Source organism: Streptomyces angustmyceticus (assembly GCF_040701845.1).
Lineage (GTDB): Bacteria > Actinomycetota > Actinomycetes > Streptomycetales > Streptomycetaceae > Streptomyces > Streptomyces angustmyceticus_A.
The window spans coordinates 314,139-371,038 of the sequence record NZ_JBFBHQ010000001.1; the positions used below are offsets into that span (position 1 = coordinate 314,139).

Below are 56,900 nucleotides of genomic sequence, written 5' to 3' on the forward strand. Positions count from 1 at the left end.
CGGTGGCCTCCACCCGGGCCTTGCGGCCGATCTTGTCGTTGTCGGGCGCCTTGCGGCGGGCGTTCTTGACGCCCTTCTCCATCCAGTTGCGCTGGGTGTGCGCCCGGGTCTCCAGGGCCGCCCTGGTGTCGGCGTACTCCTCGTACTGTTCGCGCGCATGGCGCCGGGCCCGTGCGCGCTCCTCCAGGTAGGAGGCGTAGCCGCCGCCGTAGGTGTTGACCTGCTGCTGGGCGAGGTCGAGTTCGACGACGCGGGTGACCGTGCGGGTCAGGAACTCGCGGTCGTGGCTCACCAGGACGGTGCCGGCGCGCAGCCCCGTGACGAAGGACTCCAGCCGGTGCAGACCGTCCAGGTCGAGGTCGTTGGTCGGCTCGTCCAGCAGGAAGACGTCGTAGCGGGAGAGCAGCAGCGAGGCGAGGGAGGCACGGGCGGCCTGGCCGCCGGAGAGCGTCGTCATCGGCTGGTCGAGGCCGATGGACAGGCCGAGCTGTGCGGCGGTCTCCTCGGCGCGCTCGTCGAGGTCGGCGGCGCCCAGCGCGAGCCAGCGCTCCAGCGCCGTGGCGTAGGCGTCGTCCGCCCCGGGCCGCTCGTCGACCAGCGCCTGGGTGGCGGTGTCCAGGGCGAGCTGGGCGTCGGTCACGCCGGTACGGCGGGCGAAGAAGGCGCGGACGGTCTCTCCCGGGCGGCGGTCGGGCTCCTGGGGGAGGTGGCCGACCGTGGCGGTGGGCGGGCTCAGCGCGAGCGTGCCGTCCTCCGGGGTGTCCAGGCCGGCCAGCAGGCGCAGCAGCGTGGACTTGCCCGCGCCGTTGGCGCCGACGAGGCCGACCACGTCGCCGGGGGCGACGACCAGGTCGAGGCCGGAGAACAGGACGCGCTCGCCGTGGCCGGCGGCGAGGTCTTTGGCGACGAGAGTTGCTGACATCAGGCCGCCGATCGTATCCGGCCCGGTCCGTCGTGGTCGCTCTAATATCCGGAGCATGGAACCCGGTCTGAAGACGCATGTCAGCGACGGCACAGCGACCGTCACCATCAGCAACACCGGCAAGCGGAACGCCATGACCGTGCCGATGTGGCGGGAGCTGCCGCCGCTGCTGGCGCGGCTGGCGGCCGACCGTGCCGTCCGGTCGCTGGTGCTGACCGGCGAGGGCGGGACGTTCTGCGCGGGCGCCGACATCGGCTCGCTGCGGGATCCGGCGGGTGAGTCGCAGGGCCTGGCGGCGGCGGCCGAGGAGGCGCTGGCGGCGTTCCCCAAGCCGACGCTGGCGGCGATACGCGGCTACTGCGTGGGCGGCGGCACCCAGTTGGCGGCCGCCTGCGATCTGCGGTTCGCGGAGGAGGGCGCGCTGTTCGGGGTGACGCCGGCCAAGCTGGGGGTCGCCTACTCGGCGGCCGCCACCCGGCGGCTGGTCCGGGTGGCCGGGCTGTCCACCGCCAAGTACCTGTTGTTCTCCGGCGAGTTGATCGACTGCACCCGGGCGCTGCGCACGGGCCTGGTGGACGAGGTGCTGGCCGAGGGCGAGCTGGGCAAGCGGGTGGCGGAGTTCTCGGCGGTCCTGGCGAGCCGGTCACTGCTGACGCAGACCGCGGCGAAGGAGCTGGCCGACGGGACGTGGGACGTGCCGCCGGCCGAGGCCGCGGAGCGCGGCGCCCACTGGGCCGCGCAGGCCCGCGCGAGCGGCGACATCGCGGAGGGTGCCGCCGCCTTCCTGGAGCGCAGGGCGCCGCGCTTCACCTGGCCCACGGACTGACGCCGGGGCGGGGCCCGCACGGCGCGGGCCCACCGCGCCCCGCGGGGCGGCCGCTCACTCCTGGCCGGTCAGCAGGAACCGGCTGCGCTCCCGCAGCATCGCGGTGATCTCGGCCGGTGCCTTCTCCGGGGAGCCCGCGTCGTAGGGCGGCCGCGGGTCGTATTCGATGCCGAGCTGGATCCCCTGGGCCACGGCGTCCCCGGCGATCCGGCCGGCCAGGGTCAGCCCCATGTCGATGCCGGACGAGACGCCGGCCGCCGTGACGTACTTGCCGTCGACGACCACCCGCTCCCCGGTCGGCTCGGCGCCCAGCGCCCCGAGCCGCTCCAGCGCGAGCCAGTGGGAGGTGGCCCGGCGGCCCGTGAGGAGGCCGGCGGCCGCCAGGATCAGCGAGCCGGTGCACACCGAGGTGGTCCAGGAGGTGCCGGTGTCCACGGCGCGGAGCCACTCGTGCAGCGGGCCGTCCGTCATCTGCGCGTTCTGTCCGGGGCCGCCGGGCACGACGAGGATGTCCGGTGCGGTGACCTCGCCCAGCACGGCGTCGGCGACCAGTCCGAGCGAGCCGAGGTCATTGCGGTGCGGGCCGGTGCGCTCGGCGACGAACACCGCCTCGGCGCCCGGCAGCCGGCTGAGGGTCTCGTAGGGGCCGACGGCGTCGAGCGTGGTGAAGCCGTCGAAGAGGAGGATCGCGAGCTGCATGACGGTTCCTGTCGGTAGGGGTGGCTTCGGCCCGGTGGAGCACCGGCGGCCGGTACGGGGTCAGGAGGGCACGACGGGTGGTCCGGCGGTCCGGAAGCGGCGGCGGTATTCGGCCGGGGACGCGCCCAGGGCGCGGAGGAAGGCGCGGCGCATCGCCTCGGGGGTGCCGTAGCCGCAGTGCCGCGACACCTGCTCGATGCCGTCGACGGTGTCCTCCAGGTGCCGGCGGGCGGCCTCCAGGCGCACCCGGTCGACATAGCGGCCCGGCGTCATGCCCACCTCGTCGCGGAACGCCCGGGCGAAGTGCCGCGGCGAGAGGCGGGCGCGTTCCGCGAGGGCGTCGACGGACAGGTCCGCCGCCGGATTCTCGGTGATCCACTGCTGGACGTCGCGCAGCGGCCGGCGCTGTGCGGTCTGCGCGGCGAGCTGGGCGCTGAACTGGGTCTGGTTGCCCGGCCGCCGCAGGAACACCACCAGGTGCCGGGCGACGGTCAGCGCGACGTCCCGGCCGAGGTCCTCCTCCACCAGGGCCAGCGCGAGGTCGATCCCGGCCGTCACGCCCGCCGAGGTGGCCAGGTCGCCGTCCCGTACGTAGATCGGCTCGGGCTCGACCCGTACCGCGGGGAACCGTGCGGCGAGCGTGGCGCAGAGCATCCAGTGGGTCGTCGCGCGGCGGCCGTCCAGCAGCCCGGCCTCGGCCAGCAGCAGCGCCCCGCTGCACACCGAGACCTTCCGCCGGGCCCGGTGGGCGTTGCCGCGCAGCCAGTCGATCAGCCGGGGGTCGGGGGTGCGGGTGCCCTGGCCGCCGGGCACCAGGAGCGTGTGGGGCGTCCCGGCGCCGGCGAGGGCGAGGTCGGGGACGAGGGTCAGCCCGCTGGTGGTGCGCACCGGGGTGCCGTCCAGGCTGGCGGTGCGGATCCGGTAGGCGCCCGGGGCCTCCTGGGACGCTCCGTGGAAGACCTCGACGGGTCCGGAGACGTCGAGAGCCTGCACGCCGTCGAAGAGGACGACGAGTACCTCGCGCTGTTCCATGCCTCCATCCTGGGCAGCGGCGGCGAGGGCGGCAACGACGGATCTCCCACCTTTTCTGCCATGCCGCGGGCCGCGAGCAGGGGGCGGCCGTTGTCCGGTGCCCTGCCCCCGCCTCCATACCGACGGGTCGGTAGCCTGCCCGTATGACCACTTCCAGCGCACTGCCCGAGCAGGCCGGCCGTACCTGCCACAACGTCGTCAACCCGTTCCACTCCACGCACTACTTCGCGCCGGAGCTCGCCGCGGAGATGGCCAAGGCGGGCGTCGAGAACCGCAGGGCCGCCTACTTCGCGTGCCGCGCGGCGGCCATGGGCGCGGTGGGCCCCGGCACCGTCACGGCCACCTTCTACAACTTCAAGCACGAGCTCATAGCCGAACACGTCCCCGCGGTCTGGACGGTGACCACGCCCGAGGCCGTGCTGGACGCCCGGCTGCGCGCCGTCGACGCCACGCTGCGCCGGCTGCTGGGCAAGGAGGCCGTCGAGTCGCCGGAGATGGCGGAGGCGGCGCGGCTGGCGCTGCGCGCCGTCGAGGGCTGCAGCCGGCAGGCCCGGCCGCTGTACGCCGCGCACGCCGACCTGCCGGTGCCCGACGCCCCGCACCTGGCCTACTGGCACGCCGCGACGCTGCTGCGCGAACACCGCGGCGACGGACACCTGCTGGCCCTGCTCGACGCCGAACTGGACGGGCTGGAGGCGCTGGTCTCCCACACCGCCAGCGGCCGCGGGATGAGCTACCAGGGCGTCATGGCGACCCGTGGCTGGTCGGAGGAGGACTGGGCGGCGGCGCAGGAGCGGCTGCGGACCCGCGGTCTGCTGGACGCGGAGGGCGAGTTGACCGAGGAGGGCCTCGGGCTGCGCAAGGACCTGGAGCGCAGGACGGACCGGCTGGACCGGGCGCCGTACGAGCACCTGGGCGCCGAGGGCGTGGCCCGGCTCACCGAGCTGGCGACGGGCTTCACCACCGCCGCCATGAACGCCGGGGCGTTCCCCGCCGCGCTGTTCGGCAAGTGAGGCCGGCGTAGCGCCGCGAGGCCCGCGGCCTTCGGGAAGGGGTGACCGGGTTCGCCCCGCCCGGGGGCCGGGGGCCGCGGCGCCTCTCCCCGCCTGCGGGCGGGCGCGGGACCGCGCGGACACCCCCGGGCGGCCGGGCGGTGCGACAGTCCGGGCCGCCAACCGGCACAATGCAGGCTCAAGCAAGCGCTGGAAGGCGGGTCAGGATCAACGTGACGGCATCCACTGAGCCCATCGGGACCCTCGGGTCCATCGAAGCGAGGATCGCCGGGGAGCTCGGCGTCAAGGAGCGGCAGGTGAAGGCCGCGGTCGAACTGCTCGACGGCGGCTCGACGGTTCCGTTCATCGCGCGCTACCGCAAGGAAGCCACCGAGACGCTCGACGACGCGCAGCTGCGCTCGCTCGAGGAGCGGCTGCGCTATCTGCGGGAGCTGGAGGAGCGGCGGTCCGCGATCCTGGAGTCCGTACGGTCCCAGGGCAAGCTGGACGACGCCCTGGAGGCGCAGATCCGCGGCGCCGAGTCCAAGGCGCGGCTGGAGGACATCTACCTCCCGTTCAAGCCCAAGCGGCGCACCAAGGCGCAGATCGCGCGGGAGGCGGGCCTGGAGCCGCTGGCCGACGGGCTGCTGAGCGATCCGTCGGTGGAGCCGGCCGCGGCGGCCGCGGCGTTCGTGGACGACGGCAAGGGCGTGGCCGACGCGGCCGCGGCGCTGGAGGGCGCCCGGGCCATCCTGACCGAGCGGTTCGGCGAGGACGCGGACCTGATCGGCGAGCTGCGCGAGCGGATGTGGTCGCGCGGGCGGGTCGCGGCGAAGGTGCGCGAGGGCAAGGAGGAGGCGGGCGCGAAGTTCGCCGACTACTTCGACTTCGCCGAGCCGTTCACCGAGCTTCCCTCGCACCGGGTGCTGGCGATGCTCCGCGGCGAGAAGGAGGAGATCCTCGATCTCACCCTGGAGCCGGAGGACCCGTCGGCGGCGACCGAGGGCCCCAGCTCCTACGAGCAGTCCATCGCGCACCGCTTCGGCATCGCCGACCGGGGCCGTCCGGCCGACAAGTGGCTCCAGGACACGGTCCGTTGGGCCTGGCGCACCCGGGTGCAGGTGCACCTCGGCATCGATCTGCGGCTGCGGCTGCGGCAGGCCGCCGAGGACGAGGCGGTGCGGGTCTTCGCCTCGAACCTGCGCGATCTGCTGCTGGCGGCGCCCGCCGGTACGCGCGCCACGATGGGCCTGGACCCCGGCTTCCGTACGGGTGTCAAGGTCGCCGTGGTGGACGCGACCGGCAAGGTGGCCGCCACGGAGACCATCTACCCCCATGTGCCGCAGCAGAAGTGGGACGCCTCGCTGGCCACGCTGGCGAAGCTGGCCCGCGAGCACGACGTCGAGCTGATCGCGATCGGCAACGGCACCGCCTCCCGCGAGACCGACAAGCTGGCGGCCGATCTGATCGCCGCGCAGCCGGAGCTGAAGCTGACGAAGGTGATGGTCTCCGAGGCCGGCGCCTCGGTGTACTCCGCCTCCGCTTTCGCCTCGCAGGAGCTGCCGGACCTGGACGTCTCGCTGCGCGGCGCGGTGTCCATCGCCCGCCGGCTGCAGGACCCGCTGGCCGAGCTGGTCAAGATCGACCCGAAGTCCATCGGCGTCGGGCAGTACCAGCACGACCTGTCCGAGGTGAAGCTGTCGCGCTCGCTGGACGCGGTGGTCGAGGACTGTGTGAACGGCGTCGGCGTGGACGTCAACACCGCCTCGGCGCCGCTGCTTTCGCGGGTGTCGGGCATCGGCTCGGGGCTCGCCGAGAACATCGTGGCGCACCGGGACGACAACGGCCCGTTCCGCTCCCGCAAGGCCCTCAAGGACGTGGCGCGGCTCGGCCCGAAGGCGTACGAGCAGTGCGCGGGCTTCCTGCGGATCCGGGGCGGCGACGACCCGCTGGACGCCTCCAGCGTGCACCCCGAGGCGTACCCGGTGGTGCGCCGGATGGTGAAGTCGGCGGGCAGCGAGGTCGGTTCGCTGATCGGCAACACGGCGGTGCTGCGCACGCTGAAGGCCGCGGACTTCGTCGACGACTCCTTCGGTCTGCCGACGGTCGGCGACATCCTGCAGGAGCTGGAGAAGCCGGGCCGCGACCCGCGTCCGGTCTTCAAGACCGCGACCTTCAAGGAGGGCGTGGAGAAGATCGGCGACCTGCAGCCGGGGATGCTCCTGGAGGGCGTGGTGACCAATGTCGCCGCCTTCGGGGCGTTCGTGGACGTCGGCGTCCATCAGGACGGTCTGGTGCATGTCTCCGCGATGTCGAAGACCTTCGTCAAGGACCCGCGGGACGTGGTCAAGCCCGGCGACATCGTGCGGGTCAAGGTGCTCGACGTCGACATCCCCCGGAAGCGGATCTCGCTGACGCTGCGGCTGGACGACGAGCACGGCAAGGGCGCGTCGGCGGGCGGCGGCGACGAGCGGCGCGGTGGCGGCGAGCGGCGCGGTGCCGTCGAGCGCCGGGGCGGCAACGGCGGCGGCGCGCGCGAGGGCGGCGGCCGGGGCGGCGCGCCGCGGCAGCGGCAGAGCGGCGGGCAGCGCGGCGGTGACCGCCGGGGCGGCCGCGACGCCGGTCCGGCCAACGACGCGATGGCGGACGCCCTGCGGCGGGCCGGGCTCCTGGGCACGGAGCGCGGCGGCCGCTGACGGACCGCGGCGACCAGCACGACGACGACCGGCGGCAGCGGGCCCGGTGCCCGCTGCCGCCGGCGCCGTTCCGGTGCGGTCCGGGCGAAAGCGGGCACCCGCCCGGACCGCCGCACCGAGCGCCGGACGGACCACGGCACCGCCTGCTGCCGACCCGGTCCGAATTGCGTGGACGGGGCCCGCGCGGCTCGCCTACCCTGACCGCATGTCCGGCCCAGAAGCGTCAAGACGCTAGCCACCGGTCGTCCGGTGGCGCCCCGCACCGCTCCGCGCTCGCGCCTCCTCGGCGCGCCCTCGCGCGGCCGTGTCCTGCCTGCCACCGGATCGCCGTAGTACGGGTCCTTCCTCGACCTGACGCTGCGTCACCCCACGGCACCACTGTGCCGCCGTGCCGCCGCCTTTGGTCGTTTCGCGCGGTGTCCGCGCGTGCCCGGCCGGACGGTTGCTCTCCTCGCCCCGTCACGGGTACCGCCGCGCCCGCCGCTGCCTCGTGCCGATCCCCCTGTGGTTGCGGAGTGTTGCTGTGCCGTTCGTCCTCCATCTGCTCCAACTCGCGGTCTTCGCCCAAGGAACCTCCGAGTTCATGCTGTCCGGCCTGCTGCCGGACCTCGCCCGTGAGCTGCACGTCCCGGTCTCGGCCGCGGGCGCGCTGACCTCCGCCTTCGCCGTGGGCATGGTCATCGGCGCGCCCCTGATGGCGATGCTGGGCAGGCGCTGGTCGCGGCGCCGCGCCCTGCTGGTCTTCCTGGTGACGTTCCTGCTCGTCCATGTCGTCGGCGCGCTCACCACCCGCTACGACGTCCTGCTCGCCACCCGGTTCCTCGCCGCCCTGGCCGACGCCGGGTTCCTGGCGGTCGCGCTGACGACCGCGGCGGCCATGGTCGCGCCCGGCGCCCGGGGCCGGGCGATCTCCGTCCTGCTCGGCGGCACCACCCTGGCGTGTGTCGTGGGCGTGCCCGCCGGCGCGCTCCTCGGGGAGCTGTGGGGGTGGCGCGCGGCCTTCTGGGCGGTGGCGCTGGTGTCGCTGCCCGCCGTCCTCGCGATCCTGCGGTCGGTACCGGACGGCCCTGCCGCACGGTCCGCAGGACGCGGTCCGGGCGTCCGCGGAGAGCTGGCCGCCCTGCGCAGCCCGCGGCTGCTGGTGATCCTGCTGCTGGGAGCCCTGGTGAACGGCGCGACCTTCTGCACCTTCACCTATCTCGCACCGCTGGTCACCGGCGTCACCGGCTTCGGCGCCGGCTGGGTGCCCGCGGTGCTGGCGCTCTTCGGCCTGGGGTCGTTCGCCGGGGTGAGCGCCGCCGGACGCCTGGCCGACACCCGGCCCGTCCCCCTCCTGGTGGCCGGCGGAGCGGCCCTGCCGCTCGGCTGGACCGTCCTCGCGCTCACCGCCGGGAACCCGGTGGCCGCCCTGGTGCTGGTCCTGGTCCAGGGCGCGCTGTCGTTCGCGGTCGGGGCCACCCTCGTCGCACGGGCGCTCTCCGCGGCGCCCGGGGCGCCGACCCTGGGCGGCGGGTTCGCCACGGCGGCGTTGAACGCGGGTGCGGCGATCGGCCCCTGGTGCGGCGGCGCCGCGCTCACCGCGGGGCTAGGCCCCCGCTCGCCGCTGTGGGTGAGCGCCCTGCTGACGGCCCTCGCGCTCGTCCTCGCGGCGGCGGCCCACGGAGCGCGGCGCCGGACACCGCGGGACGGCGTACCCGGGCTCCTGCGCACGAGCCAAAGAATTCCGGACGGCGATGTCGAGAACCCGTAATCGGCTCCGTCCCCACCGTGAACGCGACCACAATGGGTCGCATCAGCTCCGAGGAGACACACGATGGCCAAGTACCTGCTGCTCAAGCACTACCGTGGCGCTCCGGCCGCGGTCAACGACGTGCCCATGGACCAGTGGACGCCCGAGGAGATCTCGGCGCACATGCAGTACATGCAGGACTTCGCGGACCGGCTGGAGAAGACCGGCGAGTTCGTCGACGGTCAGGCGCTCGCGCCCGAGGGGAGCTGGGTCCGTTATGACGGCGAGGGGCGCCCGCCGGTCACCGACGGCCCGTTCGCCGAGACCAAGGACCTCATCGCCGGCTGGATGGTGATCGACGTCGACAGCCATGAGCGCGCCGTCGAGCTGGCCGGGGAGCTGTCGGCCGCGCCCGGGGCGGGCGGGAAGCCGATCCACGAGTGGCTGGAGGTGCGCCCGTTCCTGTCCGCGCCGCCCACCATCACGGAGTGACCTCTGCCATGGACGAGGCCCTGCTCCGGAGCCTCACCCCGAGCGTCCTCACCGTCCTCGTCCGCCGCGGAGCCGACTTCGCGGCGGCCGAGGACGCGGTGCAGGACGCGCTGGTCGAGGCGGTCCGCGTCTGGCCGGCCGACCCGCCGCGGGATCCGAAGGGCTGGCTGGTCACGGTGGCCTGGCGCCGGTTCCTCGACGCGACCCGGGCGGAGGCCGCCCGGCGCCGGCGCGAGGACCGCGTCGACGAGGAGCCGGCGCCCGGTCCCGTGCCCACCTCGGACGACACGCTCCGGCTCTACTTCCTGTGCGCCCACCCGTCGCTGACGCCGGCGTCCGCGGTCGCGCTGACGCTGCGCGCCGTCGGCGGGCTGACCACCCGCCAGATCTCCCAGGCCTACCTGGTGCCCGAGGCGACCATGGCGCAGCGCATCAGCCGGGCCAAGCGCACCGTGTCCGGCGTGCGGTTCGACCGGCCCGGCGACGTCGCCACGGTGCTGCGCGTGCTCTATCTGGTCTTCAACGAGGGCTACTCCGGCGACGTCGACCTCGCCGCCGAGGCCATCCGGCTCACCCGGCAGCTCGCGGCCGCGATCGACCACCCCGAGGTGGCGGGGCTGCTCGCCCTGATGCTGCTCCACCACGCCCGGCGGGCGACCCGGACCGCGGCCGACGGCAGCCTGGTGCCGCTCGCCGAGCAGGACCGGGAACGGTGGGACGCCGCGGCGATCGCCGAGGGCGTGGCGATCCTGCAGGCGGCCCTCGCCCGCGACCGGCTGGGCGAGTACCAGGCCCAGGCGGCCATCGCGGCGCTCCACGCCGACGCACCCACCGCCGCGGAGACCGACTGGGTCCAGATCGTCGAGTGGTACGACGAGCTGGCGCGCCTGACCGACAGCCCCGTCGTCCGGCTCAACCGCGCGGTGGCCGTGGGCGAGGCGGACGGGCCGCGTGCCGGGCTGGCGGCGCTCGCGGAGCTGGACGACGCTTCCCCGGGCTCTTCGGGCAGGGCACACCCCGTCCCCCGTCGCACCGCCGTGGCGGCCCACCTCCACGAGCGCGACGGCGACCTGGCGACGGCGGCGCGGCTGTACGCCGAGGCGGCCCGGGAAGCGCCCAACCTCGCCGAGCGGGACCACCTGACGCGCCAGGCCGCCCGGCTCAACAGCCGCCGGAGTCGCTGACGGGTCGCGCGCGGGCCTCTCCGCGGCACCCGGCGCCCACCGGCCCGGGGGCTCCCCTGACCCGGTACGCCCCGCCTCAGGGCGCCCCCGCATAGCCGCGGATCCGCTCCACTTCCGCCACCACGTCCGTGAGCGTGGCGCAGTCCGGAACCGGCAGCAGGTCGGGGCCCGGCGGACCGGCGGACCGGCGGCGCGGGTCCTCCAGCGCGTCGGCCATGGCGGACAGCGCCTGGCACAGCCCCTCGGCCTCGGCCACGCTCGGGCGGTGCGCGCCGTGGTCCAGGCGGACGGCGCAGGCGGTCGCGGCGTCCACGATGCGTTCGGCCGCGGTGACCACGGTCAGCCAGTCGGGGTTGCGGTCCCGGGCGGCGAGGAGTTCGGCCGCGGTGGTCTCGGCCGCCGCCCTGGCCTCGCCCAGTGCCCGGTAGGCGGCGCGGCGCAGCGCCAGCCGCCGGGTGGGGTCGGCGCCCGGTTCCGACTCCAGGACGTGCCGGAGGTACTCCTCGGTGCCGTGCAGCGCCGAGGTGACGCGGTGGCCGACCCGGCGGCGCGGATCGGCGAGCCGGGGCAGATGCCCGACGACGAGCACGATGCCGCAGGCGATGGAGGTGTCGACGACCCGCTCGGCGGCGGCCTCGTGGGCGCCGCTGACGTAGACGAAGGACAGCACCATCAGGGTGATCGCCACGGTCTGGAGCGCGAAGTGGCGCGTGGCGAACGGCAGCAGCGCGCCGCCCGCACCCGCCACCACCGCGGGCCACCACGCACCGGCCGGCACCAGGCCCGCCCCGGCGAAGAGCAGCACGCCGGCGACGGTCCCGGCGAAACGGTTGACCGTACGGGAGAAGAGCGGGCCCAGGTCGGGCTTGACGAGGAAGGTGGTGGTCGCCGGGAGCCAGTACCAGTGCTCCGGGCGCAGCAGCAGGGCCACGGCGGCGCTCGCCGCGATGCAGACGGCGACCCTCAGCCCGTAGTCGCGCCCGGCGGGCCCGAACAGGCCGCGCCCGCGCCGGGTCCGCCCGCCGACGGCGCCCAGCGCCCCCTGGAGCACGGCCCCGGGCACGGTCATCCAGGCGGGACGCCCGGCGGCGGCCGGTGTCGGCTGCCGCGGCGCCGCCGGCAGCGGCTCGCGTCGGGCGAACACCACCGCGGCGTCCAGCAGCGCCTGGTCGAAGGCCCCACGCGCGGGCGTACTCGTCTCCGGGGCGGACAGCCGGCCCGGGGAGCCCCCGGTGCGCAGGGCCTCGGCGAACCGCCGGGGGCTGTCCGCCACGCGGGACGGCAGCGGGCGGGCCTCCCACAGCAGCGCGACGCTGGCCTCGCACAGCGCGGTGGCCGCGGCGAACCGCTCGGTGAGCAGGATCTCCTCCGTACGGGCGGATCGGCGCAGCAGCCGGCTGGTGAGCCGGCGCAGCCGCAGGGCCTCGTCGGCCCGGTCCAGCGCGGCGGTGAGCCGGCGCCGGGCGGGCTCGGCGCCGGGCCCGCCGACCGCGCCCAGGGCATCGGCGAGCGCGTCGAAGACCGTGGCGACCGCCGCCCGCTCGCCGCTGAGCGCCCCGCCCGCCGGGCGCGGTGAGCGCACCACCAGCCGCAGCAGGAGCAGCCACAGGCAGCCGGCGAGGACGAAGAGGGCCTTCTCCCAGGGCGCCCCGGGAAGCGGCATCCCGGCCCCCAGGATGGCGGCGGCCAGCATCTGCATGCCGGCGTTGGAGCGCACCGGCCCGGCCACGCTGCCCGCGCCGGAGAGGAAGCCGACGGCGAACAGCGCCGGCACCGTCCACCAGCCCGCGTCGGCCGTCCGCAGCGAGGCGCCGATCAGCATGCCGAACGCGGTGGCCAGGGCGGGCAGGCCGATGTGGACGATGCCGGTGCGACGGGTGCCGGGGCGGTCGTTTACGCCCGCCAGCATCGAGCCGAGAGCGCTCAGCACGCCGGGGGCCACGTGGCCGGTGGCGATGCCCGCGGCCAGCAGCGGTCCCGCGCACAGCGCACCACGGGCGACGGCCGCCCAGGGCACGGGCAGCCGCTGCCAGCGGAACGGGTGGGCCAGCCAGGCGGGTACGGCGCGCGGCGCGCGGAGCATGGGCCTCCTCAGACGACGGCGTACGCACGACACGGCGTACGGACGACAGGAACGGGATCCGAGGGGCGACATCGGCCAACGGTGCTGCCACCAGCCTACGGTCCGTGCTTGTCCGGACCGCTGCCGCAGGGTTACCGCAAGATCACGACGAGGTGATCCCCACACCAGTGGGGCGCCACGAGCGGGCGCGCGCCACCGTCCCCGGGCTGTCCCGTCCTCTCCCGGGCGCGTTCCCCGACCCGCCCTCGTCAACCGCCGCCCCACCCGTTAGCGTCCCGCCATGGCGAGCGACACAGGTGGCATGGACGTGGCGGTGGTCGGCGGCGGCGTGATCGGGCTGACCTCGGCGATCGCGCTGGCGGAGGACGGGCACCGGGTGCGGGTGGTGAGCCGGGACGCGGCGGACCGGACGACGTCGGCGGTGGCCGGCGGGCTGTGCTGGCCGTATCGCGTCCGGCCCTACGAGCGGGCGGTGCAGTGGTCCGTACGGTCCTTCGAGGTGCTGGCCGCACTCGCCGAGCGGCCGCGGGAGACCGGCGCCCGGATGGTGACGGGCACGATGACCCGGGCGGCCGGCGGGCCGGACACCCGGCAGGCCCACGACGACGCCGGCGACGAACTGGCCGCCTGGTACGCGGCGGTGCCCGGGCTGCGGCGGGCGGGCGCGGCGGAACTCCCCGAGGGGTACGCGGCGGGGTGGCGGGCCCGCACTCCCCTGGTGGACATGCCGGCCCATCTCCGCTACCTGGAGCAGCGGTTGACGGCCGCGGGCGGGACCGTGGAGCGGTGCGGGGTCGGGTCGTTGGCCGAGGCCGGCGAGGCCGCGGACGTGGTGGTGAACTGCTCGGGGCTGGGGGCGCGTGAGCTCGTCCCCGATCCGGACGTCCATCCGGTCCAGGGGCAGTTGGTGATCGTGGAGAACCCCGGGATCGAGGAGTGGCTGGTGTCCGCCGACGCGGGCGCGGCGGAGACGACCTATGTGCTGCCCCAGCCGTACGGGGTGGTGCTGGGCGGGACCGCGCGGGAGAACGCCTGGTCGCGGGAGCCCGATCCGGCGGTGGCGGAGGCGATCGTGGCGCGCTGCGCACGGCACTTCCCCGAGCTGGCGGGGGCCCGGGTGCTGGCGCACAAGGTGGGGCTGCGCCCGGCCCGCCCGGCGGTCCGCCTGGCGGTGGAGTCGCTGCCCGACGGCACGCCGTGCGTCCACAACTACGGGCACGGGGGCGCGGGCGTGACCGTGTCGTGGGGGTGCGCGGACGAGGTGCTGCGACGAGTGCGCGCCCTGCGGGACTTGTGAATCGGCGGCAGACGAGATGAAGTTGCCGCCCAAGGGCGCACATCCATTCCGTCGGCTCGTGCGTCTCATCAGCGAGCGGCATGCGCAGAGGGCCGCGCTGCAGGGGCATTTGGAGTATATATTTTGAAAAACGGCAAAATCGGTAAAAGGGGTATGCGTCGGGCATCCGCGGCCGTCGTCACCGCGGGCGCCGTCCTGGCCGCCGGGGCGTTCGCCGCACCGGCACAGGCCGCCGCACCCAAGACCCCCGCGATCGTCGCCAAGGGCGGCTTCGTGATGAACAACGGCACCGGGAAGACTCTCTTCACCAAGGCCGCTGACACCCGTCGTTCCACCGGCTCCACCACCAAGATCATGACGGCTCGGGTGGTGCTGGCACAGGCGAACCTCGACCTGAACGCCAAGGTCACGGTCCAGAAGGCGTACAGCGACTACATCGTCGACAACAACTGGGCCTCCTCGGCCAAGCTGATCGTCGGCGACAAGGTCACCGTCCGCCAGCTGCTGTACGGGCTGATGCTCCCGTCCGGCTGCGACGCGGCGTACGCGCTGGCCGACAAGTTCGGCAGCGGCTCCACCCGGGCCGCGCGCGTGAAGTCGTTCATCGGCAAGATGAACTCCACCGCCAAGGCGCTGGGCCTGAAGAACACGCACTTCGATTCGTTCGACGGCATCGGGAAGGGCGCGAACTACTCGACACCGCGCGACCTGACCAAGCTGGCGAGCAGCGCGATGAAGTACTCCACCTTCCGTACGGTCGTGAAGACGAAGGCGACCAAGCAGAAGGTCGCGACGAAGAGCGGTGGCTACCGCTACATGTCGTGGGAGAACACCAACGCCCTGCTCGGCAGCTACTCGGGCACCATCGGCGTCAAGACCGGTTCGGGTCCGGAGGCCAAGTACTGCCTGGTCTTCGCGGCCACCCGGGGCGGCAAGACCGTCATCGGCACGGTTCTGGCCTCCTCCTCGGTGGTCAACCGCACCGCGGACGCGAAGAAGCTGATGGACTACGGCTTCAAGAAGTAGTCCGGGGCGAACGAGGGGCCCGTGCGCAGCCGTCCGGCCGCGCACGGGCCCCTTCGTCATGGCGTCGCCGGCGCACGCTGCGGACGTCAGCCGGCGGCCAGGCGCGCCGACACGCAGGGGTCCTCGTTGCGGTAGCCGAGACGGTCGTAGAGCCGTTCGGCGGGGGCGTTGTCCGCGAGCTGCCACAGCGTGCAGAAGCCGTGGTGGCGTACGGCGTACCGGGTCAGCCACGAGGTCAGGCCCGCGCCCAGGCCCTGACCGCGCTGGCGGGCGTCGGTGGCGACGGACGCCATCAGCGGGGCACCGCTGTCCCGCAGGCTGCTCAGCGCGCCGCAGGCCACCAGTTGCCCTTCCGCGCCGCGGATCCCGGCCCACAGGGTGACGTCGCTGGAGCCGGGCCCGGTGGAGTGGGCGGGGCTGTGCTCGTTGAGGAAGTCGAGCAGCTCCCCGTGGTGCGAAGCGTCGAGGGTGATCACCCGCTCCTCCGCCGGGTGGACGGCCGGCTCCTCCAGCGTCCAGCGGAAGATCCACTCCACGACATCGGCCACCGGCAGATGCCGTGCGACCTGCGAGGCGGTGCCGCGCGGCCCGGTGAACTCCCGTACGTGCCCGGGCAGGCCCTGCGCGGCCCGCAGCACCAGCCCGGCGGCGGGATCCGGTTCGCCGACGCACCACAGATGCCCGCGGGCGTCGTCGAGCCAGGCGGCAGCGCCGTGGCCCGACCAGCTGACGCGGTCGGCCGGACGCCGCCGCGCCGCGCCGAAGCGCAGCAGCGCGGCGCCGGTTTGCCGCTCCAGGCCCTGGTCGAACAGGTCCGCGGTCCGGGGGAGAAGAGTCGTTGCCTGCATCGCTCTCTGAGGAAGTAAAGGGGGAGGCGAACGGCCCGGACACGCACAGGCGCGACCGGATTCCGTCCATCTGGGTACAGGGGGAGCCCGGCGGCGGCTGCGCACGCGCGCGCCCGGCCGACCGGGACGGCCCACTGTGACATACCGCCCCCGGCCCGGGGCAAATCCGCTCCGCACTCCCCCTGGCCCGCACCGGCCGACGGCGGGAACACGGGCCGCGGCGCGGGCCCCGGACAGCCGGAGGGGCCGGCCGGAAACCTGTCCGACCGGCCCCCACCTGCACTGATGTGCGTCTCGGCGCACGCTCGCCGCAGGACGCGTCCGTCAGGTGAACACCTCGTCAAGGAGTCGTGTCCCGGGAGCTGTCGCCGCTCCCGGACCCGGCGCCGTCGTCGTCCGCGCGGTCCTCGGACGTCCCGTTGCCGCCCGGCCCGATCCGGAACTCGAAGTCGCCGTCGTACTGCTCATGGCCCGCGATCACGGCCATCTCGACGGCTTCCTCGCCCTTCTGGCCGCGCACGATCAGCGGGTCGCTGCGCAGATCGCGCATCAGCGCCCAGCACATGGCGATCATCACGACCATGAACGGCACCGCGACCAGGATCGTCAGATTCTGCAGTCCGGTCAGGGCGTCGCCCGAGCCGCCGCCGATCAGCAGCATGATCGCGGCGACCGCGCCGGTCACCACGCCCCAGAAGACCACCACGAGCCGGGTCGGCTCGAAGGTGCCCTTCTGCGAGAGGGTGCCCATGACGATGGACGCGGCATCGGCGCCGGACACGAAGAAGATGCCGACCAGGACCATGACCAGGATGCTCATGACCGTGGCGAGCGGGTACTGGTGCAGCACGTCGAAGAGGTGGCCCTCGGGGGTGCTCGACCCGCTCAGCTTCTTGTCGGCCTGCAGCTTCATCGCCGAACCGCCGAAGACCGCGAACCACGCCAGGCTGACCACGCTCGGGACGAGGATGACGCCGCCGATGAACTGCCGGATCGTCCGGCCGCGGCTGATCCGGGCGATGAACATGCCCACGAAGGGCGTCCAGGAGATCCACCACGCCCAGTAGAAGACCGTCCAGCTGCGCAGCCAGCTGCCCACGTCCGCGCCGCTGCTGGCCTCCGTACGGCCCGCCAGCTGCGGCAGTTCGCCGAGGAACGAGCCGAGGGAGGTGGGCAGCAGGTTGAGGATGAGGACCGTCGGGCCGACCACGAACACGAAGACCGCCAGGATCACCGCCAGCACCATGTTGATGTTGGACAGCATCTGGACGCCCTTGGCGATGCCGGAGACCGCGGACAGGATGAAGGCGATGGTCAGCACGGTGATGATGATCACCAGCAGACTGGTGCTGACGTTGTCCATCCAGCCCAGCACCTTGATGCCGCTGCCGATCTGCAGCGCGCCGAGCCCGAGCGAGGCCGCGGAGCCGAAGAGGGTGGCGAAGATGGCCAGGATGTCGATGACCTGGCCGCCCCAGCCGTTCGCCCGCCGCGTCCCGATCAGTGGCGTGAACACCGCGCTTATCGTCTGCCGCCTCCCCCGCCGGAAGCAGCTGTAAGCAATCGCCAGCCCCACGACCGCGTAGATGGCCCACGGGTGCAGCGTCCAGTGGAACATCGTGGTCGCCATCGCGGTGTCCATCGCCTGCGCGGCGTCCTTGGGATCGGTGCCCGGCGGCGGCGCGGCGAAGTGCCCCAGCGGCTCGCTGACGCCGTAGAACATCAGGCCGATGCCCATGCCCGCGCTGAACATCATCGCGATCCAGGACACGGTGCGGAATTCGGGCTCCTCGCCCTCCTTGCCGAGCGTGATCCGGCCGTACTTGCTGACCGCCAGCCAGATCGCGAAGATCACAAAACCGGAGGCGGAGAGCACGAACGCCCAGCCCCCGTTGTCGATCACCCAGTTCAGCATGGCGGTCGAGGCGCTCTTGAGGGACTCGGTGGAGGTCGCTCCCCAGGCGATGAAGGCGAGGGTGAGCAGTGCGGTCACACCGAAGACCACACGGTCGGTCTGCGGGGGCCCGGTCCGCCGCGGGTCTTCGGGAAGATCCGCCAGCAAAGGGGTGCCACCCCCGTCTCTGGCTTCCTTGACTGTCTCCGGCACGTGTCAACCTTTCAATGGGCCATATTTTCCTTACCCGTTACCCCCTACCACACGACGACAGACGTTCATGGGGGTTGCGACCGTAAGGTGATAACCGGCCCGCTCGTCCAGCAGGAGCGGGACGAGCTTGCGCAGCGGCTGGCGCAGCGGCACGACGACGCCGCCGCGGTCCCGCTTCCAGCGCACGCCGTGCAGCGCCAGTGCCTCCTTGACCTGCGCGAACCGGGCCGCGTCGAGACGGTAGGCGCAGGGCGGGTCGGACAGGACCTGGCCGTCGTCGGCGGGTTCGTTGTCCGCGCCGCCGAGGTAGACCGGGCCGCGGTCGGTGGCCCCGGCGAGCCGGGCGGCGGTGGTGGCCGCCTCGATGCGCGCGCGGTGCCGGTCGAAGAAGGTGAACGCGCCGTGCAGCGCGGCCAGCTGGGACCTCACCCGGCGCCGGTTGTTGAGCGCGGGGTCGGCCTTCTCGGCGGCGGTGAGGGGGTCGACCCGGGTCTCGACGAGCAGCCCCAGCGAGCCCTTCACCCCCGCGGTGTTGCGCAGGATCCGTTCCTGGCCGTCGCCCGCGACCTGCTTGACGGGGTCACCGGTCTCCGGGTCGGTCCAGATGCCGTAGACGCCGGTGGAGAAGCCGGCCCGGTGGACGGCGGGTTCGACGAAGTCCTCGGAGAGCGCCCTGGCTTCGCGGTGCACCCCGTCCGCGGTGTTGAGGTTGCGGGGCCACAGCGACAGCAGGTCCTTCATGTAGTACGGCACGGTCGGCCCGTACTCGTGCAGGTCGTAGAGGGTGTCGGGGCGGTAGTCGCGGATGACCCCGGCCACCGCGCGGGCCTCCGCGGTCTGCAGGGCGAGGTGATCGCGGTTGACGTCCACGCCGTCGGCGTTGCCACGGGTGTCCGCGGCGCGGCCGTCGGGGTTGGCGGTCGGCACGACCAGCACGCTGGTGTGCGCCAGGAAGCGACGGGTGGCCGGGGACTTGCTGTAGGCGAGGTTGCGGACGGTGGTCAGGCACGCCTCGCGGCCGGAGGGTTCGTCGCCGTGCTGGGAGCACACCAGCAGCACCGAGTTGCCGCGGCGGACCGCCGCCGGGCGCTCGGGGGCCGGGGCGCCGATCCTGACGAGCCGGAGCGGGCGGCCCTGCTCCGTGGTCCCGATCCGGTCGATCCGTACCCGGGCCGAGGCGCGGTCGACGGCGGAGAGGAACGCCTGCTCCTCGCTCCCGCTGGTCCAGCGGGCACCGTGGCTGATCTCGAATCCCGTACGGGGCACGGGGGTCCCGCTCGCGCGGGCGGGAGGGGCCGGCAGGGTCGCGCCGAGGCACGCCGTCAGGGCGACGGCCAGCGTCCCCAGGGCGGGGCGGCAGGAGCGGGACATCACGAGGGGCCTCCCTTGGGTGAACGGTGGGGGGAAGTGGGTCCGGTGCGGGGCCGCCCGCGGTGGGCGGCCCCGGGCGGTCGGGCGGTCAGTCCCCGGCCGGCAGCCGGCTGATCGAGCGCGGCGGGGCGATCCCGTCCAGCGGTGCGGCCCCGGCGTCGTGCCGGGGCGCGTCCGCGGTGGCCCGCGCGAAGGCCGGGGCCCCGCCGGTCAGCGGCAGCACGGCGGAGGTACGGGACAGGTCGAGGGTGAGCTTCGGTGTGGAGGCGGGCGGGTCGATCAGACCGGCGTCGGTACCGGCGACGATGAGCGCGAGCCGGTGCCCGGCGGGCACGATGTGGTCGCAGGCGGCCAGGTCCAGGGTGAGGGTGTAGCGCTTGCCCGGGGTGAGCGGGCGGCCCTTGCGGGGGTCGGCGTAGGTGCCGAGGTCGGCCCAGCCGCGGCTGAAGACGGTGTATCCGACCTTCTCGGTGTCGGCCGCGGTCTCCTTGAAACACCCGGTGTCGCCGGGGGTTCCGGCGCCCCAGCAGGTGCGCTTGTCGAGGGTGGTGATGCCCTCGCCGTCGGCCGCGTAGTTGCGGATGGTGTCCGGCCCGATGTCCACCAGGACGGCGGAGAGATGGGCGGTGGAGGTGCTCGGAGTGGCGCTCACCGTCACCTTGCCGGAGCCGGACAGCCGCAGCGGGGCGCGCAGCGGCGCGGTGCGGAACCCGGCCTTGGCGGGGGTGGGTTCATCGATCCGGGCGGCCCAGTCGGCCTCGCTCAGCTTCGGGTCGTCGGTGAAGGCCGCGGTCGCACCGTGCGGGGCCCGGGCGGTGCCCAGCACGCCGACGCCGGGTGCGGTGCCGCCGCGCGGGCGCAGGGTGGTCGTCCGCGTACCGGGGGCGGGCCACTGCCGGTCGGTGGACCAGGTGCCGGGGGAACGCTCGACGTCGGCCATGGGGGCGCGGTCGATGCCGTTGTCGTAGCCCATCAGGTAGTGGTCGAACCAGTGGTGCAGGGTGGTGACCCAGTCCCCGCGGCGGTAGTCGAAGGGGTCGACGTGCCCCGTCTGGGAGAGCCAGATCTTGCGCTCGACGCCGTGCCGGGCGAGCGCGTCCCACCACTGTCCGGCGTGCCGGGTGCGGACGTTGAGGTCCTGCATGCCGTGCACCAGGAAGACGCTGGCCCGGACCTTGTCCGCATGGCGCACGTAGTCGCGCTCGGTCCACAGCCCGGTCCAGTCGCCGCTGCGCGGCGCACCGTCGGCGAGCTTCTTCTGCATCGCGGCGCAACGCTTGTGCGCCTCGGGGCTGTTGACGAGATCCGCGAGGGTGTCGGGGCCCGAGTCGTAGAGCGGGGCACCCTGGGCGAAGTAGTAGTCGTACCAGGAGGAGATGCCGGCGATCGGGACGATGGTCTTGAGCCCCTTGACGCCGGTGGCCGCGACGCCGTTGGCGATGGTGGCGTCCCAGCTCTTGCCGATCATGCCGGTACTGCCGTTGGACCAGCCGGCGGTGACGGGGGTGCCCCCGGTACGGGAGGTGTAGGCGCGGCCTCTGCCGCCGAGCCAGTCGACGACGGCCTTGGCCGAACCGATGTCGGAGCGGCCGCCGATGTCGATGCAGCCGTCCGAGCGGTTGGTGCCCGCGAGGTCGACGAGGACCGTCGCATAGCCGCGCGGCACGAAGTAGTTGTCGTAGTAGAGCGGGAACTGGACCGGCCGGCCGTGGTCGTCGTAGGTCTTCTTCTGGCTCTCGTTGCCGCGGCCGCAGCAGGAGTAGTACGGGCTGGCGTCCATGATCACGGGGATCCTGCGGCCCTGCTGCGCGGGTTCGGCGGGCCGCACGATGTCGACGGCGACGCGGTCGGTCCTGCCGTCCGCGTCGCCGTCGAGCCGTGTGTCCACCCAGACCGATTCGCGTATCGCGTGGTCGTAGGAGTAGACGGGTCTGCTCTCCCGGGGCGCCGCCTGCGCGGCGGCCGGCCCGGTCAGGGCGGACAGCAGGGCGACGACGGCCGTCAGCACGAGCACGGTGAAGGGGGTGCGGAGGATCCGCGCAGGATTCGTCACGGGCGGACGGTAGCGCGGCTCAACTCCCGTGCGTAAGAGCCCGTCCGGGAACCCCGGCTGCCGCGGCCGCCGCCGAGGGGCGGCACCCGGGGGCGGATGCGGAGGGCGGGGGGCGACCGCGCACGCGGGAGGCCCTGCCGGGCCGGTGCGCCCCGCCGGCGCGGCCCGGGGTGGTTCATGTCGGTCATGTGTCAGATGAGGCCATGTACATGACGCCGCCCGGTCGCAGTACATAAGGTCGGACTCGAGCCATCCCCCTACGAGTTGGAGGACTCGTGCGTCACAGACTCCTGGTCCCGGGTGCCGCCGCACTCAGCCTGCTGCTGGCGATCCCGGCCTCCGCGGCCGGCTTCACCCCGGGCGCTCCGGGTGTGGGCGACAGCTACTACCCCGAGAGCGGAAACGGCGGATACGACGTTTCCCACTACGACCTGCGACTCAAGTACCAGCCGAAGACGGACCTGCTGGAGGGGACGGCGACGCTGCTCGCCAGGACCACCCAGGACCTGTCGCGCTTCAACCTGGACTTCGGCCTCAAGGTCAGCGAGATCCGGATCAACGGCAAGAAGGCCTCCTTCGCCACGTCCGGCAAGCACGAGCTGGAGGTCACCCCGGCCACGCCGCTGGAGAAGGGCCGGCAGATCAGCGTCGTCGTGCGCTACGCGGGCAAGCCCTCCGAGCTGAAGATCGACAACTTCAGCGCCTGGGCCCGTACGCCCGACGGCGCGGTGATCGCGCAGGAGCCGGACGCCGCGGTGTGGTGGTTCCCGAGCAACGACCACCCGACCGACAAGGCGACCTACGACGTCTCGGTGGCGGTCCCGGACGGCACCCAGGCGCTCAGCAACGGCGTGCTGGCCTCGCAGTCCTCCAAGCTGGGCTGGACGCGCTACAACTGGCGCTCGGACAAGCCGCAGGCGACGTACCTGACGACGCTGGCCATCGGCAAGTTCGACATCACCACCGACAAGACCGCCAAGGGCCTGCCGGTCATCAACGCGGTCAGCAAGGACCTCGGCGCGAACGCCGGCTCGGCACGGGCCAGCATCGAGCGCACCACCGAGGCCACCGAGTGGCTGGAGACCGTCTTCGGCCCCTACCCGTTCAACGCGGTGGGCGGCTACGTGCCGAACGTGCCGGCCCACTACGCCCTGGAGACCCAGACCCGCCCGTTCTACGGCGAGAAGGCCTTCGACCGCGGGACCAACGTCTCCGTCGTCGTACACGAGCTGGCCCACCAGTGGTACGGCGACAGCGTCTCGCTCAAGGACTGGAAGGACATCTGGATCAACGAGGGCTTCGCCGCCTACAGCCAGTGGCTGTGGTCGGAGAAGGAGGGCGAGGGCACCGCGCAGGAACTGGCGGACTACGTCTATTCCCAGCACCCGGCCGATGACCCGTTCTGGAAGGTCAAGCCGGGCAACCCCGGCGCGGAGAACCAGTTCGACGACGCCGTCTACGACCGTGGCGCGCTGGCCCTCCAGGCGCTCCGTAACAAGATCGGCGACAAGGCCTTCTTCGCGCTCCTCAAGTCCTGGCCGACGGAGCACCGGTACGGCAACGCCTCGGTGGCCGACTTCGTGAAGTTCGCCGAGAAGAAGTCCGGCAAGAAGCTGGCCGGGTTCTTCGACACCTGGCTGTTCGAGCCGTCCAAGCCGGAGGCGGGCGCGGGCACCTCGGCGTTCGGCACGGGGCGGGCGCCGGCCGCCGCGCCCAAGTCGTGGAAGCAGATCGCGGCCACGCACGACGTGCACCGGCACTGACCTGCGGACGGGCACCGCTCCGGTGCCCGTGCGACGATCCGGCCGGAGCGGGGGCGACCCTGCTCCGGCCGGAGCGGTTCCAGCTACCCGCGCGCCGCCCGGCGGGCCCGGCGCGCGATCGGCAGGAACCGCAGACGTTCCGGAAGCACCGGGACCACGGCGCGGACGACCCGCCCGAAGCGGCGCAACCGGCGCTCCTGCTCGTCCGTCCATTCCAGGCCGATGGCCTGCCGGGCCTCCGGCGGCATCAGCCCGATCGTCAGGAAACGCCGGAGGCGGGCGAACCGCGGGCACAGCCACGGCCAGGTCAGCCGCAGGAGCAGCCGCAGCCACCGGGGTCCGCGGTCCGGGACCGGAAGTTGGGGGTCCGCTGCCACCAACTCCCGCACCACGGCCGTCGCTTCGAGGTCGTTGCCGAGGACCTTCTGGTAGTACGGCCAGAACTCCTCGATGGTCTGCGGCATATCGCGGTCGTGGATGCCCAGGATCCGCCCGACCTGGAGCCACTCCGCGTACAGCCGGCGCTCCTGGGCCTCGGTGAAGGGGCGGCCGAGATAGCGCCGGGCGTACCGGAAGACGGGGTAGCCGGTGGCGTGCACCCAGGCGTAGTACTCGGGGGTGAGGGCGTGGTAGGGGCGGCCGTGCGCGTCGGTCCCCTGGATGCTCTTGTGCAGCTGCCGCAGCCGCCGCCCCTCCGCGGCCGCACCCTCACCTCCGTACACCCACAGCTGCAGCGAGGCGAGCGACCGCTCGCCGCGCCCCCACGGGTCCGTACGGAACGCGGAGTGGTCGTCCACCCCGGCGCCCACCGCCGGGTGCGCGACCTGCATGGTCAGCGCCGCGGGCAGGGTGAGCAGGATGCGGACGTCCCCGGCCATCGACCAGAGCACACCTCCGACCGGCGGGGGGTTTGGGTCATTTTTCACCGTATTCATGTCATTAATCATGATACGGCGCGCCCAGCGGGCGAGGGAGGCCGGGGGCACCCCGGACGGGTACGCCCTCCCGCCCGCTCCGGCCACCGCTCCACGACGATCCGCCCAGCTCAGGGGGCCCTTGCGCGCACCTCGGGGCGCACCTTGCGCTCACCCCAGGGTGCGCCTTGCGCTCACCTCAAGCCGTGCCTTGCGCCCAGCCCGAGGGGGGAGAGATGCCGCCCTGCCCACAGCTCCGGGCGCGCCCCAGCACCGGGCACCACTCCCCCAACGCGCCCGCACGCCAACGCAAACGGGATCGGCGCCCCAAAACGACTTCGGCTTGTCCATCTCCTGCCCACCAGGAGGTTACCTGAAGGTAACCCTGGCTGATTGGATGAGCGTCACCGGACCAAGTCCCCACCCCCACAGGGAGATTCAGTGTCGCACTCAGCGCTGCGCACGTCCCGGATCGCCGCCCTCGTCACGGCCCTCACCGCCGTCACCCTGGCCGCCGCCCCGTCCGCGTCGGCCGCCACCGCCCCCCGTCTGAAGGTGCTCAGCTACAACACCTTCCTCATGAGCAAGACCCTCTATCCCAACTGGGGCCAGGACCACCGCGCCCGGGCGATCGCGGCCGCGGACTTCTTCCAGGGCAATGACGTCGTGGTGCTGCAGGAGGCGTTCGACAACTCCTCCTCCGAGGCGCTGCAGGCGGCGGCCGCGGCACAGTATCCGCACCAGACTCCGGTGGTGGGCCGGAGCAGGAGCGGCTGGGACGCCACCGGCGGCGCCTACTCCGCCGTCACTCCGGAGGACGGCGGAGTGACGCTGCTGAGCAAGTGGCCGGTGCTGCGCAAGGAGCAGTACATCTACCAGGACGCCTGTGGTTCGGACTCCTTCTCCAACAAGGGCTTCGTCTATGCGGTGTTGGACGTCAACGGCACCAAGGTGCATGTGGTCGGCACCCACACCCAGTCCACCGACTCGGGCTGCAAGGCGGGCGAGGCGGCCGCCGACCGCGCCGAGCAACTCCAGGAGATGGACGCCTTCCTGGACGCCAAGGACATCCCGGCGGACGAGGAGGTGATGGTCGCCGGCGACCTGAACATCGACTCACACGGTGCCGAGTACGACGCACTGCTCCGCAACGCGGACCTGGCGCCCGCCGACAGCCGCACCGGCCACCCCTACTCCTTCGACACCCAGGAGAACTCCGTCGCGAAGTACCGCTACCCCGACGACCCGCGCGAGGACCTGGATTACGTCCTGCACCGCAACGGCCACGCCCGCCCCGCCGGATGGCAGAACACCGTGATCAAGGAGCAGTCGGCTCCCTGGACGGTCTCCAGCTGGGGCAAGAAGTACACCTACACCAATCTCTCCGACCACTATCCGCTGATCGGCGGCTGAGGCAGGGGCGCACGGCGGGCGGCTGGCGGCTGGCGGCTGGCGGGGAGTTCAGCGGTCGTAGACCGTCACCGGTATGCCCCGCCGGGTGAGCCGCTCCGATATCAGCGGCTCCACCCGGGACCACCTACCGCCCGCCAGACCGCAGCCGATCCGCGGCATATGAACCGACGCCCCGAGCTCCTGGGCCCGGTCCGCGACCCGGCCGAGCCCGGCGCCGATGGCGTCGTACCGCACGGGGGCGCCCTTGCTGCCCGTACGGATGCCCCGCTGTCCGACGACATTGGCCACCCAGAGGCGGTCGGCTACCTGGACGAACTGTGCGGCACCCAGCCCGAAGTCGTTCCGCGCACGCTCGCGGTGCCACCGCCGGTAGGCGGCCTCCGGCTCCGGCCAGCGCCGGGAGAGCGCCAGCACAAAGCCCTTGCCCCAGCCGCCCAGGTCGTTGCAGAGATGCGTGATCATTTTGACGCCCTTGCCCTGCGGTGCGGAGGCGTCCCCCTTGATGTATGAGATCCCCGTGCTCTCCGTCATGCCTCCACGGTAGGGGCGGGCACTGACAATCGGCCGGGGCCGAGGAAACCGTGCCGCGCCGGAACCCGTTCCGCCGCCCTGCACGCGCAAGGGCGGTCACGGACGCCTCCCGGCCTCCGTGACCGCCCTTCGTTCGGCGGGCGTGCGCTACCGCACGACTACTTCGACAGCTCGCGTTCCTTGGCGATGCGGCTCACCCGGCCGCGGACCGCGAACCAGCCGCCGACCAGGGCGACGGCGAGGACCGGGATCAGCATGACGGTCTGCCGGCCGACACCGTCGTCGAACCACATCAGGACGATCACGCCGAGCAGGAAGGCGATGGTGGCGATGTCGGTGACCGGCGTGCCGGGGAGCCGGAAGCGCGGGCGCTCGACCAGGCCTTCCTTCGAGCGGCGCACGAACACCATGTGGCAGACCATGATCGTGCACCAGGTGCTGATGATGCCCAGCGCCGCGATGTTCAGGACGATCTCGAACGCCTCGCCCGGCACGACGTAGTTGAGCGCGACACCCAGCACACACACCGCGGAGGTGAGCATGATGCCGCCGTACGGCACCTGGTTGCGGTTCATCAGGCCGGCGAACTTGGGCGCGGAGCCCGCCATCGACATGGAGCGCAGGATGCGGCCGGTCGAGTAGAGCCCGGAGTTCAGGCTGGACATCGCCGCGGTCAGCACCACGAGGTTCATCACATCGCCCGCGGCCGGCACACCGACGTTGGACAGCACCGTGACGAAGGGGCTCTGGCCGTCGACGTACTTGTTCCACGGCAGCAGCATCGCCAGCAGGATCACCGAGCCGACGTAGAAGACGCCGACCCGCCACATGATGGAGTTGACGGCCTTCGGCACGACCTTCTCCGGCTCACCGGTCTCACCGGCGGTCACACCGACCAGCTCCACGGCGGAGTAGGCGAAGACCACGCCCTGGAGCACGATCACCACGGGCAGCAGACCGGTCGGGAAGATACCGCCGTGGTCGGTGAGCAGGTTCAGCCCTGGCGAGTGGCCGCCGACCGGGTGCTGGGTGGCCAGCAGGAAGATGCCGATGAACATGAAGACGACCAGCGCCGCGACCTTGATGATCGCGAACCAGAACTCCAGCTCACCGAAGATCTTCACCGAGATCAGGTTCACGGTCAGCACGACCGCGAGCGCGATCAGTGCCATCACCCACTGCGGGATGTCGGTGAACAGGCTCCAGTAGTGGGTGTAGAGCGCGATCGCGGTGATGTCGGCGATACCGGTCGTGGACCAGTTGACGACGTACATCCAGCCGGCGACGTAGGCGCCCTTCTCCCCCAGGAACTCACGGGCGTACGAGACGAACGAACCCGACGACGGGCGGTGCAGCACCAGCTCGCCCAGTGCCCGAACGACGAAGAAGGCGAAGAGGCCGCAGACCGCATAGGCAATGGCCAGGGCGGGGCCGGCGGAGTGCAGACGGCCACCGGCACCCAGGAACAGGCCGGTGCCGATCGCTCCGCCGATGGCGATCATGTTGATGTGCCGGCCCTTGAGGCCCTTGCTGTAGCCCGCGTCGCCCGCATCCTGCTGCGCGCCGCTTCCCCCGTCAGGTGACCCGTGGGCTGTCTCGGTGACGGTTTCTGTGCTCACTGGTGGTGCATCTCGCTTTCGGGGAGGCGCTTGAGCGAAGCCGATCTCGCGGATAGCGCGGACGGCCGACGGCACACCTTCCCTGAAGAGCGCCCCCCCGTCTGTGGGCAAGATCACAGCGTGTATAGGCCATCCAAGATTTGTCCTTTTTTGTCGCGAATTTTCCGGTGGTTAAGTTTCAGGAAGGTTTCCGTTCGGCCCATTCCGGCCCTCACTCGCCGCCGGGAACCCTTCATTCGTGACCGGTTCGGTCCGGTGAAAGCGGTCGTTTGTCCCCGCGTGAGCGCCTCCGCCGCGCCGGAACCTCCGCATGACGCCGACTTGCGGCCGCCGGTTCCCGGGGACCGCGTGCACACGCTCCGTAGCGACCACCGGCTTCTCCCGGCACCCGACCCCGGGTGCGCCCGCCCTCCAGGCGGGGTCCGCGGGCCGCGCCTGGCACGAGCAGTACGGTCCCGGCCGCTGCATAAAGCAATGAAGGCGAGACAGGAGGAGAACAAGGGGGCAGAAGGGTTCAGAAAGGTTTCACAGGAGTGGTGAGACAGCAATACTGTTGAACATGATGGAGACCGCCACGGACCTGACGGTCGACGAACTGGCCGCCCGCGCCGGCGTCACCGTCCGCACGATCCGCTTCTACAGCACGCGGGGGCTGCTGCCGCCGCCGGAGATCGGTCCGCGCCGGGTCGGCCGCTACGGACCCGACCACCTCTCGCGGCTCGCCCTCATCGAGGAACTCCAGCACCAGGGGCTGACGCTCTCCGCGATCGAACGCTATCTGGAGCAGCTGCCGCCGGACCTCAGTGCCCAGGATCTGGCCATCCACCGGGCGCTGGTGGCGAGTTGGATTCCGGACAAGGCGGAGGACGCGACCCGGGAGCAGCTGGAGCGGCGGGTCGGCCGGGCGCTGACCGAGGAGGATCTGGACCGGCTGGCGGCCATGAGCGTGCTGGTACGGACCGATGATCCGCGGGTCTTCCGGGTCGACCCGGGGCTGCTGCATCTGGGCGCCCGGCTGCTGGACGTCCCGATCGCGCTGGAGACGATCATCGCGGCGCGCACCGTGGTCATCGAGCACACCCGCTCGGCGGCACGGGAGCTCAGCCGGCTCTTCAAGGACGAGGTGTGGGAGCCGTACCGGGACGGCGGGCCGGACGACGAGGAGCTGGCGCGGATGAAGTCGCTCTCGGCCCATATGCAGCCGATGGTGGTACAGGCACTGGTCACCGCGTTCCAGCGGTCGATGAAGCAGGAGCTGCGGGAGTCGTTCGGCAAGGAGGGCGGCAACGGCCCGGCGGACCAGGAGGTCCGCACCGCGCAGGGGTGACGGGGCGGGCCGCCGGGGCCCGCCCCCATGACCGGTCAGTCGCTGAACGTCTCGCCCTTCTCGGCCTTTTCGACCAGCAGCGCGGACGGCGCGAACCGGTCTCCGTAGGCCTCCTGCAGCTCGCGGGCGCGGGCCACGAAGCCGGGCAGGCCGACGAGTTCCTCGCGTCCGGGGCCGCCCTGGTAGCCGTTGATGTACTGGATCACTCCGCCGGTCCAGCCCGGGAAGCCGATGCCGAAGATGGAGCCGATGTTGGCGTCGGCGACGGAGGTGAGCACGCCCTCCTCGAAGCAGCGGACGGTGTCCAGCGCCTCGGCGAAGAGCATCCGCTCCTGCATGTCGAGGAACGGGACGGTGGCGTCCTTCTTGGTGAAGTGCTCACGCAGGCCGGGCCACAGGCCGGCGCGCTTGCCGTCGTCGCCGTACTCGTAGAACCCGGCGCCGCCGCTGCGGCCGGGGCGGCCGAACTCGTCGACCATCCGGTCGATCACCGCGTCGGCCGGGTGCGGCTGCCAGCTGCCGCCGGCCTCCTCGACCGCCCGCTTGGTCTCCTCGCGGATCTTGCGCGGCAGGGTGAGGGTCAGCTCGTCCATCAGGGACAGCACCTTGGCCGGGTAGCCGGCCTGGGCCGCGGCCTGCTCGACGGAGACCGGGTCGAGGCCCTCGCCGATCATCGCCACGCCTTCGTTGATGAAGTGGCCGATGACGCGGGAGGTGAAGAAGCCGCGCGAGTCGTTGACGACGATCGGGGTCTTCTTGATCTGCCGGACCAGGTCGAAGGCGCGGGCCAGCGCCTCGTCGCCGGTCCGCTCCCCCATGATGATCTCCACCAGCGGCATCTTGTCGACCGGCGAGAAGAAGTGCAGACCGATGAAGTCCTGGTCGCGTTCGACGCCCTCGGCCAGCAGCGTGATGGGCAGGGTGGAGGTGTTGGAGCACAGCAGCGCGTCGGGCTCGACGATGTGCTGGATCTCCTTGAACACCTTGTGCTTGAGGGCGACGTCCTCGAAGACGGCCTCGATGACGGCGTCACAGCCGGCGAGGTCCGCCGGCTCGGCAGTGGGCGTGATGCGCGCCAGCAGCTCGTCGCGCTGCTGCTCGGTCGTCCGGCCCCGGGAGAGCGCCTTGTCGAGCAGTCCCGCCGAATACTCCTTGCCCTTCTGTGCCGCCTGAAGGGTCACGTCCTTGAGGACCACCTGCATGCCGGCCCGGGCGCAGGAGTAGGCGATGCCCGCGCCCATCATGCCGGCGCCGAGGACCGCGACCTTCTGGACCGGGCGGGGCTCGATGCCCTTGGGGCGGTTCGCGCCGGAGTTGACGGCCTGCAGATCGAAGAAGAACGCCTGGATCATGTTCTTGGAGATCTGGCCGGTCACCAGCTCGACGAAGTAGCGCGCCTCGATGGTCTGCGCGGTCTCGAAGTCGACCTGGGAGCCCTCGACCGCGGCGGCGAGGATGTTGCGCGGGGCGGGGTAGGGCGCGCCGTTGAGCTGCTTCTTGAGGTTGGCGGGGAACGCCGGGAGGTTGGCGGCGAACTTCGGCTGGGCGGGGGTGCCGCCGGGGATGCGGTAGCCCTTGACGTCCCAGGGCTGCTGGGACTCGGGGTGCTCCTCGATGAAGGTGCGGGCCTTGGCCAGCAGCTCCTCGGGGGTGGCCGCGACGTCGTGGATCAGCCCGGCGTCCTTGGCGCGGGTGGCGTTGTACTGGGTGCCCTGGAGCAGCACCTTCAGCAGCGCGTCGGCGATCCCGAGCAGCCGGACGGTACGGGTGACACCGCCCGCGGCGGGCAGCAGGCCGAGGGTGACCTCGGGCAGGCCGATCTTGGTGCCGGGGGCGTCGAGGGCGACGCGGTGGTGGCAGGCCAGCGCGATCTCGTAACCGCCGCCCAGCGCCGCGCCGTTGATCGCGGCGACGACGGGCTTGCCGAGGGTTTCGATCCGGCGCAGGTCCCGCTTGATGCCGGTGCCCGTGGCGAAGGCCTGCTCGGCCTGTGCGGGGGTGACGGCGATCAGGTCGTGCAGGTCACCACCGGCGAAGAAGGTCTTCTTGGCGGAGGTGAAGATGATGCCGCGGATGTTGTCCTTCTCGGCCTCCAGGCGGTCGGCGACCGCGGTGAGGGAGGTCTTGAAGGCGCTGTTCATGGTGTTGGCGGACTGGTCCGGGTCGTCCAGGACCAGGGTGACGATGCCGGTCTCGTCCTGTTCCCAGCGAATGGTCGACAAAGCAGCGGATTCACTCATGGTGCGTACTCCGTGGTGGGTGGGACGAGGGGTCAGAGGCGCTCGATGACGGTGGCGATGCCCATGCCGCCGCCGACGCAGAGGGTGGCCAGGCCGTAGCGCTTGTCCTGCCGCTCCAGCTCGTCGATGAGGGTGCCGAGGATCATCGCGCCGGTGGCGCCGAGGGGGTGGCCCAGGGCGATGGCGCCGCCGTTGACATTGACCTTGTCCAGGCTCAGGCCCATGTCCTTGACGAACCGCAGCACGACGGCGGCGAAGGCCTCGTTGATCTCGACCAGGTCGATGTCGTCGATGGTCAGCCCGGCCTTGGCGAGGGCCTTGCGGCTGGCGGGCGCGGGGCCGGTGAGCATGATCGTCGGCTCGGAGCCGGAGACCGCGGCCGAGAGGATGCGGGCCCGCGGGGTGAGGCCGTAGCGCTCGCCGACCTCCTTGGAGCCGATGGCGACGAGCGCCGCGCCGTCCACGATGCCGGAGGAGTTGCCCGCGTGGTGGACGTGGTCGATCTTCTCGACCCAGTGGTACTTCTGCAGGGCGACCGCGTCGAAGCCGCCGGCGTCGCCGATGGTGGCAAAGGACGGCTTGAGGCCGGCCAGGGAGTCGGCGGTGGTGCCGGGGCGCATGTGCTCGTCGTGGTCGAGGACGACCAGGCCGTTGCGGTCGCGCACCGGGACGACGGAGCGGTCGAAACGGCCGTCCTTCCAGGCCTCGGCCGCGCGCTCCTGGGAGAGCGCGGCGAACTCGTCGACGTCCCGGCGGGTGTAGCCCTCGATCGTGGCGATGAGGTCGGCGCCGATGCCCTGCGGGACGAAGCCGGTGTCGAAGTTGGTCATCGGGTCGGCGAACCAGGCGCCGCCGTCGGAGGCCATCGGGACCCGCGACATGGATTCGACGCCGCCCGCTAGGACCAGGTCCTCCCAGCCCGAACGCACCTTGGCGGCGGCCATGTTGACGGCCTCCAGACCCGAGGCACAGAAGCGGTTCTCCTGGACGCCGGCCACCGTGTCGGGCAGCCCCGCGGCGATCGCCGCGATCCGGGCGATGTCGGATCCCTGGTCGCCGACCGGTCCGACGACGCCGAGCACGATGTCGTCGACGGCGGCCGGGTCCAGCCCGGGGAAGCGCCGGCGCACTTCGTGGATCAGGCCGACGACCAGGTCGATCGGCTTGGTGCCGTGCAGTGCGCCAGTGGCCTTGCCGCGGCCGCGCGGGGTGCGGACCGCGTCGTATACGTACGCTTCGGTACTCAAGTCAACAAGCCTTTCGCATGAGGGTGGAGGCGGGAGCAGCGGGTGGGGACCGGGGCCGGTCCGGGGTCAGCCGAGCAGGGAGCGCCCGATGATCTCCTTCATGATCTCGGTGGTCCCTCCGTAGATCGTCTGGATCCGGCCGTCGGTGAAGGCCTTGGCCACGCGGTGTTCCGCCATATAGCCGTAGCCGCCATGGAGTTGCAGGCAGCGGTCGGCGACGCGTTTTTGCAGTTCGGTGGCCCACCACTTGGCCATCGAGGCGTGCACCGCATCCAGTTCGCCGGCGGAGTGGTCGGCGATGCAGCGGTCGAGGAACGCGCGGGTGACGGCGCACTCGGTGGCCATCTCGGCTATCTCGAAGCGGATGTGCTGGAGCCTGGCCAGCGGCCGGCCGAACGCCTCGCGCTCCTTGACGTACTCGCTGGTGATCTCCAGCAGGTGTTCGGCGGCGGCGATACCGGCGACGGCGATGCCCATCCGCTCCTGCGCGAGATGGGTCATCAGATGGACGAAGGCGCCGTTCCGCTCGCCGAGCAGGTTCTCCTTGGGGACGTGGACGTCGTGGAAGAACAGCTCGGCGGTGTCCTGCGACTTCTGCCCGATCTTGTCGAGGTTGCTGCCGCGCTCGAAGCCCGCCATGCCCCGCTCGACGACCAGCAGACTCAGGCCGTGCGCCCCGCCCTCCGGCGTCGTCTTGGCGACGACGATGACCAGGTCGGCGAGGATGCCGTTGGAGATGAAGGTCTTGGAGCCGTTGAGGATCCAGTGGTCGCCCGCGTCCTCGGCGTGGGTGCGGATGCCCTGCAGGTCGGAGCCCGCGCCGGGCTCGGTCATCGCGATGGCGGTGATGATCTCGCCGCTGCAGAAGCCGGGCAGCCAGCGGCGCTTTTGCTCCTCGGTGCCGAGCGTCGTCAGATAGGGGCCGATGATGTCGTTGTGCAGGCCCACTGCCAGCCCGGACGCGCCCACCCGGGTGAATTCCTCGGCCAGCACCGCGCTGTAGCGGAAGTCGTGCTGTCCGCCCCCGCCGTACTCCTCGGGAACCGCCAGCCCCAGCAGTCCCTGTTTGCCGGCCGCCCGCCAGGCCTCCCGGCTGACGATGCCGTCCTTCTCCCACTGCTCGTAATGCGGCGTCACCTCCCTGGCGAGGAAGGTCCGTACGACCTTGCGGAAGGCCTCGTGGTCCTCGGTGAAGATCTGGCGCTTCATCTGCGCGGTCATGCTGCGGGCCCTCCTGGGAGCCGGTTCTTGACGGTCTCGGTCGGTGTGACGGGCTGCGGCCCCACGGGACCGCGCCGGGCGGCGCCCCCGGCGAGCGGGCCGCCTCCCCGGTCGCGGGTCGTCTCCCGCAGGACGACGGCGGCCTCCTCGGGGGCGGCCGCGTACCGGAGCGTGGTGGCGGACCCCATCAGCCGGCCGCGTCCTTCTGCCCGGTGCGGTCCGGGCCGGCGGACGGGGACCCGGCGGGGAACGGGGCGAGGAGGCCGGGGACCTGCCAGTCACGCGCGATCTCCGCGGAGTCCGCGCCGGGCCGTGCGGGAGGCCTGCGGACCGCGCCCGGCGTGCGCGAGAAGCGCGGCGCGGGTGCGGGCTGGGTCAGTCCGCTGTGCTCGACGAAGGTGCCGCGGGCGGCCAGATGCGGGTGCTGCGGTGCCTCGCGCAGGGACAGCACCGGTGCCACACAGGCGTCGGACTCCGCGAAGACCGCCGTCCACTCCTCGCGGCTGCGGGTCTTGAAGCGGGCGGCGAGGGTGGTGCGCAGCTCGCCCCAGGCGGCGAGGTCGTCGCGGCTGGGGACCTCCTGCTCGACGCCCAGCAGCCGGATGAATTCGCCGTAGAACCGCTGCTCCAGCGCGCCGACGGCCATGTAGCCGCCGTCGGCGGTCTCGTAGGTGCCGTAGAAGGGGGCCCCGCCGTCGAGGAGATTGGCGCCGCGCCGGTCCTGCCAGCCGCCGGCCGCCAGCATGCCGTGGATCATCGCCGTCAGATGGGCCGTGCCGTCGACGATGGCGGCGTCGACGACCTGGCCCGTTCCGCCGTCGGTGCGGGCGTGCTGGAGGGCGGCGAGGACGCCGATGACGAGGTAGAGGGAGCCGCCCGCGTAGTCACCGAGGAGATTGGCGGGGACGGCGGGCGGGCCGTCGGGCGACCCGATCATGCCCAGGGCGCCCGTGATGGCGATGTAGCCGATGTCGTGTCCGGCGGTGTCGGCGAGCGGGCCCTGCTGTCCCCAGCCCGTCATGCGGCCGTAGACCAGCCGGGGGTTGCGCGCCAGGCACTCCTCGGGGCCCACCCCCAGCCGCTCGGCCACGCCGGGGCGGTACCCCTCGATCAGCACATCGGCGCGCCCGGCCAGCTCGAGGACCTGCGCCACACCGTCGGGGCTCTTCAGGTCCACCAGCACGGAGCGTTTGTTGCGGTTGGTGAGGTCGCGGGCCGGATCGATGCCCAGCCCCGCGCCTCCGGGCCGGTCGACGCGGACGACATCGGCGCCGAGATCGGCCAGGAGCATGGCGGCGAACGGGCCGGGGCCGATGCCCGCGAGTTCGACCACCCGCACCCCGCTCAGCGGGCCGTTCCCTGACTCCGTCATCGCGCCCCATGCCTTTCCGCACTGTGACACTTCTGATGTAACACTCGTGATGTTAAGAACGTGTTCCACTTTCCACAAGCCCCCCGTGTCGCGTGGCAGCAGCGGAAAAGGCCCGTGACGGCGATGCTCAACTGCCATCGCCGTCACGGGCCTTTGCGCGCCTGCTGCCGCTGCGCCGCTATCCCCCGTCGAGCTCGGCGATGAGCTTTTTGGGGGCTATGACGCGATAGGACTCCTCCGCCCAGTCGCAGAGCAGCTCGGCCGGCGGAGCCCCCGGCTCCGCGAGGGGGACCCGCACCCATCCGGACCTGCCCAGGCCGTAACCGGCGGGCTGGGCGCCGGGCGAGGTCAGCGCATGCGCATGCGCCTCGGGGGCCTTCAGCTTCAGCGTGACCCCGAAGGGATGGCTGCCGTCACCGACACCGAGGAAGACGAAGACCTTCTTGTTGACCTTGATGACGCTCTCGCCCCACGGGAACTCCTCCACCGTCCCCGGCAGGCCGAGCGCGAACGCGCGCACCCGCGCCCGTACCTTCGCCGGATCCGCCGCCTTCGCCATGCGCTCCTCCACGTCCGTCCCCCGTACGGCACCGCCCGCGATGCCGCCCGGCCCCCGCTCGTCACGCGCGGGCCGCCCCAACGCATTCCACGCTAACGGCGACCACTGACAACGGCCCGCGGAGCGCCGGACACCGGGCCGACCGAGGGACACCCGTGCCCTCCCGCTGCCCTCCCCGCAACCCGCCGGCGCGCTGTCCGGCTTCCCCGGCGGCCGGGTCGCGACCGGTGCACCGGGTGGGCGGCGGCGCTTGCGGAGCCGCTACGCCGGATCCGCCGGCGCCTGTCCGGACGCGCCGGAGGGCCTCTCCCCCGCGGGCGGCGACCCCGCTCCCCCGGCCTCCGGCACCAGGTGGTCGTCGGGTGTCTGACGGTCCACCAGCCGGCCCAGTCGCCGGGGCACATTGCCGCCCACCAGGATGATGACCACGAGCGTCAGCCCGAAGGTGAGCACGGCCAGCGCCCTGCCCAGGGGCATGCCTTCGGCCAGACGGGCCCCGAGGACGGGCGCCACCGCCCCGCCCAGGGCCCCCACGTTGTAGACGAAGCCCAGCGAAGCGGCGCGGGCGGCGGTCGGGAAGTGGCCGGCGAGGTACTTCGGCAGGATGCCGGAGATGCCCTGGCTGAGCGCGAGCAGCCCGAAGAGCAGTACGCCGAGCGCCGGCAGGCTGTCCTGTACCGCGAAGACGGGAAAGACGAGGGCGAGCGAGGCCAGCAGGGTGCCGGCATAGGCGCGGCGGGTGCCGAACCGGTCGCCGACGAAGCCCGCCAGCCAGCAGCCCGCCATGGTGCCGAAGCCCGCGCAGAACATCACGTCGCCGACCTGCCCGGGTGCGTACCCGAGGTCGGTCTTGAGGTAGGTGGGCAGCAGGGCCTGGATCGGCCAGCTGTAGAGGAAGGCACAGAACACCGTCGCCATCAGGGCGACGTACAACAGCCATCCGCGCCGGCCGCCGAGCTGTGCGGCGAAGGCCACCAGGCACCCCGCAGCGACGACGGAGAGCGCTGGTACGAAACCCGCACCGACGGGTGTGAAGACGCAGAACAGCGCGGCCGAGGCCGTCGCCGCCAGCACCGCGTTGACCCAGGGCCGGATCCGACCGGTGAACAACGGCCGGAACGGATGGGGGCGTTCCTCCCCCGTACGGGCGGCGCCGATCTGCCGCTGCCAGTCGCCGGCTTCCGGCAGCGACCTGCGCATCCAGAGGGCGACCAGGACGGGCAGCACGCCGATCCAGAACATCCAGCGCCAGCCCCAGCGCGGGACCACCCAGGCGTAGAGCTCGGCGGCGAGGACGGTGCCTCCGGCGTAACCGGAGATGATGAATCCGGAAGCCCGGTTGCGCCACCGGACGGGCCAGCTCTCCAGCACATACGTCACGCTCGCGCTGTACTCCCCCGCCATGCCCAGACCGATCACCAGCCGGGCGACGAACAGGCTGGTGTAGCCCCACGCGAATCCGCAGGCGAACGTGCCCAGTGAGTAGAGCAGGATGCTGGCGATCATGGCGGCCTTGCGGCCGTAGCGGTCGCCCACCGCGCCCAGGACGGCGCCGCCCAGCCACCGGGTGATGAAGGCGCCGGAGACCAGCGAGGCGGCGGTGGCGGTGCTCAGACGGAAGTCGTCGGCGATCTCGGTCAGCACGAGCGTGATCAGCACGAAGTCGAAGCCGTCGAGGAGATACCCGATCCAGGCGGCGGCCATCGCCTTCCACTGGCCCGGGGTGACCTCCCGCCACCAGCTCCGTCCGTGCTCAGCGGTGTCGGTGGGACGCATCCTCATGGCCACCCGGCCTCCTCCGGCAGTCGGCGGACGGTTCGGTGCACGGCGTCGTCGAGGGCGGCCGCTGGGGACGGTCGGGGCGGTCCGCGGACACCGACAGACATGGGACGTCCTACGTCAGCGCCCACCCGCGAATGTGGACCGGTCGCGATGCCCTGTCAAGACCGCACACCGCACTCCCTGCGGCCTTACGGGCAGCCAAGGACGGGGCCGCAAAGGGACGTTGACGGAGGCAACGGGAGCTGCCTAAGGTCCGTTCTCCATGCCCCACAGGCGGTCGAGAGGACGCGGGATGCCACGGCAGGACACCTCCGGACGGGCCCATGACCTCGTCCTCTACGGTGCGACCGGTTTCGCGGGCGCGCTCACCGCCGTCTACCTGGCGCAGCATGCCCCCAAGGACTGCCGCTGGGCGCTGGCCGGGCGCAACACCGCCAAACTGGAGCAGTTGCGCGACCGGCTGGCGGACATCGACCCGTCCTGTGCCGAGCTGCCGCTGCTGCGGGCCGACAGCGGCGATCCGGACTCGCTGCGCGCCCTCGCCGCCGGCACCCGGGTGCTGGCGACGACCGTCGGCCCGTATCTGCTCCACGGCGAGCCGCTGGTCGCCGCCTGCGCCGCGGCCGGCACCGACTATGTCGATCTCACCGGTGAGCCGGAGTTCATCGACCGGATGTACCTGCGCCACGATGCGACGGCCCGCGCCTCCGGTGCGCGCCTCGTGCACGCCGGCGGATTCGACTCCGTCCCGCACGACCTGGGGGTCCTCTTCACGGTGGGGCTCCTGCCCGAAGGCGTCCCCGTACGGATCGACGGTTTCGTGCGGACCAACGCGACGTTCTCCGGCGGCACTCTGGCCTCCGCGCTGACCGTCGCCTCGCGTCCGGTGGCCATGGCGCGGGCCGCCCGCGAGCGGCAGCGGGTCGAGCCACGACCGGACGGCCGTACGGTGCGGGCGTCATTCGGACCGCCTCTCAGGAGTGCCGAAACGCGCACCTGGGGCGTGCCGCTGCCGACCCTCGACCCCCAGGTCATCGCTCGCTCGGCCGCCGCGCTGGACCGTTACGGGCCCGATTTCCGCTATCGCCACTACGCAGGCGTACGGCGGCTGCCGGTCGCCGTGGGCGGGGCGCTGGGGGTGGGGGCCATGTGTGCGCTCGCCCAGCTGCCGCCAGCCCGGCGGTGGATGTCGCAGCGCCTGGAGCCGGGCGACGGGCCCGGTCCCGAGCGGCGGGCGCGCAGCTGGTTCAAGGTGCGCTTCGTCGGCTCCGGCGGCGGCCACCGCGTGCTGACCGAGGTGTCGGGCGGTGACCCGGGCTACGACGAAACGGCGAAGATGCTGGCCGAATCGGCGCTCAGCCTGGCCTTCGACGACCTGCCGGAAACCGCGGGACAGGTGACGACCGCGGTCGCCATGGGGAACGCGCTGACGGCCCGCCTCCAGGATGCGGGCATCACGTTCCGCGTCGTCCAGGAGTAGCCCGGCTGCCTCCGTGCCCCCGTGGACGCTCGTCCCGGGCCCGCGTCAGGCTTCGGCGAGCGCCCTCCGGCACAGCGCGTCCGCGGCCCGGGTCGTCTCGGGGAGCCGGTAGCGCGCCGCCAGGTGGAGCGTGTGCGCGCAGGCGCGGTCGAGGGCGATGCGGTGCCCCACGGAGACGAAGACCGGCTTGACGCCCTGTTGGGTCCGCAGCGCACGTCCCACCTCCTCGTCCCCGTCCAGCAGCGGGGAGGTGGCGCCGCGCTCCGGCCCGGGAGGTTCGTACCGGAAGGTGAAGGGGTTCTTGGCGACACCGATGGTGGGCAGCCCCGTCAGCACTCCCAGATGGCTGGCGAGCCCGAAGCGGCGCGGGTGCGCCAGCCCGTAGCCGTCGCAGACCACGAGGTCGGGGGTACGGGCGAGGCGGGCGAGCGCATCGAGCACGGTGGGAATCTCGCGGAAGGCGAGCAGTCCGGGCACATACGGGAACGAGATCTGCCCGACCGCGGTGGCCTCGTCGACTACGGCGCGCGTACGGGCGTCCAGCACGACGGCGGCAGCGGCGACGACATCGCGCGTGTCGTCGTAGGCCACATCCACTCCGACGACGGTGCCCTCGAACCCCGGTTCCGGACCGGGTTCGTCGAGCCGTACGTGGGGCCGCAACCGGTCCTGGACCGCGCGCGCCTGGTCCTCGTCGGCGGGCCAGTGCCGCAGTTCGTCGTCACGGGAGATCGTTCCGGGAGTGTCCATGGGGGCCCCACGCTACCGAACCGGTGAGCGAGCGAACCTCCGGCCGGGCGGGGCACCGGGCCGCGACGCGTTGTCCGTGGCCTGCGCGTTCCCGGGCGGAAGGTGGCCCCGTTTCCGCCTGATTCCTCGTCTATATTGCAGCTATGTTCGTATTGGAACTGACCTACACCGCACCCCTCGAACGCGTCGACGCCGTCCTTCAGGACCATGTGGAGTGGCTGCAGAAGCAGTACGCCGCCGGGCACTTCATCGCCGCGGGCCGCAAGGTCCCGCGGGACGGAGGCGTGATCCTCGCCGCCGGGACGGACCGGGCGACCGTCGAGCGGATCGCGGCCGAGGACCCGTTCAGCCTCGCCGGGGTGTGCGAGTACCGGATCACGGAGTTCGTGGCGACGACGACCGCTCCGGCCCTGGAGCAGTACCGCGAACAGCTCCCGTCCTGAGGAACCGCCCCTCCGGCCCGGACCGCCGGCGATCCGGCAGTCCGGGCACCGCCTTCAGCTGTCTTGCCAGGCCCGCGCTCTCCGCTCCGGGCGACCGGCGGTCGAGCACGCGGTCCTGCCCGTCAGCTCGGTAGGAGCGCCCTGACCCCGGACTACGAAGTCGTCGGCGGCACCGAACCACTGAGCGTGCCGGTGCGCACAGGAGCCGGCGACGCGGGCCAGCGCCCCCCGTTGCGCCAGTAGTCCTGAATCTCCTCCAACTGGCGCCCCTTGGTCTCGGGAGCGGTGACGGCGGCGAAGACCAGCGCGACGAGCGCGAGGAACCCGAGGCCCGCGAACGTCCGGGCCGCACCCGCCCAGGCCATCAGGGAGGGGAAGAACTGGGCGATCAGCAGATTGGCGACCAGGTCGGCGGTGAGCATCACCGACGCCCCGGTCGAGCGCAGTTGGGCCGGGAAGGCCTCGCTCGCGTAGACCCAGATCAGCGATCCGAAGCCGAAGTTGAAGGCCGCGGTGAACAGCAGGATGGCGGCGAAGCCCACCCAGGTCGTGGCGCCGTGCAGCCGGCCCCCGGCGAAGACCACGGTCAGCACGGCGAGCATCACGGCCATCGTGCCGATGCCGCAGAGCAGTACCACCCGCCGGCCGAGCCGGTCGATGATGAGGATGGCGAGCACGGTCGCGGCCAGTGAGGCGAGCTGGACGAAGGACGGCAACAGGAAGTTCTGGCCGCTGCCGGTGAAGCCCATCTCCTCGAAGATCTGCGGGCTGTAGTACGTCACGGCGTTGATGCCGGTGATCTGGCAGAAGAAGCCGAGGCCGACGACGAAGAACGCGGCACGGGCGTACGGCTTGCGCAGCAGGGAGCGTGCCGATCCACCGCTCTCCTGGGCGAGCGCGGAAGCCACGGCGGCGACCTCCCCGCGCGGATCGACGTCCGGGTCGGTCATGGCCATGACCTCGACGGCCCGCTCCGTCTGCCCCTTGAGGACGTACCAGCGCGGGGTGTCCGGCAGCCTGAGCAGCGGGATCAGCACGAGGGCGGCGGGGATCGCGGAGAGGCCGAGCATCCAGCGCCAGTGACCGCCGCCGGACAGGCCCCAGTTGACGAAGTACGTGAGGACGATGCCGGCGACCGTGGCCACCTGGTAGGCGGCGACCGAGGCCCCGCGGATACGCGCCGGGGTCGATTCGGCGACATAGAGCGGCGCGGCCACGATCGAGATGCCGATGGCGATGCCGAGCAGGAAGCGGACGACGTCCAGCACGACGACGTCGGGCGCGACGGCGGAGAGCGCGACGAACACCGCGTACGAGCCGGCCACGATCAGCATCGCCGCCTTGCGGCCCAGGGCGTCGGCAAGCTTGCCGCCGATCAGCGCGCCCACGATGGAGCCGAACACCAGGATGCTGTTGACCAGGCCTTTTTCGGCCTCGGTGAGATGGAAGTCCTTGCTCAGGAACACCAGGGCACCGGAGATGCTGCCGGTGTCGTAGCCGTAGATGACGCCGACGACGGCGCCGGTGAGCGCGAACAGCCTGCCGGTGCGGCGTGGGGTCCGGGATGACGGTGGCGGGGGCGTCGCGGAGAGCGTGGCAATGGACATGGGGAGTCCTTTGTGCGGCGGAGCGGGCCTTGCTACATGACTGATCTTGCAAGTATTTGGAGAGTTTCACGCAGCTGTCAACACTTCGCGAGGCACTCTCGGCATGCTGCCGACACCCCGCCCCCGCCCCGGCAGAACCGAAAGTCGAGCACCCACGAGGCCCAGTACCCGCCCCTCCCCTCTGGCGCCTCCACTCGCACGAGGGATGGAACCGCGTCAGATTTCTGCGTACAGTCGATTGCAACGAAAGCAAATATTGCACTTTCATGCAGAGCACCGGAGCGCACGCACATCACGGGAGGGTGAGCCATGAGCGAGATCTCGTACATGGAGCAGGAACTGCACAGCCAGCCGGAGACCTGGCGGGAGGCCGCGCGGATCGGGGCGGCCGCGGGCACGCTGCCCAAGCCCGGACAGCGGGTGGCCGTCGTCGGCTGCGGCACCTCGTGGTTCATGGCGCAGTCGTACGCGGCACTGCGCGAGGCGGCCGGACAGGGCGTGACGGACCCGTTCGCCGCCTCCGAGGCGTTCCTCGGCAGCGACCGCGGCTATGACGCGGTCGTCGCCATCACCCGGTCCGGCACCACGACAGAGGTGTTGCGCGTACTCGATGCCGTCAAGGGACGCATCCCGACGGTGACGATCATCGGTGACCCCGAGACGCCGGCGGTGGCGGTCTCCGACGAGACGGTCGCCCTGCCCTTCGCCGACGAGAAGTCGGTGGTGCAGACCCGTTTCGCGACGACGGCACTGACGCTGCTGCGTGCGCACCTGGGCGAGGACGTCTCCCAGGCGGTGGCCGACGCGGAGGAGGCGCTGGCCTCGCCGGTGGAGAAGGAATGGGTGGACGCCGAGCAGTTCGCCTTCCTCGGGACGGGCTGGACGTTCGGCCTGGCCAACGAGGCGGCGCTCAAGATGCGGGAGGCCTCGCAGAGTTGGACCGAGTCCCACCCCGCGATGGAGTACCGCCACGGCCCGATCGCGATAGCCGCACCCGGCCGCGTGACCTGGCTCTTCGGTCGGGCGCCGGAGGGGCTGGAGGCCGATGTGGTGCGGACCGGGGCGCGCTTCGTGTGCCATGCGCGCGATCCGCTCGCCGATCTGGTGCTGGTCCAGCGGGTGGCGCTGGAGCGGGCTCGCGCCCGCGGCCTGGACCCGGACAACCCCCGCAACCTGACCCGCTCGGTGATGCTCGAAACGCCGGCCGCCTCCTAGGGCCTCCACCTCCCCCGCCCCGTCTCCCCCACGCCAATCCGTCCCGTCCGCAAGGGAGTCAGCCTCCGATGCCCCTCGTTCCGACCTCATCGATCGTCGACTCCGCGCGTGAGGCACGGGTCGGTGCCGCGGCGTTCAACGTCATCCATCTGGAGACCGCCGAGGCGCTCGTCACCGCCGCCGAACGCACCGACACCCCGTTGATCCTGCAGATCAGCGAGAACTGCATCCGCTACCACGGCAGTCTGCTGCCCCTCACGCGCGCCACCCTCGCCCTCGCGGAGGGCTCAACCGCCCCGATCGCGGTGCACCTCGACCACATCACCGATGCCGACCTCGTCCACCAGGGCGTCGCTGCCGGGGTGGGCTCCGTCATGGTGGACGCCTCCGCCCTTCCGTACGAGGAGAACGTGGCCACCACTGCCGAACTCACCTCCTGGTGCCATGACCGTGGCGCCTACGTCGAGGCCGAACTCGGCGAAGTGGGCGGCAAGGACGGAGTCCATGCCCCGGGGGCACGCACGGACCCCGACGAAGCACTGGCCTTCGTCCGTGCCACGGGGGTGGATGCGCTCGCCGTGGCCGTCGGCTCCTCCCATGCGATGCACGAGCGCACGGCCGTACTGGACAAGGACCTGATCGCGGCGCTGCACAGCACGCTGCCGGTGCCGCTGGTATTGCACGGCTCGTCCGGAGTGCCCGACGACGAGCTGCGGCGGGCCATCGCCGCCGGAATGACGAAGATCAATATCTCCACTCATCTGGTGTCCGTCTTCACCCGCTCGATACGGCACACACTGGACGCCGACCCCGCACTCGTCGACTCCCGGAAGTACCTCAAGCCCGCTCGGGAGGCAGTGGCCGAGGAAGCGGCGAGGCTGCTGGCGGTGCTGGGGGCTCCGGCGACGGTTCCGGGCCAGTACGCGGCCCAGGCGCCGGCCCGGGGGTGAGGGGGCGGCGGGCGGATCATCGCCCCGGCGGTGCTTCTTCACGGCGGGCGGGGCGGCGGTCGCCACAGCGGACGGAGGGCGGGAGGACAAGAGGGCTGGAGGGACAGGAGGGTCGGCCGCGACGGAGTGCGGGACGGAGCACGGGGGCGCCTACGGCGCGTCGCCGTGGCCTGCTGGAACGAATTAGGCTCGCGCCATGAAGCGCCATGAACGGATGAACGCACTGCTCGAGCTGCTCGGCGACCGGGGCCGGGTGGACGTCGAGGAGGCGGCGACCGCGCTGGAGGTCTCGGCCGCCACGATGCGGCGCGACATGGACGCGCTGGCCGAGCAGCAGTTGCTGACCCGCACCCGCGGCGGGGCGGTGCTCAGTTCGGTGGCGTACGACCTGCCCATCCGCTACAAGCACGCTCATCGATCGGCGGAGAAGGAGGCAGTGGCGCAGGCCGCGGCAAAGCTGGTCGAGCGGGGGGACGTGGTCGGGCTGAGCGGCGGCACGACGACCACGGCGATCGCCCGGGCGCTCGCCACCCGCCCGGATTTCGCGGAGGCCGGCCCGCAACCGCATCTGACGATCGTCACCAACTCCCTCAACATCGCCAACGAGCTGGCCGTACGGCCGCAGATCAAGATCGTGCTCACGGGCGGGGTGGCCCACTCGCGGTCGTTTGAACTGGTGGGCCCGTTCAGCGAGTTGGTGCTGCAGCAGATCTCCATCGACACCGCGTTCATCGGCGCCAACGGCATGGACCCGATGATGGGGGCCACGGTGCACGACGAGGCGGAGGCCCGGGTCAACCGCCTCATGGCCGAGCGTGCCCGGCGCGCCGTGGTCGTCGCGGACTCGTCGAAGATCGGCGAGCGCTGCTTCGCCCGGGTCGGCGACGCGGATGTCTTTGACACCTTCATCACGGACAGCGGAGCGAAGGAGGCAACCCGCCGTGAGTTCGCGGACCGAGGCCTGAAGGTGGTGGCGGCCCGCCCGCCCGCGGGCGAGTGACACCCGGCCGCCACGCTGCCTTCAGGCCGACCCCCGTTGCTCCGCCCCTGCCTCTCCGAGGCGCCGCACTCGCTCCGGGCCATCTCCTTGGGCAGACCGGCTCGGTTCGTCTCGGGTCGGTTCGGGTCGGTTCGGCCCGGCTCATTTGGCCCCCTGGCCGGCGGGGGGGACGCGCTCGGATCCTTGACTGATTGGGGCGGCCCACTCGGGTCTGTCGGCCAACGGGAGCGGCTCGCTTGACCCGTCGATCGAGGTGGGGCAGCACAGCATCCCGGCCGAAGGGAGGGGCTCGCTCGACCCGTCGGTCGAGGGGGCGGCCCGGCCCATCGGTCGATGGGAGGGGCTCGCTCGGTCCGTCGACCGAGGCGGGCGGTACAACACTGTCAGGTGCCACAGACCCGCCCGGCGGGCGGCACAGCCCCGGCGGACAGGTCGATCCGGCCGGGCGGCACGGCTTCGCAGTTGGCTCGGAGCCGTCGGGCGACACAACACGGTCGGGCGGCACGGAACCGGCGGGCGGCACAGCCCCAGCGGACAGGTCGATCCGGCCGGGCGGCACGGCTTCGCAGTTGGCTCGGAGCCGTCGGGCGGTACGGCCCGGTTGGGTGGCACGGATCCTTGGTGGGCTCTTCCCCGCGGGGGGGGGCGGCCTGGCATCAGCTCGGGTGGGTTCGGTTGCGGAAGGGTTGCTCTGATGTCGCGGGTGTGTCCCCGTGGGACCCCCGGGGCTGATTTACCTGAGGTGCGCGTGGACAATGGGGAATGAACGTGCGAACCCGGTGCGGGCTTCGCGGGGGAATCCAAGTTTTCCAGCGGGGGAGCTTACGGTGCGGAAGATCATGGCGATAGCGCTGGCGGCGGTGGCCTGCAGCGCCACTTTGACCATCACCAGTGCCTCCACCGCTGCGGCGGCGGAACGGGCGCCGCACTGCGTGATAGTGCGGAAGTACTTCAGCAAGGGCCACCAGCGCTACGTCCGGCTGACGAATCTGTGCAGCCGGCGGACCGCCTGCTTCACCATCGTCGTCCCGCATCAGCGCGACCCCCACGGCAGTCTCCCCAAGGGCGCGACGAAGGACGTCCGGTACGGCACGACCTGGGCGTCGCGGGCCCTGTTTGTGAAGAACAGTTCCTGCTGAGCGGTCGGCGGCAGCGCGCCGGGGCGTGACGATGGCGCAGAGGTGCCACCCTGCCGGGGCGGGTCAGGCGCGTACGGCGATGCCGTCCAGCACCATGGAGAGGTACTGGCGGGCGATCTCCTCGGGGCTGTGCTGCCCACCGGGCCGGTACCAGCTCGCCGCCACCCAGACGGTGTCGCGGACGAAGCGGTAGGTGAGCCGGATGTCGAGGTCGGCTCGGAAGACTCCGTCGGCGACGCCTCGTTCCAGCGTGCCCAGCCAGGCCTTTTCGAACTTCCGCTGCGAGTCCGTGAGGTAGCCGAAGCGGGGCTGGGCGGTGAGGTGCTTGGCTTCCTTCTGGTAGATGGCGACGGCCGCGCGGTGCCGGTCGATCTCCCGGAAGGACTCGGTGACCAGGGCTTCGATGGTCTCCCTGGGGCCGAGGCGGGCGGCGAGCACGGCGTCGTAGCCGTCCCACAGCTCGGTCAGGAAGCTGGAGAGGATCTCGTCCAGCATCGATTCCTTGGAATCGAAGTGGTAGTAGAGACTGCCCGCGAGCATCCCCGCCTCGTCCGCGATGCGGCGGACGGTGGTGGCGTTGTAACCGTGTGCGGCGAATACCTCCGCCGCGATGTTGAGGAGTTCGCGGCGGCGCTCTGGTGACGCGTTCGCGGTCGTCGTCTTCTTCTTGGCGGCTGGCACCTGGCTATTGTCGCCCCGCCCTTCCCGGCCTCGGCCCGCCCGGCCCCTCTCCCTCTCTGCTGCCTCTGCCGCTCTGCTGTCTCTGCCTGCCTCTGCCTGCCTCTGCCGCCGACTGCCCGGTCGCCCCCCTTCCGCTGCCGCTGTCTCCAAGTCCCGCCACCCGGTCTCGCCCTCCGCTGCGCCTGCCCCCACCTCCAGCCCCGGCCTCCCCTCCGCTTCCTCCGTCCCTGCCTCCTGCCGGCCCCTCCCACCGCCCCTCCGCCCCCCCCGCAGATCCGATTGACGTCACACCGGGGATATATTTCACTAGTAAAACACCTGCTAATCTTCCCTCCATGGGGAAGCATGCCAAGCCGTCCGGGATGAGTGCGCGTGCCGTGCCCGGAAGTGGGGTGCGGGTCAGACCGTTGCCCGTCAGGAGCAGTGTCCGGCTGCGCAAGCCGGTCGATATCTGGCACAAGCCGGCGCTCAGCGCGGTGGTGGCGCTGGCGGTCCCCGACCTCGTGCTGTTCGGCCTGGGGCGGCTGGATCTGATCCTTTACACCTCGGCCGGGGCGATGTGCGCCCTGTATGCGCACGGCCTGCCGTACGCCGCGCGCGCTCGCACTCTGTTGTGGGTGGTGCTCGGCATGGTCGCGAGTCTTGGCGTGGCGCTGACCGTCGCCTCGCTGACCAAGTCCACCGCGTTGCTCGTCGTGCTCGCTTCGCTGATGTCCGCGGTCCACAAGATGGCCTGTGATGCGACGCGCATCGGTCCGCCGGCGAACGTCATCCTGACGTTCATCACGGCCTCGGCCTTCTTCGTGCCGCAGCACCTCGGCGAGGTGCCCCCGCATCTGGCGCTGGCCCTCGGTGCCGGAGGGCTTGCCTGGCTGGTCTGCATGGCACCCGCGCTGATACGGCCGCAGGGGCCGGAACGGATCGCCGTCGCCCGCGCACTTGAGGCCGCGGCGGTTCTGCTGCGTACCCAAGCAGGGTCGGACGGCGGGATGGAATCGGCCGGTGGAGAGCCCGCGGGTGTGGCGCAGGCACGACATGCCACTGCGGCCGCGGTGAACGCCGCCTGGCACACGTTGTTCCTGGTTCCGGCACGTCACCCGGCAAGGGCCGTCGCGCGAGCCGGACTCGAACGCTTGCTGGTGCGGGCCGAATCGGCGCTGGGGCACGACGGCCGGTCCGCGGAGGGTGAAGCCGAGCGGCTCGGTGTCTGGGCGCGTGAGGTGCGGAGCGGGCGGGCGCTGCCCCGGGTGGTGCTCTCGGACGAGCAGGCAGCGGAGTTGGTGGGCGTCGCCGAAGAGGCACGGGCGCCGCGGCGGCCCGCGCCCGGTCGGCCGCACGGGGTGCGGGCGGTGCTCACCCAGCTCGCGCCCGGGTCACCGCTGCTGCCCATCGGGGCACGGGTCGCCGCGGGGTGTGTGCTGGCGGGCTGGGTGTCGATGGCGGTCGGTGTCGGGCACCCGTATTGGGCCGTGGTCACCGCGGCCTCGATCTATCAGGCCAACACCACGCTCTCCTGGCAACGGGCGCTGCAGCGGACCCTCGGCAATCTGCTCGGCCTGGTGCTCTACACCGCGCTGCTGCCGTTGATGCACCTCGGGGAGCTCGTGATGATCGCGCTGGCGCTGGCCTTCCAGCTCGGCGCGGAGGCGTGTATCACCCGCAACTACTGGCTCGGTTCGGTGTGCGTCACGCCGATGGCGCTGCTGCTGACCGAGTTCGGGCAGCGGCTGCCGGCCGGCACGCTGGTCGCCGACCGCTGGATCGACACGGTGGTGGGCGCGGTGGTGGGGCTGGCCTGCTGCGTCCTGGTCACCAACCGGCGGGCCGCCGACCGTATCGAAGTCGCCCTGGGCCGGGTCGAGGCTGCGGAGGCCGTCGCCCTGCGGTTGCTGGCGAAGGGGGCCACGCCGACAGCGGACGGGGGCCGGGAGCTCGGCTACGCGCCGGAGGCCGGCTGGGCGCAGGAGACCGGCAGGGGCCGGAAGGCCGGTGTGGCCCGGGAGGCCGGCTGGACCCGGGAAGCCGGCCACGCCCCGGAGGTCGGCTGGGCCATCGAGACCAGTGGGGCCCTGGAGGCCGGCTGGGCGCGTGACCGGCTGGCCAGGTGTCTGGTCGAGCTGCGTGAAGCCGTGGAGGTGGCGGGCGGCGAGTGGTGGCAGCGTGCCCTGCCCGAGGAGCGGATCGCGCGTGCCGAGCAGCAGGGGCACCGGGCGCTGGCCGGGCTGGTGCGGCAGCCCCCGGTGCCGGTGCCGGTCGGCTGACCCGCGTGCCCGCCCGGCGCGGCGGCCGGAACGGCGGCAGGCACAATTGAGGGATGTGGCCGAGAGGAGTGTGCGGGTGACCGAGGACATCGTCGCGGGGGTGCTGCGCCAGTGGCAGCAGGTGCACCCTGGGCTGGACACCGGCCCGATGGCGGTGATCGGACGGCTCAACCGCTGTTCCGCGCTGCTGCAGCAGGCGTCCGATGCGCCCCTGCGGAAGGCCGGACTCACCCGTCCCGAGTTCGACATCCTCGGCACCTTGCGCCGGATGGACCGTGAGGTGACCCCCGGCCGGGTGGTCCGCGAGACCTTTGCCTCCGGGGCCGCGGTGACCAAGCGGGTACGGCAGTTGGAGGAGCGCGGACTGATCGCCCGCCGCCCCGACGACCGGGACCGCCGCGTCGCGCACCTCTCGCTCACCGACGAGGGGCGGGAGACCATCGATCGGCTGCTGCCCGAACAGCTGCGGTACGAGGCGGCGCTGCTCGACGGCATCGGCGATCAGCGGCAGGAGGAACTCTCCGCGGCCTTGGGCGAGTTGCTGGTGGTGCTGGAGGGGCGGCTCGGAAGCCTGATGGAGTAAGGACGGCGAGCCGGGGACGGGCGCCGGGCGAGTGGCTGGTGCGGCACCGGTAGGGGCGACAAGCCGAGGGGGACCGATGGGCAACATCGGGCGCGGGGAACCGCAGCGGCCCAGTGAGGCGGAGCGGCCGGCGTTCGCGCCACCCGGCCCACCGTCACGCCAATCGGCGCTGCTCCACCCATCACCCCAACGGCACTGCCGCATACATCACCCCGACCGGCACTGCCGCACCCATCACCCCGACCGGCACTCCCCCACCATCACCCCCACCACGGAAACCGCGGACGCCCCACCCCCGGCTCTCGCCCTCATGGCTCCAGGCGGGCGATCCGGCCTCGTTCGCCCGCGGCCCAGCAGCCCAGGTCGGGGGCGCAGTCGACGGTGTCGTACGCACCGTGGTCGAAGGTGTGCCAGGTGCGGCCGCCGTCGAGGGTGAGGTCGCTGCCGGACGGGCCGACCGCTACGGCGAGGTGCCGGGAGTGCGGGAGCCAGACGGCGCCGGAGCGGTAGGCGTTGGGGGGTGCGGCGGCCGGGGCCCAGGTCTTGCCGGCGTCGTCGCTGACCGCGGCGGCGTGGGGCGAGAGCTGGTCGGGGCGGTAGTCGCCGCCGACGGCGAGGCCGTGGGCGCGGTCGCGGAAGGCGAGCGCGAAGACGCCGCGGGCCGGGTCGCCCGCGGGCAGCGGGGTGTCCGTGGCGGACCAGGTGCGGCCGCGGTCGGTGGTGTGCAGGACGCGGGCGGTGGCCGCGCCGCCCGTCGCGATCCAGGCGTCTCGGCTGCCGCTGGAGACCAGGCATTGGCCACTGGCGGCGAACGCGGCCTCGCCCTGCTGGGCAGGCGGCATGCCCTTCGTCGGCAGTACGCGCCAACTGCGGCCGCCGTCCGCGGTGGACAGGATGCGGTACCTGCCGTCGACGGGGTCGCTGAGGGCGATGCCGTGCCGCCGGTCGAAGAAGGTCAGGCAGTCGTAGAAGGCGCGGGGTTCGGTGTTGCGGAAGCTTTCGGTCCAGGTGGCGCCGGCGTCCTCGGTGCGGAGGACGCGCGAGGCCTCGCCCTCGCCGATCGCGAGGACGACCGCACGGCGCGCGTCGAACGCCTCGATGTCGCGGAACTCCAGCGCCCCCGCGCCGGGTGGCGAGATGTCGCTCCAGTGCTTGCCGCCGTCGTGACTGCGCAGCACGGTGCCCGCCGTGCCGGCGACCCAGGCGGTCGTCCGGCTCACGGCCGCGAGACCGCGGAAGCGGGCGGTGCTGCCGCTGTCCTTGAGCCGCCAGCCGGCATCCGGGGTGCTGAGTGCTGCCGCCGATGCCGGCTCGCCCGCCCGAGCCGGTGCCGCCGTGGACGAAGCCGGCCGGGCCGCGGCCGCCGGCCCGGCCGCCATCGTGGCGAGCACCGCCGCTCCGGTCACCATGGCTGCCCGGCGGCGAGCCCTGCGGATACGTGACGCCGGCTCCGTCACCCGGTCCGAGCCCCCGCCCAACAAGCGCCCCTTGCGCCGCATTCGCCCCACCCCGCTCTGGTTGTGGGCTGGAAGCTAGCCCAGCCCGACCGCGCCGTCCAGACCACCGCCCCGGCCCGCCACCACAGCGACCACCACCCGTCGCGCCACCCGCCCGACCCCCGATCACACTCCCGATCACCCCCGGCCGCGGGGCCCCTCGACGGCTCGAGAGACGCCTGACGCTCCGTCACCTCAACCGATCCACGGCCGATCCCGCCCCCGCGCGCACAGCAAAGAGGGCATATACGTACATTCAAAGGCCCGTGATGCAGGTCACGTAGGAATCCAATGCACCTGGTGCGATGACCTGCGCGTCCTAGTGGCCAAAGGCCCAAACGAACCGCCTAAAGGCCCGAACGCACCGCCTCGTGGCCACGAGCACAGCGAACCGCATCGCATACAAGGGAGCCGACGATGTCCAGCGTCATCGACCAAGCCGTTCAGGCCCGTCTCATCGCGACCGCTCCCCGGTCGCAGGTGATCGCGGCGAGCCTGCGTTACGACCGCGCCGACCCGTTCGCGGTGCGCTTGGTCTTTCCGCCCGCCGCGTCGCTGGACGGGGCGGAGGTGGCGTGGACGTTCGGGCGCGACCTGCTGGAGGAAGGGCTGTGCGGGCCGGCCGGGTCGGGCGATGTGCAGATCTGGCCGTACGACACCGACGCCGTGGTGGTGGAGTTCCACGCCGTCGGGGGCATGGCGGTGGTGCAGTTCGAAACCCAGGAACTGCGGGCCTTCCTGACCCGGTCGTACCAGCTCGTCGCGAAGGGCGAGGAGGCGCGGCACCTGGACGTCGAGGCCGATCTCGTCGCCCTGTTGCGCGAGGCGTAGGCCCCCGCCCCTGGGCAACTGGAGGCAGCCACCTCCCCACCGGAGACAGAGACCCCACCTCTGAAGACAGGGACACCGCCTCCGGAGGCAGGAGCACCACCTCCGGAGACAGGGACACCACCTCCGGAGGCAGGAACCTCACCCCTGGAAACGGGGGCCTCGCCCCCAGACCTCGCACCCCGGCCGCCCCCCAGGACACCCCCAGCGGACGCCCACGGGCCTAGCCCACCCCAGGAGCGACCGCCCCTGCCACCTCGCCCACCGCGTCCACCCCATCCGCCCCGAAGAGCTTCGCCAGTTGCAGATCCACCAGCCGTAGCGCGGCTTCAGGTGCGTGCACGCCCAGCAGGACATAGGTGGCGAGCCCGTCGACCGCGCTGATCAGCAGCATCGCCTCGTCCTCGGTGGCGCGTTCCGGCGGCAGTTCGCCGCGCTCCGCGGCCAGCCGTAGTTGGCCGGTGAGGAAGGCGCGGAGCTGGGGGATGCCGTTCTCGGCCTCGGCGCGCAGGGCCTCGTCGTGGACGGCGCGGGCGTAGTAGGCGGCGCCGACCAGCAGCCCGATGCGGCTCTGGTCGTCCAGCGGCAGCATGCTCGACAGGCAGGCGCGCAGCACCTCGCGGGGTGTCGGCTCCTCGTCCAGCGCCTCGATGCGGGCGCGGATCCGGTCCGCGGCGAGCCGGTTGATGTACCGGAGGGCGAAGACGAGCATCTCGTCCTTGGTGCGGAAGTAGTGCTGCAGCCGGCCGAGCGAGATCCCGGCCTCCGCCGCGACATCGCGCAGGCTCGCACCGTCGAGCCCGCGGGTGCTCGCGATCCGCCACAGCGCCTCCGAGATCTCCCGGCGCCTGGCTTCGTGGTCCACCTTCTTGGGCACGGATGACCTCCTTCGTACTGTGCACGACCCTCACGCGGCCCCGATCCGGGGGAGCCCGGTCCGCTTTTACAAGTCGCTTGTACCGTTATAACGTATCGCCACTCAATACGCTTGACTTGGAAAACGGTGACCCTGATGCCCGAGCACGCCGCCCCGTTGCTGCGCCCGCCCCGCCATCGAGTCGATCCCCGGGCCCGTCAGTGGTGGACGGTCCAGGCGCTGCTGACGCTCAGCGGACCGATGCTGCTCACCGCAGTCGTCATGGCGGTGCTGTCCCTCCTCTTCTTCCCGGGCGCGCTGCCGTGGCTGGGCCCGTTGCTGCTGGTGGTGCTGGTGCTGCCGGCCGTCGGCTACCTCGTGGTGATGCCGCGGTGGCGCTACGCGGTGCACGCCTGGGAGCTGGGCGGGCGCGCGGTCTACGCGGCGGGCGGCTGGTTCTGGCAGAAGCGGCGGATCGCGCCGCTGTCCCGGGTGCAGACGGTGGACACCGTGCGCGGGCCGCTCCAGCGGCGCTACGGGCTGGCGACGGTGACCGTCACCACCGCCTCGACCGCGGGCGACATCAAGATCGCGGGGCTGTCCGACGCGGACGCCGAGGAGCTGTCCCGGCGGATCGGCGAGGCGGCGCAGGACGTGCCGGGTGATGCCGCATGAGCACACCGCACGAGCACGAAACACCGGCCGTGGCCCGCGACATACCGGGCACGGCCCCCGTCGCGCCCGCCGACCCCGCGGGAACGGGCGAGTGGCGGCGGCTGGATCCGCGCACCCTTCTTGTGCACTGCGGCTGGCTGGCGGCGCCGCTCGGTTCGCTGGCGCTGACGGCGCTGGCCACCGGGGGCCGTATCACCGCCCGGGCCTGGATCACGCTCGCCGCGGTCGCCGCCTCGTTCGCCGTCGTCACCACGATCGGCCTGATCCGCTGGGCCCGTACGGAGTTCCGTATCGCCCGGCGGCCGGACGGCGCGGGGGCTCCCGGCCAGGGCCACGCGGCTCTCACCCTCGATGTGCGCAGCGGGCTGCTGACGCGGCGGCTGCGCAGTGTGCCGCTGCAGCGCATCCGTACGGTCGATCTGACCGCGTCGCCGCTGCACCGGCTGTTGGGGGTCACCGTCCTGCGGGCCGGTACGGCGGGCTCGGGCGACGGCCGCAGCGAGCTGTCGCTGGAGGCGCTCGCGGTCCCGGAGGCGGAACGGCTGCGCGCGGAGCTGCTCGCGTACGCGGACGCCGCGTCGGCCGAGAACGATCCGGTGCTGGCCCGCGTCCGGTGGCGCTGGCTGCGGTACGCGCCGCTGACGTTCTGGGTCGTCGGCGGGGTGTTCGTGGTGGCCGGTTCGGTCTACCGGGTCCTGGACGGCATCGGTATCGAGCCCTGGAAACTGGGCTTCGTCCAGCAGGCGTTCAGCGAGTTCGGCGCGAGCGCCCTGTGGCTGACGATCCCGGCGGCGCTGCTCGCCGTCCTCGCGCTCGGCTCGGTCGGCGCCGTCGCCCTGTACGTCGAGAACTGGTGGAACTACTGCCTGGAGTGGACCGACGCGCGCACGCTGCGGGTGCGCCGCGGGCTGTTCACCACCCGCTCGGTCACCATCGAACGGGCCCGGCTGCGCGGGGTGTTGCTGCGCGAACCGCTGCTGCTGCGGGCCGGCGGCGGGGCGCTGGTGCGCGCGGTGGCGGGTGGTCTGGGCAATCGCGAGGAGAACCGCAAGCGCAGCGGCCTGCTGCCCCCGGCGCCCCGTACGGAGGCGCTGCGGGTGGCGGGCGGTGTGCTGCGGGCGCCCTTCCCGGGAAGCGGGGCTCCGGTGGCGCTGGCCGCGCACCCCCGCGTCGCCCTGCGCCGGCGCCGGGTGCGCGGACTGCTGTGGGCGGTGCTGCCCGGCACCGCTGTACTGGCCGGCCTCGGCGCGGCGTTCACCCCCGTGCTGCTGCACTGCGCCTGGATCTACGCGGTGCTGGCCACGGCGCTCGTGCTGTGGCTGGCCCGGGACGCGTACCAAAGTCTGGGGCACGGCATCCAGGGCCCCTATCTGGTGGCCCGCTCGGGCACCTTCAGCCGCGACACCCTCGCCCTCCAGCGCGAGGCCGTCGCCGCCTGGACGTTCTCGACCTCGCCGTTCACCCGCCGGGCCGGCCTGGTCACGCTGACCGCCGCGGTCGCCGCGGGCGAGGAGGGCTACCGCATCCCGGACCTCGCGGCCGCCGAGGCCCCGGCCTTCGCCGCGGCGGCGGCCCCGGGAATCCTGGAGGAGTTCCTGCTGCGCCCCGGGGCGCCGGAGTCCCCGGGTCACCTCCCGGAGCAGCGGCTGCCCTAGCGGCGACGGGCACCTCGCCCGGGGCCTCCTGTGCCGCGCCCGCCGCCGGCCCGACGGCCGTGCGCGCCAGGAGGACGGGGCGAGGGGCGCCGCCGGTCGCCGCCAGCTGACGGACCGTCGGACAGTCGGTGCGCAACATGAGATACCTCACACCCATGTCGCGTGCACGACCAGCGTGGGCACACCGTCCTACTGGACGAGCCATTGCCCATGACCCGACAGCCGTAAGGGAGCAGCGCGATGAACACCGTCATCGACCAAGCCGTCCAGGTTCGCCTCATCGCCACCACCTTCGGCCCGCATGCGGTGCCCGCCGTGCTGCACTATCAGCCCGCCGATCCCCTGGCGGTACGGATGTTCTTCCCGCCGGAGATCTCGCTGGACGGGTCCGCCGTGGACTGGGCGTTCGCCCGGGAACTGCTCGACGAGGGGCTGCGGGTACCGGCCGGGCGGGGCGATGTACGGGTACGGCCGTCCGGCCCGGACCGCACGGTGATGGAGTTCCACGCGGAGGAAGGCGTGGCCATGGTCCAGTTGCGGACCGCGGACGTCCGGCAGTTCCTCGCCCGCTCCTACGAAGCCGTCCCCGCGGGCGGCGAGTCGGCGCACCTCGGCATGGACCACGGCCTCGCGGAGCTGTTCGGCGCGGCGTAGGGCGGGGCACAGGGCCGGCGGGCCGATGACGCACCCGGGCCGGGGGAGGAGGCCGTCGCACCGGGAGACCGGGAGGCGACGGCACAGCCCGGGGCCTGTCCGGCAGGTCGGTGGCGGACAGGCCCCGGGCTGTCCGGCGAGACGGCCGCCGCCCGGCTTCCCGGGACGGCCGCCAGGGGTCTCGCCTCAGCGCTTGGGGAACCCGAACCCGTAGCCCTGCTGCTGCATCCACGGCAGCAGCCGGTCCAGCGACTCGACGGTCCGGCCGCGGTCGCCGCCGCCGTCGTGGAACAGCACCGTGGGCCCGTTGGAGAGTTCACCGCGCACCGTCGCCTCGATCCCGTCGACGGTGCCGCCCTCGAAGTCCTTGCTGTCGACGTTCCAGCCCAGCGGCCGCATACCGTGCTGGGCGGCCAGCTTGCGGCTGTAGGGCGTGAAGGCGCCGCCGGGGGCGCGGTAGTACTCGACGCGTGCGCCGCCCGCGGCGTCCTCGATCATCTTCTGCGCGTCGAGTATCTGCTGCGACTGGTAGCTCTCCGGCTGGTGATCCATACCGGTGTTGTGGCTGACGGTGTGGTCGCAGAGCTTGTGTCCGGCGGCCACCACCTGCTGGACCAGGTCCGGGTGCGCCTTGGCCTGCGGCCCGATCATGCAGAAGACGGCCTTGACGTTGTACTTCTTCAGCACGGCGAGCACCTTCGGGGTCCAGGCCGGGTCCGGGCCGTCGTCGATGGTGATGTTCAGGCTGCGGCCGGGGCGGTCCGAGGCGTGCACGATGGAGGGGTCGACCGGGGCGAGCGGGGCGGCCCGCTGGGCCTTGGCGTCGTCGGCACTCTCCGCCTCGGCCTGGGAAGTGGTTCCGAAATTGCCGAAGGCGAGCGTCCCCGCGACCGCGAGTGAAACCACCGCCGCCGCGGCCACCCCGATGATGCCGCTCTCTCTGGCGAAGCGCCGTGCCATGCCGACCCCGTCCCTACCGTGCTCGTGTGCGTACCGAAGGGCGGTGGCCGAGTTGCGCGCACCGCCTTGCACCACGTGAGATGCACCGGAGTGGGGGCAGGCTGCTCCTGTTACGGATCCATCATGAAACTTATTGATACTGGACCCATGCCACGTGTACTTCTGATCGAGGACGACGCCGCCGTACGGGACGGAGTGTCCCTGGCCCTGCGGCGGCGCGGCCATGAAGTGGCGGCCGCGGCAAGCGGGGAGGAGGGGTTGGAGGTCCTGCCGGGCTTCCGCCCCGACATCGTGCTGCTGGACCTGATGCTCCCCGGCAAGG

The 56,900-nt window shown here is 72.4% G+C and carries 48 protein-coding genes (2 of these 48 cut by a window edge); 24 read left to right on the plus strand and 24 right to left on the minus strand.

Going from position 1 to position 56,900, the window contains the following annotated elements:
* A protein-coding gene (locus AB0411_RS01335) for an ABC-F family ATP-binding cassette domain-containing protein (RefSeq protein ID WP_366415106.1) crosses the window boundary here: on the minus strand, positions 1–922 show its 5' portion. It extends 737 nt beyond the left edge of the window; the window shows 922 of its 1,659 coding nt (coding positions 1–922); its start codon is at positions 920–922; its stop codon lies off the left edge, out of view.
* A gap of 55 nt (positions 923–977) precedes the next feature.
* On the opposite strand from AB0411_RS01335, the gene AB0411_RS01340 reads away from it, so the two are divergent.
* Positions 978–1,748 (plus strand): enoyl-CoA hydratase/isomerase family protein, encoded by a 771-nt coding sequence (locus tag AB0411_RS01340; RefSeq protein WP_366415107.1) that lies wholly within the window; start codon positions 978–980, stop codon positions 1,746–1,748.
* Positions 1,749–1,802: 54 nt separating this feature from the next.
* Here the strand turns inward: AB0411_RS01340 and AB0411_RS01345 are convergent, their stop codons facing one another.
* Positions 1,803–2,447, minus strand: a complete 645-nt coding sequence (locus AB0411_RS01345) for a DJ-1/PfpI family protein (protein ID WP_366415108.1) — start codon at positions 2,445–2,447, stop codon at positions 1,803–1,805.
* Positions 2,448–2,507: 60 nt separating this feature from the next.
* Positions 2,508–3,479: a GlxA family transcriptional regulator gene (locus tag AB0411_RS01350; RefSeq protein WP_366415109.1), complete on the minus strand. Its 972-nt coding sequence runs from the start codon at positions 3,477–3,479 to the stop codon at positions 2,508–2,510.
* Between the two features lie 143 nt (positions 3,480–3,622).
* On the opposite strand from AB0411_RS01350, the gene AB0411_RS01355 reads away from it, so the two are divergent.
* The 5 genes from AB0411_RS01355 to AB0411_RS01375 all read left to right on the plus strand — a co-directional run bounded on the left by AB0411_RS01355 (position 3,623) and on the right by AB0411_RS01375 (position 10,572).
* On the plus strand, positions 3,623–4,492 hold the full coding sequence (locus AB0411_RS01355) for an SCO6745 family protein (protein ID WP_366415110.1): 870 nt from the start codon (positions 3,623–3,625) through the stop codon (positions 4,490–4,492).
* 212 nt (positions 4,493–4,704) lie between these two features.
* Positions 4,705–7,167, plus strand: a complete 2,463-nt coding sequence (locus tag AB0411_RS01360) for a Tex family protein (protein WP_366415111.1) — start codon at positions 4,705–4,707, stop codon at positions 7,165–7,167.
* Positions 7,168–7,690: 523 nt separating this feature from the next.
* Positions 7,691–8,917: a Cmx/CmrA family chloramphenicol efflux MFS transporter gene (locus tag AB0411_RS01365; RefSeq protein WP_366415112.1), complete on the plus strand. Its 1,227-nt coding sequence runs from the start codon at positions 7,691–7,693 to the stop codon at positions 8,915–8,917.
* Positions 8,918–8,980: 63 nt separating this feature from the next.
* The gene (locus AB0411_RS01370; RefSeq protein ID WP_366415113.1) at positions 8,981–9,388 is read left to right on the plus strand and encodes a YciI family protein; all 408 of its coding nucleotides are present in this window, start codon (positions 8,981–8,983) and stop codon (positions 9,386–9,388) included.
* Between the two features lie 8 nt (positions 9,389–9,396).
* On the plus strand, positions 9,397–10,572 hold the full coding sequence (locus AB0411_RS01375) for an RNA polymerase sigma factor (protein WP_366415608.1): 1,176 nt from the start codon (positions 9,397–9,399) through the stop codon (positions 10,570–10,572).
* Between the two features lie 76 nt (positions 10,573–10,648).
* Here the strand turns inward: AB0411_RS01375 and AB0411_RS01380 are convergent, their stop codons facing one another.
* On the minus strand, positions 10,649–12,655 hold the full coding sequence (locus AB0411_RS01380) for an FUSC family protein (protein WP_366415114.1): 2,007 nt from the start codon (positions 12,653–12,655) through the stop codon (positions 10,649–10,651).
* 280 nt (positions 12,656–12,935) lie between these two features.
* Between AB0411_RS01380 and AB0411_RS01385 the strand changes: the two genes are divergently transcribed.
* A complete protein-coding gene (locus AB0411_RS01385; RefSeq protein ID WP_366415115.1) occupies positions 12,936–13,952 on the plus strand; it encodes an FAD-dependent oxidoreductase in 1,017 nt (338 codons plus the stop codon).
* Positions 13,953–14,105: 153 nt separating this feature from the next.
* Entirely contained in the window at positions 14,106–14,978 is an 873-nt protein-coding gene (locus tag AB0411_RS01390; protein ID WP_366415116.1) for a D-alanyl-D-alanine carboxypeptidase family protein, read from the plus strand.
* Between the two features lie 86 nt (positions 14,979–15,064).
* Here the strand turns inward: AB0411_RS01390 and AB0411_RS01395 are convergent, their stop codons facing one another.
* The 4 genes from AB0411_RS01395 to AB0411_RS01410 form a co-directional block, all read right to left on the minus strand.
* Positions 15,065–15,826, minus strand: a complete 762-nt coding sequence (locus AB0411_RS01395; RefSeq protein WP_366415117.1) for a GNAT family N-acetyltransferase — start codon at positions 15,824–15,826, stop codon at positions 15,065–15,067.
* Positions 15,827–16,166: 340 nt separating this feature from the next.
* A complete protein-coding gene (locus tag AB0411_RS01400; protein ID WP_437041084.1) occupies positions 16,167–17,933 on the minus strand; it encodes a BCCT family transporter in 1,767 nt (588 codons plus the stop codon).
* Positions 17,934–17,963: 30 nt separating this feature from the next.
* Positions 17,964–19,304, minus strand: a complete 1,341-nt coding sequence (locus tag AB0411_RS01405; protein ID WP_366415118.1) for a M14 family metallopeptidase — start codon at positions 19,302–19,304, stop codon at positions 17,964–17,966.
* Positions 19,305–19,392: 88 nt separating this feature from the next.
* A complete protein-coding gene (locus tag AB0411_RS01410) occupies positions 19,393–21,357 on the minus strand; it encodes a Xaa-Pro dipeptidyl-peptidase (protein WP_403144704.1) in 1,965 nt (654 codons plus the stop codon).
* 275 nt (positions 21,358–21,632) lie between these two features.
* Here AB0411_RS01410 and AB0411_RS01415 point away from each other — a divergent pair, with 275 nt between their 5' ends.
* Positions 21,633–23,120, plus strand: a complete 1,488-nt coding sequence (locus AB0411_RS01415) for a M1 family metallopeptidase (RefSeq protein ID WP_366415119.1) — start codon at positions 21,633–21,635, stop codon at positions 23,118–23,120.
* An 83-nt stretch (positions 23,121–23,203) separates the two neighbouring features.
* Here the strand turns inward: AB0411_RS01415 and AB0411_RS01420 are convergent, their stop codons facing one another.
* Entirely contained in the window at positions 23,204–23,998 is a 795-nt protein-coding gene (locus tag AB0411_RS01420; RefSeq protein ID WP_366415120.1) for an oxygenase MpaB family protein, read from the minus strand.
* 477 nt (positions 23,999–24,475) lie between these two features.
* Here AB0411_RS01420 and sph point away from each other — a divergent pair, with 477 nt between their 5' ends.
* A complete protein-coding gene (gene sph / locus AB0411_RS01425; RefSeq protein WP_366415121.1) occupies positions 24,476–25,447 on the plus strand; it encodes a sphingomyelin phosphodiesterase in 972 nt (323 codons plus the stop codon).
* A gap of 48 nt (positions 25,448–25,495) precedes the next feature.
* Here sph and AB0411_RS01430 read toward each other — a convergent pair whose 3' ends face one another.
* Both AB0411_RS01430 and AB0411_RS01435 read right to left on the minus strand, forming a co-directional pair.
* Positions 25,496–25,978 (minus strand): macro domain-containing protein, encoded by a 483-nt coding sequence (locus AB0411_RS01430; RefSeq protein WP_366415122.1) that lies wholly within the window; start codon positions 25,976–25,978, stop codon positions 25,496–25,498.
* Positions 25,979–26,136: 158 nt separating this feature from the next.
* Complete coding sequence (locus tag AB0411_RS01435; protein ID WP_366415123.1) at positions 26,137–27,597, minus strand: amino acid permease; 1,461 nt, start codon at positions 27,595–27,597, stop codon at positions 26,137–26,139.
* Positions 27,598–28,159: 562 nt separating this feature from the next.
* Here AB0411_RS01435 and AB0411_RS01440 point away from each other — a divergent pair.
* Positions 28,160–28,924 carry a MerR family transcriptional regulator gene (locus tag AB0411_RS01440; RefSeq protein WP_366415612.1) on the plus strand — a complete coding sequence of 255 codons (765 nt, stop codon included), beginning with the start codon at positions 28,160–28,162 and terminating at the stop codon, positions 28,922–28,924.
* A gap of 35 nt (positions 28,925–28,959) precedes the next feature.
* Here the strand turns inward: AB0411_RS01440 and AB0411_RS01445 are convergent, their stop codons facing one another.
* From AB0411_RS01445 to AB0411_RS01475, 7 genes are all read right to left on the minus strand, one after another.
* Complete coding sequence (locus tag AB0411_RS01445) at positions 28,960–31,164, minus strand: 3-hydroxyacyl-CoA dehydrogenase NAD-binding domain-containing protein (protein ID WP_366415124.1); 2,205 nt, start codon at positions 31,162–31,164, stop codon at positions 28,960–28,962.
* Positions 31,165–31,196: 32 nt separating this feature from the next.
* Positions 31,197–32,411, minus strand: coding sequence for an acetyl-CoA C-acetyltransferase (locus tag AB0411_RS01450; RefSeq protein ID WP_366415125.1), 1,215 nt, complete (start codon positions 32,409–32,411; stop codon positions 31,197–31,199).
* Positions 32,412–32,477: 66 nt separating this feature from the next.
* Positions 32,478–33,620 (minus strand): acyl-CoA dehydrogenase family protein, encoded by a 1,143-nt coding sequence (locus AB0411_RS01455; protein WP_366415613.1) that lies wholly within the window; start codon positions 33,618–33,620, stop codon positions 32,478–32,480.
* An 8-nt stretch (positions 33,621–33,628) separates the two neighbouring features.
* Complete coding sequence (locus AB0411_RS01460; protein ID WP_366415126.1) at positions 33,629–33,820, minus strand: hypothetical protein; 192 nt, start codon at positions 33,818–33,820, stop codon at positions 33,629–33,631.
* Positions 33,820–35,004, minus strand: a complete 1,185-nt coding sequence (locus AB0411_RS01465) for a CaiB/BaiF CoA transferase family protein (RefSeq protein WP_366415127.1) — start codon at positions 35,002–35,004, stop codon at positions 33,820–33,822. Before AB0411_RS01465 ends, AB0411_RS01460 begins: the two co-directional genes overlap by 1 nt.
* A 178-nt stretch (positions 35,005–35,182) precedes the next feature.
* Positions 35,183–35,563 (minus strand): MmcQ/YjbR family DNA-binding protein, encoded by a 381-nt coding sequence (locus AB0411_RS01470; protein ID WP_366415614.1) that lies wholly within the window; start codon positions 35,561–35,563, stop codon positions 35,183–35,185.
* Positions 35,564–35,824: 261 nt separating this feature from the next.
* Positions 35,825–37,339, minus strand: a complete 1,515-nt coding sequence (locus AB0411_RS01475) for a sialate:H+ symport family MFS transporter (RefSeq protein WP_437041254.1) — start codon at positions 37,337–37,339, stop codon at positions 35,825–35,827.
* Positions 37,340–37,637: 298 nt separating this feature from the next.
* Between AB0411_RS01475 and AB0411_RS01480 the strand changes: the two genes are divergently transcribed.
* On the plus strand, positions 37,638–38,825 hold the full coding sequence (locus AB0411_RS01480; protein ID WP_366415129.1) for a saccharopine dehydrogenase family protein: 1,188 nt from the start codon (positions 37,638–37,640) through the stop codon (positions 38,823–38,825).
* A 45-nt stretch (positions 38,826–38,870) separates the two neighbouring features.
* On the opposite strand, the gene AB0411_RS01485 is transcribed toward AB0411_RS01480, so the two are convergent.
* Positions 38,871–39,575: an endonuclease V gene (locus tag AB0411_RS01485; protein ID WP_366415130.1), complete on the minus strand. Its 705-nt coding sequence runs from the start codon at positions 39,573–39,575 to the stop codon at positions 38,871–38,873.
* Positions 39,576–39,718: 143 nt separating this feature from the next.
* Between AB0411_RS01485 and AB0411_RS01490 the strand changes: the two genes are divergently transcribed.
* The gene (locus tag AB0411_RS01490) at positions 39,719–40,018 is read left to right on the plus strand and encodes a YciI family protein (RefSeq protein ID WP_366415131.1); all 300 of its coding nucleotides are present in this window, start codon (positions 39,719–39,721) and stop codon (positions 40,016–40,018) included.
* Positions 40,019–40,170: 152 nt separating this feature from the next.
* Here AB0411_RS01490 and AB0411_RS01495 read toward each other — a convergent pair whose 3' ends face one another.
* Positions 40,171–41,625, minus strand: a complete 1,455-nt coding sequence (locus AB0411_RS01495; protein ID WP_366415132.1) for a sugar porter family MFS transporter — start codon at positions 41,623–41,625, stop codon at positions 40,171–40,173.
* 309 nt (positions 41,626–41,934) lie between these two features.
* Between AB0411_RS01495 and AB0411_RS01500 the strand changes: the two genes are divergently transcribed.
* From AB0411_RS01500 to AB0411_RS01515, 4 genes are all read left to right on the plus strand, one after another.
* Complete coding sequence (locus AB0411_RS01500) at positions 41,935–42,840, plus strand: SIS domain-containing protein (protein WP_366415133.1); 906 nt, start codon at positions 41,935–41,937, stop codon at positions 42,838–42,840.
* 68 nt (positions 42,841–42,908) lie between these two features.
* On the plus strand, positions 42,909–43,790 hold the full coding sequence (locus tag AB0411_RS01505; RefSeq protein ID WP_366415134.1) for a class II fructose-bisphosphate aldolase: 882 nt from the start codon (positions 42,909–42,911) through the stop codon (positions 43,788–43,790).
* 196 nt (positions 43,791–43,986) lie between these two features.
* Entirely contained in the window at positions 43,987–44,790 is an 804-nt protein-coding gene (locus tag AB0411_RS01510; RefSeq protein WP_366415135.1) for a DeoR/GlpR family DNA-binding transcription regulator, read from the plus strand.
* 827 nt (positions 44,791–45,617) lie between these two features.
* Positions 45,618–45,929: a hypothetical protein gene (locus tag AB0411_RS01515; RefSeq protein WP_366415136.1), complete on the plus strand. Its 312-nt coding sequence runs from the start codon at positions 45,618–45,620 to the stop codon at positions 45,927–45,929.
* Between the two features lie 63 nt (positions 45,930–45,992).
* Here AB0411_RS01515 and AB0411_RS01520 read toward each other — a convergent pair whose 3' ends face one another.
* Positions 45,993–46,610 carry a TetR/AcrR family transcriptional regulator gene (locus AB0411_RS01520; protein ID WP_366415137.1) on the minus strand — a complete coding sequence of 206 codons (618 nt, stop codon included), beginning with the start codon at positions 46,608–46,610 and terminating at the stop codon, positions 45,993–45,995.
* 335 nt (positions 46,611–46,945) lie between these two features.
* Here AB0411_RS01520 and AB0411_RS01525 point away from each other — a divergent pair, with 335 nt between their 5' ends.
* Both AB0411_RS01525 and AB0411_RS01530 read left to right on the plus strand, forming a co-directional pair.
* Positions 46,946–48,871, plus strand: coding sequence for an FUSC family protein (locus AB0411_RS01525; RefSeq protein WP_366415138.1), 1,926 nt, complete (start codon positions 46,946–46,948; stop codon positions 48,869–48,871).
* Positions 48,872–48,947: 76 nt separating this feature from the next.
* Complete coding sequence (locus tag AB0411_RS01530; protein WP_366415139.1) at positions 48,948–49,454, plus strand: MarR family winged helix-turn-helix transcriptional regulator; 507 nt, start codon at positions 48,948–48,950, stop codon at positions 49,452–49,454.
* Between the two features lie 308 nt (positions 49,455–49,762).
* On the opposite strand, the gene AB0411_RS01535 is transcribed toward AB0411_RS01530, so the two are convergent.
* Positions 49,763–50,863, minus strand: coding sequence for a WD40/YVTN/BNR-like repeat-containing protein (locus AB0411_RS01535; protein ID WP_437041097.1), 1,101 nt, complete (start codon positions 50,861–50,863; stop codon positions 49,763–49,765).
* Between the two features lie 504 nt (positions 50,864–51,367).
* On the opposite strand from AB0411_RS01535, the gene AB0411_RS01540 reads away from it, so the two are divergent.
* Complete coding sequence (locus AB0411_RS01540) at positions 51,368–51,781, plus strand: SsgA family sporulation/cell division regulator (RefSeq protein WP_366415140.1); 414 nt, start codon at positions 51,368–51,370, stop codon at positions 51,779–51,781.
* A 220-nt stretch (positions 51,782–52,001) separates the two neighbouring features.
* On the opposite strand, the gene AB0411_RS01545 is transcribed toward AB0411_RS01540, so the two are convergent.
* A complete protein-coding gene (locus AB0411_RS01545) occupies positions 52,002–52,655 on the minus strand; it encodes a TetR/AcrR family transcriptional regulator (RefSeq protein WP_366415141.1) in 654 nt (217 codons plus the stop codon).
* 135 nt (positions 52,656–52,790) lie between these two features.
* Between AB0411_RS01545 and AB0411_RS01550 the strand changes: the two genes are divergently transcribed.
* From AB0411_RS01550 to AB0411_RS01560, 3 genes are all read left to right on the plus strand, one after another.
* Entirely contained in the window at positions 52,791–53,309 is a 519-nt protein-coding gene (locus tag AB0411_RS01550; RefSeq protein ID WP_366415142.1) for a PH domain-containing protein, read from the plus strand.
* Positions 53,306–54,964, plus strand: a complete 1,659-nt coding sequence (locus AB0411_RS01555) for a PH domain-containing protein (RefSeq protein ID WP_366415143.1) — start codon at positions 53,306–53,308, stop codon at positions 54,962–54,964. The genes AB0411_RS01550 and AB0411_RS01555 overlap by 4 nt, the downstream gene beginning before the upstream one ends.
* A 240-nt stretch (positions 54,965–55,204) precedes the next feature.
* Positions 55,205–55,618 carry an SsgA family sporulation/cell division regulator gene (locus tag AB0411_RS01560; RefSeq protein WP_366415144.1) on the plus strand — a complete coding sequence of 138 codons (414 nt, stop codon included), beginning with the start codon at positions 55,205–55,207 and terminating at the stop codon, positions 55,616–55,618.
* 186 nt (positions 55,619–55,804) lie between these two features.
* Here the strand turns inward: AB0411_RS01560 and AB0411_RS01565 are convergent, their stop codons facing one another.
* Positions 55,805–56,578, minus strand: coding sequence for a polysaccharide deacetylase family protein (locus AB0411_RS01565; protein ID WP_366415145.1), 774 nt, complete (start codon positions 56,576–56,578; stop codon positions 55,805–55,807).
* A gap of 147 nt (positions 56,579–56,725) precedes the next feature.
* Here AB0411_RS01565 and AB0411_RS01570 point away from each other — a divergent pair, with 147 nt between their 5' ends.
* Positions 56,726–56,900, plus strand: the 5' portion of a protein-coding gene (locus tag AB0411_RS01570; protein ID WP_366415146.1) for a response regulator transcription factor. 533 nt of this gene lie beyond the right edge of the window; 175 of the gene's 708 nt are visible here — the first part of the coding sequence; its start codon is at positions 56,726–56,728; its stop codon lies off the right edge, out of view.

Excerpts from the sequence above, each read along its gene's own strand:
- AB0411_RS01460 (WP_366415126.1), bottom strand. The coding sequence starts at position 33,820 with ATGGGGTCCGCCACCACGCTCCGGTACGCGGCCGCCCCCGAGGAGGCC.
- AB0411_RS01385 (WP_366415115.1), top strand. The coding sequence starts at position 12,936 with ATGGCGAGCGACACAGGTGGCATGGACGTGGCGGTGGTCGGCGGCGGC.
- AB0411_RS01345 (WP_366415108.1), bottom strand. The coding sequence starts at position 2,447 with ATGCAGCTCGCGATCCTCCTCTTCGACGGCTTCACCACGCTCGACGCC.
- AB0411_RS01525 (WP_366415138.1), top strand. The coding sequence starts at position 46,946 with ATGGGGAAGCATGCCAAGCCGTCCGGGATGAGTGCGCGTGCCGTGCCC.
- AB0411_RS01375 (WP_366415608.1), top strand. The coding sequence starts at position 9,397 with ATGGACGAGGCCCTGCTCCGGAGCCTCACCCCGAGCGTCCTCACCGTC.
- AB0411_RS01340 (WP_366415107.1), top strand. The coding sequence starts at position 978 with ATGGAACCCGGTCTGAAGACGCATGTCAGCGACGGCACAGCGACCGTC.
- AB0411_RS01430 (WP_366415122.1), bottom strand. The coding sequence starts at position 25,978 with ATGACGGAGAGCACGGGGATCTCATACATCAAGGGGGACGCCTCCGCA.
- AB0411_RS01420 (WP_366415120.1), bottom strand. The coding sequence starts at position 23,998 with ATGGCCGGGGACGTCCGCATCCTGCTCACCCTGCCCGCGGCGCTGACC.
- AB0411_RS01445 (WP_366415124.1), bottom strand. The coding sequence starts at position 31,164 with ATGAGTGAATCCGCTGCTTTGTCGACCATTCGCTGGGAACAGGACGAG.
- AB0411_RS01565 (WP_366415145.1), bottom strand. The coding sequence starts at position 56,578 with ATGGCACGGCGCTTCGCCAGAGAGAGCGGCATCATCGGGGTGGCCGCG.
- AB0411_RS01395 (WP_366415117.1), bottom strand. The coding sequence starts at position 15,826 with ATGCAGGCAACGACTCTTCTCCCCCGGACCGCGGACCTGTTCGACCAG.
- AB0411_RS01370 (WP_366415113.1), top strand. The coding sequence starts at position 8,981 with ATGGCCAAGTACCTGCTGCTCAAGCACTACCGTGGCGCTCCGGCCGCG.
- AB0411_RS01475 (WP_437041254.1), bottom strand. The coding sequence starts at position 37,339 with ATGCGTCCCACCGACACCGCTGAGCACGGACGGAGCTGGTGGCGGGAG.
- AB0411_RS01485 (WP_366415130.1), bottom strand. The coding sequence starts at position 39,575 with ATGGACACTCCCGGAACGATCTCCCGTGACGACGAACTGCGGCACTGG.
- AB0411_RS01500 (WP_366415133.1), top strand. The coding sequence starts at position 41,935 with ATGAGCGAGATCTCGTACATGGAGCAGGAACTGCACAGCCAGCCGGAG.
- AB0411_RS01480 (WP_366415129.1), top strand. The coding sequence starts at position 37,638 with ATGCCACGGCAGGACACCTCCGGACGGGCCCATGACCTCGTCCTCTAC.
- AB0411_RS01350 (WP_366415109.1), bottom strand. The coding sequence starts at position 3,479 with ATGGAACAGCGCGAGGTACTCGTCGTCCTCTTCGACGGCGTGCAGGCT.
- AB0411_RS01535 (WP_437041097.1), bottom strand. The coding sequence starts at position 50,863 with ATGGTGACCGGAGCGGCGGTGCTCGCCACGATGGCGGCCGGGCCGGCG.
- AB0411_RS01540 (WP_366415140.1), top strand. The coding sequence starts at position 51,368 with ATGTCCAGCGTCATCGACCAAGCCGTTCAGGCCCGTCTCATCGCGACC.
- AB0411_RS01505 (WP_366415134.1), top strand. The coding sequence starts at position 42,909 with ATGCCCCTCGTTCCGACCTCATCGATCGTCGACTCCGCGCGTGAGGCA.
- AB0411_RS01455 (WP_366415613.1), bottom strand. The coding sequence starts at position 33,620 with ATGAAGCGCCAGATCTTCACCGAGGACCACGAGGCCTTCCGCAAGGTC.
- AB0411_RS01440 (WP_366415612.1), top strand. The coding sequence starts at position 28,160 with ATGGAGACCGCCACGGACCTGACGGTCGACGAACTGGCCGCCCGCGCC.
- AB0411_RS01470 (WP_366415614.1), bottom strand. The coding sequence starts at position 35,563 with ATGGCGAAGGCGGCGGATCCGGCGAAGGTACGGGCGCGGGTGCGCGCG.
- AB0411_RS01550 (WP_366415142.1), top strand. The coding sequence starts at position 52,791 with ATGCCCGAGCACGCCGCCCCGTTGCTGCGCCCGCCCCGCCATCGAGTC.
- AB0411_RS01465 (WP_366415127.1), bottom strand. The coding sequence starts at position 35,004 with ATGACGGAGTCAGGGAACGGCCCGCTGAGCGGGGTGCGGGTGGTCGAA.
- AB0411_RS01405 (WP_366415118.1), bottom strand. The coding sequence starts at position 19,304 with ATGTCCCGCTCCTGCCGCCCCGCCCTGGGGACGCTGGCCGTCGCCCTG.
- AB0411_RS01390 (WP_366415116.1), top strand. The coding sequence starts at position 14,106 with ATGCGTCGGGCATCCGCGGCCGTCGTCACCGCGGGCGCCGTCCTGGCC.
- AB0411_RS01510 (WP_366415135.1), top strand. The coding sequence starts at position 43,987 with ATGAAGCGCCATGAACGGATGAACGCACTGCTCGAGCTGCTCGGCGAC.
- AB0411_RS01355 (WP_366415110.1), top strand. The coding sequence starts at position 3,623 with ATGACCACTTCCAGCGCACTGCCCGAGCAGGCCGGCCGTACCTGCCAC.
- AB0411_RS01560 (WP_366415144.1), top strand. The coding sequence starts at position 55,205 with ATGAACACCGTCATCGACCAAGCCGTCCAGGTTCGCCTCATCGCCACC.
- AB0411_RS01495 (WP_366415132.1), bottom strand. The coding sequence starts at position 41,625 with ATGTCCATTGCCACGCTCTCCGCGACGCCCCCGCCACCGTCATCCCGG.
- AB0411_RS01380 (WP_366415114.1), bottom strand. The coding sequence starts at position 12,655 with ATGCTCCGCGCGCCGCGCGCCGTACCCGCCTGGCTGGCCCACCCGTTC.
- AB0411_RS01555 (WP_366415143.1), top strand. The coding sequence starts at position 53,306 with ATGAGCACACCGCACGAGCACGAAACACCGGCCGTGGCCCGCGACATA.
- AB0411_RS01490 (WP_366415131.1), top strand. The coding sequence starts at position 39,719 with ATGTTCGTATTGGAACTGACCTACACCGCACCCCTCGAACGCGTCGAC.